At 63.6% G+C, this 55587-nt stretch carries 55 protein-coding genes and 1 tRNA gene (2 of these 56 only partly in view); 28 read left to right on the top strand and 28 right to left on the bottom strand.

All coding sequences use genetic code 11. The features are described 5' to 3' along the window. On the bottom strand, positions 1-1826 hold the 5' portion of the coding sequence (locus B0I00_RS10880) for a TonB-dependent receptor (protein ID WP_100867419.1). 349 nt of this gene lie to the left of the window's left edge; the window shows 1826 of its 2175 coding nt (coding positions 1-1826); it begins with the start codon at positions 1824-1826; its stop codon lies beyond the left edge, outside the window. 31 nt (positions 1827-1857) lie between these two features. Beyond that, positions 1858-3774 carry a thiamine pyrophosphate-binding protein gene (locus B0I00_RS10875; protein ID WP_100867418.1) on the bottom strand — a complete coding sequence of 639 codons (1917 nt, stop codon included), beginning with the start codon at positions 3772-3774 and terminating at the stop codon, positions 1858-1860. On the opposite strand from B0I00_RS10875, the gene B0I00_RS10870 reads away from it, so the two are divergent. Continuing rightward, the gene (locus B0I00_RS10870) at positions 3669-4982 is read left to right on the top strand and encodes an MFS transporter (RefSeq protein ID WP_157812543.1); all 1314 of its coding nucleotides are present in this window, start codon (positions 3669-3671) and stop codon (positions 4980-4982) included. The genes B0I00_RS10875 and B0I00_RS10870 overlap by 106 nt on opposite strands. Before the next feature lie 7 nt (positions 4983-4989). Here the strand turns inward: B0I00_RS10870 and B0I00_RS17050 are convergent, their stop codons facing one another. After that, the gene (locus B0I00_RS17050) at positions 4990-5811 is read right to left on the bottom strand and encodes an SDR family NAD(P)-dependent oxidoreductase (RefSeq protein ID WP_157812542.1); all 822 of its coding nucleotides are present in this window, start codon (positions 5809-5811) and stop codon (positions 4990-4992) included. A gap of 488 nt (positions 5812-6299) precedes the next feature. Beyond that, positions 6300-7037: a cupin domain-containing protein gene (locus B0I00_RS10860; protein WP_157812541.1), complete on the bottom strand. Its 738-nt coding sequence runs from the start codon at positions 7035-7037 to the stop codon at positions 6300-6302. A gap of 159 nt (positions 7038-7196) precedes the next feature. Between B0I00_RS10860 and B0I00_RS10855 the strand changes: the two genes are divergently transcribed. Then, positions 7197-7937, top strand: a complete 741-nt coding sequence (locus B0I00_RS10855) for a cupin domain-containing protein (protein ID WP_100867414.1) — start codon at positions 7197-7199, stop codon at positions 7935-7937. An 83-nt stretch (positions 7938-8020) separates the two neighbouring features. On the opposite strand, the gene hisD is transcribed toward B0I00_RS10855, so the two are convergent. The 3 genes from hisD to B0I00_RS10840 form a co-directional block, all read right to left on the bottom strand. Continuing rightward, positions 8021-9352 carry a histidinol dehydrogenase gene (hisD, locus tag B0I00_RS10850; protein WP_100867413.1) on the bottom strand — a complete coding sequence of 444 codons (1332 nt, stop codon included), beginning with the start codon at positions 9350-9352 and terminating at the stop codon, positions 8021-8023. 27 nt (positions 9353-9379) lie between these two features. After that, positions 9380-10243, bottom strand: a complete 864-nt coding sequence (locus B0I00_RS10845; protein WP_232730202.1) for an isocitrate lyase/PEP mutase family protein — start codon at positions 10241-10243, stop codon at positions 9380-9382. A gap of 114 nt (positions 10244-10357) precedes the next feature. Beyond that, complete coding sequence (locus B0I00_RS10840; protein WP_198519214.1) at positions 10358-11269, bottom strand: helix-turn-helix domain-containing protein; 912 nt, start codon at positions 11267-11269, stop codon at positions 10358-10360. 50 nt (positions 11270-11319) lie between these two features. Between B0I00_RS10840 and B0I00_RS10835 the strand changes: the two genes are divergently transcribed. From B0I00_RS10835 to B0I00_RS10790, 10 genes are read left to right on the top strand one after another with little or no spacing between them, the layout of a single operon-like run. After that, positions 11320-12096, top strand: a complete 777-nt coding sequence (locus tag B0I00_RS10835) for a maleate cis-trans isomerase family protein (protein WP_100867410.1) — start codon at positions 11320-11322, stop codon at positions 12094-12096. Between the two features lie 29 nt (positions 12097-12125). After that, on the top strand, positions 12126-12863 hold the full coding sequence (locus B0I00_RS10830; RefSeq protein ID WP_157812540.1) for a cupin domain-containing protein: 738 nt from the start codon (positions 12126-12128) through the stop codon (positions 12861-12863). Continuing rightward, complete coding sequence (locus tag B0I00_RS10825) at positions 12860-13885, top strand: zinc-dependent alcohol dehydrogenase (protein ID WP_100867408.1); 1026 nt, start codon at positions 12860-12862, stop codon at positions 13883-13885. Before B0I00_RS10830 ends, B0I00_RS10825 begins: the two co-directional genes overlap by 4 nt. Next, positions 13882-15291 (top strand): 3-isopropylmalate dehydratase large subunit, encoded by a 1410-nt coding sequence (leuC, locus tag B0I00_RS10820; RefSeq protein ID WP_198519212.1) that lies wholly within the window; start codon positions 13882-13884, stop codon positions 15289-15291. Before B0I00_RS10825 ends, leuC begins: the two co-directional genes overlap by 4 nt. Further along, positions 15288-15893: a 3-isopropylmalate dehydratase small subunit gene (gene leuD / locus B0I00_RS10815; RefSeq protein WP_100867406.1), complete on the top strand. Its 606-nt coding sequence runs from the start codon at positions 15288-15290 to the stop codon at positions 15891-15893. Before leuC ends, leuD begins: the two co-directional genes overlap by 4 nt. Further along, complete coding sequence (locus B0I00_RS10810) at positions 15890-16522, top strand: isochorismatase family protein (protein WP_100867405.1); 633 nt, start codon at positions 15890-15892, stop codon at positions 16520-16522. Before leuD ends, B0I00_RS10810 begins: the two co-directional genes overlap by 4 nt. Then, positions 16522-17436 carry a hydroxymethylglutaryl-CoA lyase gene (locus B0I00_RS10805; RefSeq protein ID WP_100867404.1) on the top strand — a complete coding sequence of 305 codons (915 nt, stop codon included), beginning with the start codon at positions 16522-16524 and terminating at the stop codon, positions 17434-17436. The genes B0I00_RS10810 and B0I00_RS10805 overlap by 1 nt, the downstream gene beginning before the upstream one ends. 4 nt (positions 17437-17440) lie before the next feature. Then, the gene (locus B0I00_RS10800; RefSeq protein WP_100867403.1) at positions 17441-19489 is read left to right on the top strand and encodes a hydantoinase/oxoprolinase family protein; all 2049 of its coding nucleotides are present in this window, start codon (positions 17441-17443) and stop codon (positions 19487-19489) included. An 11-nt stretch (positions 19490-19500) separates the two neighbouring features. Continuing rightward, entirely contained in the window at positions 19501-21381 is a 1881-nt protein-coding gene (locus tag B0I00_RS10795; protein WP_100867402.1) for a hydantoinase B/oxoprolinase family protein, read from the top strand. Positions 21382-21390: 9 nt separating this feature from the next. Further along, on the top strand, positions 21391-22587 hold the full coding sequence (locus tag B0I00_RS10790; protein WP_100867401.1) for a CaiB/BaiF CoA transferase family protein: 1197 nt from the start codon (positions 21391-21393) through the stop codon (positions 22585-22587). 48 nt (positions 22588-22635) lie between these two features. Here B0I00_RS10790 and B0I00_RS10785 read toward each other — a convergent pair whose 3' ends face one another. Next, positions 22636-23319 carry an isochorismatase family protein gene (locus B0I00_RS10785; protein ID WP_100867400.1) on the bottom strand — a complete coding sequence of 228 codons (684 nt, stop codon included), beginning with the start codon at positions 23317-23319 and terminating at the stop codon, positions 22636-22638. Positions 23320-23535: 216 nt separating this feature from the next. Here B0I00_RS10785 and B0I00_RS10780 point away from each other — a divergent pair, with 216 nt between their 5' ends. Further along, complete coding sequence (locus tag B0I00_RS10780) at positions 23536-24738, top strand: FAD-dependent oxidoreductase (protein WP_100867399.1); 1203 nt, start codon at positions 23536-23538, stop codon at positions 24736-24738. Between the two features lie 74 nt (positions 24739-24812). Here the strand turns inward: B0I00_RS10780 and B0I00_RS10775 are convergent, their stop codons facing one another. The 4 genes from B0I00_RS10775 to B0I00_RS10760 form a co-directional block, all read right to left on the bottom strand. Beyond that, positions 24813-25739 (bottom strand): 3-hydroxyacyl-CoA dehydrogenase, encoded by a 927-nt coding sequence (locus tag B0I00_RS10775; RefSeq protein WP_100867398.1) that lies wholly within the window; start codon positions 25737-25739, stop codon positions 24813-24815. Positions 25740-25756: 17 nt separating this feature from the next. Further along, a complete protein-coding gene (locus B0I00_RS10770) occupies positions 25757-26524 on the bottom strand; it encodes an SDR family NAD(P)-dependent oxidoreductase (protein ID WP_100867397.1) in 768 nt (255 codons plus the stop codon). A 4-nt stretch (positions 26525-26528) separates the two neighbouring features. Beyond that, positions 26529-27740, bottom strand: a complete 1212-nt coding sequence (locus tag B0I00_RS10765) for an MFS transporter (protein ID WP_100867396.1) — start codon at positions 27738-27740, stop codon at positions 26529-26531. Between the two features lie 112 nt (positions 27741-27852). Next, the gene (locus tag B0I00_RS10760) at positions 27853-30210 is read right to left on the bottom strand and encodes a TonB-dependent receptor (protein ID WP_100867395.1); all 2358 of its coding nucleotides are present in this window, start codon (positions 30208-30210) and stop codon (positions 27853-27855) included. Positions 30211-30625: 415 nt separating this feature from the next. On the opposite strand from B0I00_RS10760, the gene B0I00_RS10755 reads away from it, so the two are divergent. Further along, positions 30626-30883: a hypothetical protein gene (locus tag B0I00_RS10755; protein WP_198519211.1), complete on the top strand. Its 258-nt coding sequence runs from the start codon at positions 30626-30628 to the stop codon at positions 30881-30883. A gap of 83 nt (positions 30884-30966) precedes the next feature. Here B0I00_RS10755 and B0I00_RS10750 read toward each other — a convergent pair. After that, positions 30967-31059 (bottom strand) — tRNA-Ser (locus tag B0I00_RS10750). A gap of 238 nt (positions 31060-31297) precedes the next feature. Between B0I00_RS10750 and B0I00_RS10745 the strand changes: the two genes are divergently transcribed. From B0I00_RS10745 to B0I00_RS10730, 4 genes are read left to right on the top strand one after another with little or no spacing between them, the layout of a single operon-like run. Continuing rightward, a complete protein-coding gene (locus B0I00_RS10745; RefSeq protein ID WP_100867393.1) occupies positions 31298-32065 on the top strand; it encodes a DUF1134 domain-containing protein in 768 nt (255 codons plus the stop codon). Positions 32066-32086: 21 nt separating this feature from the next. Further along, a complete protein-coding gene (locus B0I00_RS10740) occupies positions 32087-33286 on the top strand; it encodes a glycosyltransferase family 87 protein (protein ID WP_100867392.1) in 1200 nt (399 codons plus the stop codon). A 31-nt stretch (positions 33287-33317) separates the two neighbouring features. After that, complete coding sequence (locus tag B0I00_RS10735; protein WP_100867391.1) at positions 33318-34508, top strand: amino acid aminotransferase; 1191 nt, start codon at positions 33318-33320, stop codon at positions 34506-34508. 3 nt (positions 34509-34511) lie between these two features. Continuing rightward, entirely contained in the window at positions 34512-35057 is a 546-nt protein-coding gene (locus B0I00_RS10730; protein WP_100867390.1) for a GNAT family N-acetyltransferase, read from the top strand. A gap of 3 nt (positions 35058-35060) precedes the next feature. Here the strand turns inward: B0I00_RS10730 and B0I00_RS10725 are convergent, their stop codons facing one another. The 6 genes from B0I00_RS10725 to B0I00_RS10700 are packed head-to-tail and all read right to left on the bottom strand — an operon-like array spanning position 35061 to position 38921. After that, positions 35061-35678 (bottom strand): riboflavin synthase, encoded by a 618-nt coding sequence (locus tag B0I00_RS10725; RefSeq protein WP_100867389.1) that lies wholly within the window; start codon positions 35676-35678, stop codon positions 35061-35063. Beyond that, on the bottom strand, positions 35678-36646 hold the full coding sequence (ribD, locus tag B0I00_RS10720) for a bifunctional diaminohydroxyphosphoribosylaminopyrimidine deaminase/5-amino-6-(5-phosphoribosylamino)uracil reductase RibD (RefSeq protein WP_232730201.1): 969 nt from the start codon (positions 36644-36646) through the stop codon (positions 35678-35680). Before ribD ends, B0I00_RS10725 begins: the two co-directional genes overlap by 1 nt. After that, complete coding sequence (locus B0I00_RS10715) at positions 36636-37088, bottom strand: hypothetical protein (RefSeq protein WP_100867388.1); 453 nt, start codon at positions 37086-37088, stop codon at positions 36636-36638. Before B0I00_RS10715 ends, ribD begins: the two co-directional genes overlap by 11 nt. Before the next feature lie 54 nt (positions 37089-37142). Continuing rightward, positions 37143-37868: a M48 family metallopeptidase gene (locus B0I00_RS10710; RefSeq protein WP_100867387.1), complete on the bottom strand. Its 726-nt coding sequence runs from the start codon at positions 37866-37868 to the stop codon at positions 37143-37145. Then, positions 37861-38331, bottom strand: coding sequence for a YcgN family cysteine cluster protein (locus B0I00_RS10705; RefSeq protein WP_100867756.1), 471 nt, complete (start codon positions 38329-38331; stop codon positions 37861-37863). Before B0I00_RS10705 ends, B0I00_RS10710 begins: the two co-directional genes overlap by 8 nt. Beyond that, positions 38319-38921, bottom strand: coding sequence for an SCO family protein (locus tag B0I00_RS10700; RefSeq protein ID WP_232730200.1), 603 nt, complete (start codon positions 38919-38921; stop codon positions 38319-38321). The genes B0I00_RS10705 and B0I00_RS10700 overlap by 13 nt, the downstream gene beginning before the upstream one ends. A 108-nt stretch (positions 38922-39029) precedes the next feature. Between B0I00_RS10700 and B0I00_RS10695 the strand changes: the two genes are divergently transcribed. The 5 genes from B0I00_RS10695 (at position 39030) to ssb (ending at position 43019) form a co-directional block, all read left to right on the top strand. Then, a complete protein-coding gene (locus B0I00_RS10695) occupies positions 39030-39647 on the top strand; it encodes an ankyrin repeat domain-containing protein (protein ID WP_232730199.1) in 618 nt (205 codons plus the stop codon). 38 nt (positions 39648-39685) lie between these two features. Next, a complete protein-coding gene (locus tag B0I00_RS10690; protein WP_100867754.1) occupies positions 39686-40312 on the top strand; it encodes a COQ9 family protein in 627 nt (208 codons plus the stop codon). Positions 40313-40380: 68 nt separating this feature from the next. Further along, a complete protein-coding gene (locus tag B0I00_RS10685; RefSeq protein ID WP_100867753.1) occupies positions 40381-40620 on the top strand; it encodes a FeoA family protein in 240 nt (79 codons plus the stop codon). Continuing rightward, on the top strand, positions 40620-42461 hold the full coding sequence (feoB, locus tag B0I00_RS10680; RefSeq protein WP_100867385.1) for a ferrous iron transporter B: 1842 nt from the start codon (positions 40620-40622) through the stop codon (positions 42459-42461). The genes B0I00_RS10685 and feoB overlap by 1 nt, the downstream gene beginning before the upstream one ends. Before the next feature lie 18 nt (positions 42462-42479). Then, complete coding sequence (gene ssb / locus B0I00_RS10675) at positions 42480-43019, top strand: single-stranded DNA-binding protein (protein WP_100867384.1); 540 nt, start codon at positions 42480-42482, stop codon at positions 43017-43019. Positions 43020-43023: 4 nt separating this feature from the next. Here ssb and B0I00_RS10670 read toward each other — a convergent pair whose 3' ends face one another. Both B0I00_RS10670 and B0I00_RS10665 read right to left on the bottom strand, forming a co-directional pair. Beyond that, positions 43024-43530, bottom strand: coding sequence for a YceD family protein (locus B0I00_RS10670; RefSeq protein WP_100867383.1), 507 nt, complete (start codon positions 43528-43530; stop codon positions 43024-43026). Beyond that, positions 43527-44045, bottom strand: coding sequence for a ubiquinol-cytochrome C chaperone family protein (locus B0I00_RS10665; protein WP_100867382.1), 519 nt, complete (start codon positions 44043-44045; stop codon positions 43527-43529). The genes B0I00_RS10670 and B0I00_RS10665 overlap by 4 nt, the downstream gene beginning before the upstream one ends. A 177-nt stretch (positions 44046-44222) precedes the next feature. On the opposite strand from B0I00_RS10665, the gene B0I00_RS10660 reads away from it, so the two are divergent. From B0I00_RS10660 to hslU, 3 genes are read left to right on the top strand one after another with little or no spacing between them, the layout of a single operon-like run. Further along, a complete protein-coding gene (locus B0I00_RS10660) occupies positions 44223-44699 on the top strand; it encodes an outer membrane protein assembly factor BamE (RefSeq protein ID WP_100867752.1) in 477 nt (158 codons plus the stop codon). Between the two features lie 45 nt (positions 44700-44744). Then, positions 44745-45302 carry an ATP-dependent protease subunit HslV gene (hslV, locus tag B0I00_RS10655; RefSeq protein ID WP_100867381.1) on the top strand — a complete coding sequence of 186 codons (558 nt, stop codon included), beginning with the start codon at positions 44745-44747 and terminating at the stop codon, positions 45300-45302. A gap of 4 nt (positions 45303-45306) precedes the next feature. Then, positions 45307-46608, top strand: coding sequence for an ATP-dependent protease ATPase subunit HslU (hslU, locus tag B0I00_RS10650; protein WP_100867380.1), 1302 nt, complete (start codon positions 45307-45309; stop codon positions 46606-46608). Positions 46609-46610: 2 nt separating this feature from the next. Here hslU and B0I00_RS10645 read toward each other — a convergent pair whose 3' ends face one another. Next, positions 46611-47411: a c-type cytochrome gene (locus B0I00_RS10645; protein WP_100867379.1), complete on the bottom strand. Its 801-nt coding sequence runs from the start codon at positions 47409-47411 to the stop codon at positions 46611-46613. A gap of 109 nt (positions 47412-47520) precedes the next feature. On the opposite strand from B0I00_RS10645, the gene B0I00_RS10640 reads away from it, so the two are divergent. Together B0I00_RS10640 and B0I00_RS10635 are read left to right on the top strand one after the other, a co-directional pair. Then, a complete protein-coding gene (locus B0I00_RS10640) occupies positions 47521-47964 on the top strand; it encodes a GFA family protein (RefSeq protein WP_232730198.1) in 444 nt (147 codons plus the stop codon). Positions 47965-47996: 32 nt separating this feature from the next. Further along, complete coding sequence (locus B0I00_RS10635) at positions 47997-48197, top strand: DUF1737 domain-containing protein (protein ID WP_100867377.1); 201 nt, start codon at positions 47997-47999, stop codon at positions 48195-48197. Here B0I00_RS10635 and B0I00_RS10630 read toward each other — a convergent pair whose 3' ends face one another. The 6 genes from B0I00_RS10630 to B0I00_RS10605 all read right to left on the bottom strand — a co-directional run. Then, the gene (locus tag B0I00_RS10630) at positions 48198-49616 is read right to left on the bottom strand and encodes a peptide MFS transporter (RefSeq protein ID WP_100867376.1); all 1419 of its coding nucleotides are present in this window, start codon (positions 49614-49616) and stop codon (positions 48198-48200) included. It abuts the gene before it with no gap. A 71-nt stretch (positions 49617-49687) separates the two neighbouring features. Continuing rightward, positions 49688-51508: an ABCB family ABC transporter ATP-binding protein/permease gene (locus tag B0I00_RS10625; protein WP_100867375.1), complete on the bottom strand. Its 1821-nt coding sequence runs from the start codon at positions 51506-51508 to the stop codon at positions 49688-49690. A gap of 67 nt (positions 51509-51575) precedes the next feature. Continuing rightward, positions 51576-52490, bottom strand: a complete 915-nt coding sequence (locus B0I00_RS10620; protein WP_100867374.1) for a retroviral-like aspartic protease family protein — start codon at positions 52488-52490, stop codon at positions 51576-51578. Positions 52491-52581: 91 nt separating this feature from the next. After that, on the bottom strand, positions 52582-53559 hold the full coding sequence (locus B0I00_RS10615) for a glycosyltransferase family 2 protein (protein WP_100867373.1): 978 nt from the start codon (positions 53557-53559) through the stop codon (positions 52582-52584). Further along, positions 53556-55019 (bottom strand): oligosaccharide flippase family protein, encoded by a 1464-nt coding sequence (locus B0I00_RS10610; RefSeq protein WP_157812538.1) that lies wholly within the window; start codon positions 55017-55019, stop codon positions 53556-53558. The genes B0I00_RS10615 and B0I00_RS10610 overlap by 4 nt, the downstream gene beginning before the upstream one ends. Next, positions 55016-55587: the 3' portion of a glycosyltransferase family A protein gene (locus B0I00_RS10605; protein WP_100867371.1), read on the bottom strand. It continues 439 nt past the right edge of the window; 572 of the gene's 1011 nt are visible here — the last part of the coding sequence; its start codon lies beyond the right edge, outside the window; its stop codon occupies positions 55016-55018. The genes B0I00_RS10610 and B0I00_RS10605 overlap by 4 nt, the downstream gene beginning before the upstream one ends.

Below are 55587 nucleotides of genomic sequence, written 5' to 3'. Positions count from 1 at the left end.
TTCGCTGCCGCCGCAGAGCTGGCCGGATTGAGGTTCAGATACTTGTCGTCCCCGTACGTCAGCGTTCCGAAAATGGTCAGGCCAGGCGTGGGATTGTAGGAAGTTTCGACCTCCACACCTTCGACCCGGGCTGTTCCCGCGTTCTGGGTCAGGGCCGAGCCATTGATCACGACGTTGGTCTGGATATCGTCGAAATCGTTGCGATAGAGCGCGAGGTTGAAGCGCCCTTTCCGGTTGAGGAACTGGGTTTTGAGCCCCACTTCATAGGCCCACACTGTCTGAGGATCGAAGCCGCGCATGTAGTTGGTCGGGCTGACCAATGCGAGGTAGTTGAAGCCGCCGGCCTGGAAGCCGCGCGAAACGCTTCCGTAAAGCAAAACGTTGGGTGTGGCCTGCCAGTTGAGGCCAAATTTCGGCGTCCAGGACTTCGCTGTCCGTTTCGCGTCAATCGCTCCGTAGGTGCGGTCGGCAAGAACCGTCGTCAGGTTGCTTTGCTGCCGGCCGAAAACCGACTTTTCCTCGTGGGTATAGCGCAGCCCGGCAATGGCCGAGAGTTCGGGCGTCAGATCGTAGGTCAGCTGTCCATAAGCGGCATAGCTGGTTGTCTTCATTTCGACATGCTGGGGAAGCAGGTCGTAGATGCTCAGCAGGTAATCCGTGCGGTCCTGGAATCCGGTCTCGCGGAAGACGTAGAGGCCGCCGATGTAGTGCAGCCGGTCATCCAGCGTATCGCCAAGCAACTGCAGCTCCTGACTAAACTGCGTGCGCGCGGCCGTCGATTCCAATCGGTCGAATCCCAGAAGGTATGGGCCGTTCACGGTGTTGGTTGGACGCCCGGCAGAGGTGTCGGCCAGGAACGCTTCGGTGGTGTGAACAATGCCGGTAATTGATTTGACCGTCGCGCTTCCGCCGATGTCGTAGCTGAGCACCAAGTCGCCGCCATAAGTTTCGGCATCTCCGTATCCATCGACTGGGCTGAGGTAGGTGTAGGGATCGCTAGCTGCGGGCGCGAGGGTCGTGGCATTCGTCGCCAGGCCGATCGAGCCATCGTTCTTGGCATTGGAATAAAATGCGGACGCGGTAAGTCCGAAAGGCCCTGATCCGATATACTTGATCGCGGCGCGCGCACCGTATTCCTTCAAAAGCCCGTAGTCGTCCCGATTGAGGGCGGGCGCGTTGAAGTAGCCGTCGCGACGATAATAGTTGCCGCTGGCAAGGATTGCCCAATCGTCCGATATTGGCGTGGACACCGTTCCCTTCAGCCGAACCATGTTGAACCGCCCGTATTCCGCTTCGAAGTTGCCAAATGGATTGGCAGCAGGTTTCTTCGTCACGTACTTGATCGCGCCGGTCAGGGTGTTGCGTCCATATAGCGTGCCTTGCGGACCGCGCAAAACCTCGACCCGTTCAAGGTCGGCAAGGTCGAGGTTGGCTCCGGTGAGGCTCGCGAAATACAGTTCATCGATATAGAGTCCAACGGCCGATTCATAGCCGACCCAGGTGCCCGCATTTTGCCCGGCACCGCGCATGAAAATGGTCAGCGTTGTCGGATCGACAGTGCCTTGCGCCACGTTTAGACTGGGGGTGAAGCGCTGAAGATCAGCGGTGCGGGTGACTTGAAGATTGGCCAGTGACGTCTCGTCAAGCGCGGTGATCGATATGGGGGTCTTCTGCAAGGACCCTTCACGTCGTTCGGCGGTGACGACGATGTCGGCGCCTATGCCGACGTCTTCTGAGGTATCGGGCGACTGTGTGTCCTGCGCAAGCGCGGGCGAAGCTGCGCAAAGCGCGGTCGTTGCCAATAGAAGCGCGGTGATTACTCGCATGTTCGTACTCCCTGTTTCGATTAACTGGCCATCAGTGCGGGGCAATGTCCTCGAACAGGATCATGCCCAGCAGGGGATCAAGTTTGCGGATACGTCCGCCGTCGGGATCGACATGCACGTCGATCACCACGGGGCCGCCAGACGACTGCGCTTCGCGGATTGCCGCATCGAGGGCGTTGCGAGTGGTCACAGCCTGCGCAGGACAGCCAAATCCGCGCGCGACCGCGGCGTAATCTATGGCGCCAAGGTCGGTGTTGGACGTGCGGCCATAGGCGATGGTCTGACCGTGGAACTCGGTTCCCCACCGCCCGTCGTTCGAAACTAGAACGGTCAAGGGAAGAGCGGACCTTGCGAGCGTCGCCAATTCTGCAATGAAGAATCCCAACGATCCGTCGCCTGTCACGAACGTGATCGGTTTGACTCTCCTGCCTTCACGCAGCGCGGCTTCGGCCTCGGCTGCGGCCATGCCTATCGCAATCGGAAAGCCTGCTCCCATCGCGCCGAACGGAAGTAGATCCGAATAGGATCGCGAACGATGAACCCGCATCCGTGCGAAAGTGAAATTCATGCTGTCCGCACCGTCGCAGACAAGCACACGGTCTTCCGGCAATGCTGCGTCTAGCGCAGCGCCGATAGAGACGGCGTGAAGCCGATCGCCATAGCTTTCGATCAACTCGTCGACGCGCTTCACGCGCGGCTCGAGGGCGAGCGCGAGCCAAGACGGATCGCGACCAAATGAAATCGCGGATAAGGCCGTGACCAAGGCACCAAGGGTCTTGGCTGGATCGGCAACCAGCGCCAGATCGACCGAGCGGTTGCGGCCGATAGCTTCTGCGCATGTGTCGATATGAAGGAAGCGCGCATCATGCGCGAAGCGCGGAGCGAGCCCATAACCGAACCACATGTTCATGCGCGCGCCGACGACAATGACGAGATCGGCCTGCGATGCCGCGAACTGTGCGAAGGGCCAGGGGTAGCCGGTTGGGGAAACTTCCGGAGCAAGCCCGCGGCCAAGGCCGTTGCCCAGCACCGGCACGCCCATCGCCGCAAAGTCGGTCAATTCCTTGGCACAATCGAATTGAGCTGCGCGCCCGTCAGTCACGATAATCGGCCGCTGCGCGGCCTCAATCAGATCAACTGCTTCTGTCAACTCGGTTGGATCGGCTGACGGCAATCGCGCAGCTTGGTTGGGAGCCCGCTTTGACGCCGTGCAGGGCTTTGCCAGGTAGTCGAGCGGTAGCACAAGCAGTGCCGGACCGGGCACCCCCTCGTTCGCAGCCTTGATCGCGGCATGGACATAGTCGCCCAATCGATTGGGCGAGGGCACCGTACGGCTGAACTTTAGAAACGGGGCTGTGAGGTCATGGCGGTCGACATCGAACTGGATTGCCGGTTCTACCCAGCTGTCAGGAAACCGGGTTGCAATCACGACCAGCGGGGTTTCAGCTTGCGCCGCGGTCAAGAGCGCAGTCAATGCATTGGACAGCCCTTGCTCTGCAACGATAAGCGCGAAGCCGGTACGACCCGTTCGGCGCGCATACCCATCCGCAGCGCCAACGGTACCGCTCTCGTGCCGTCCGCCCACGATGGCGACGCCCCGATCCTCCAGTGCGAACAGCAATGGCGCGTGGGTTGCGCCGGCAAGCGCAAACACGGTGCCGCAGCCGGTGTCGACGATGACATCGGCAAGGTATTCGGCGCAGCTCGGTTGGTCTGACATGCCACAAGGCTGACAGACGTGCCGCGGTGCGACGGGATGCTTTTCTTGAATTGTTCGCAGCGCGGATACGCAGTCCAAAGTTTTTGAAGCGGCGTACGACATGTAAGACCGTGAGCCCTCGCGTGGCCAAGGCGCAGGCTGACGATAGCCAGGAGACCATCTTGCACGGCAACGAGACAGTGACCTCCAAACCGAGCGATTCCGCCTGGTCCGAGTTTCGCCGTGCATGGCGGCCGCTCGTCGCCTGTGCGGTTGGGCTGGCCTGCGGACTGTCACCGATCGCTCCGTACGCGTCGGGGTTCCTGGCTTCGGCGATGGAACAGGAATTGGGCGTAACCCGCGCGGAACTCCTTCTCAGCCTGGTCTTTGCGCCGATCGCGCTAGTTATCTTGGGGCGCTACGCGGGTCGCCTCATCGATACGCATGGGCCTCGCAAAATCGCGATAGTATCGACGCTCGGCTTGGGGCTCGCCGAACTGCTGGTCGCGGCGATCGGGTCGCGTCCCCCAGGCTACTACGCGGCTTGGGCGGTGCTTGCCGTACTGTCGTTGGGCACGCTTCCGATGACCTATGCAAAGCTTTTAAACAGCTGGTTCGAACGCGGCCGCGGGATGGCGCTGGGCCTTGCGTTAGCGGCGACAGGCCTTGCCGGGGTCGTCCTCCCGTTAGTCGTCCCGGCCGCGATAGAAGCTGTCGGCTGGCGCGGCGGATACTTGGCCTTGGCCGCGATGCCCCTGCTGATCGGCCTCCCCGTCCTGTTGGCCTGGCTGCACGAGGCGCCGACTATCGCTATTGATGGCGCCGGACCACTGACCCACACTGGCGTCAGCGTTGCGCAGGCGCTGCGGTCATACCGGTTCTGGGCGCTCGCCGCAGCCGCGCTCGTGCTCGCTTTCGGCGTCAGCGGGCTCGTGCCAAATCTCTATTCCTTGCTGCTCGAGCGGGGCCTTGACCCGGCAGAAGCCAAGGCGGCGCTCGCCGGCCTTGCGCTCAGCGTCACGGTCGGCCGAATCCTGTCGGGATTCTTGCTGGATCGCCTATGGGCGCCTACGGTCTGCGCGCTTCTTGTCCTGCCGGCCGCCGGTGCACTGTGGCTGCTGCTCTCCGCCGAAACGGCCGATGCAATCGTGCCGGTAGCCGTTGTGGCCCTGGGCCTAATTGCCGGTGCGGAATTCGACCTGGTCGCCTATATGACCGTCCGTTATTTCGGCCAGCTCCATTTCAGCGAACTATATGGTATGCAGTACGCGGCTTTCGGCATCGGTGCCGGCGCCGCCCCGGCGGCCTACGGGGCCTTGCGCGCGCTGTCGCAGTCTTATGCCCCGGCGGTCATGCTTTCGATCGCCCTGTTGCTATTGGCGGTCTGCCTGATCTTTACCCTGGGCCGCTACCCTGACCGGTTCCCCGGTTCGGCTAGCAACAGCCCAAACGCCTGACTATCGATCAAGGCCAGCCGAGTTCCAGGCCGCCAGACACGTTGATGGCCTGGCCTGTGATCGCGGCAGCAGCATCGGACAGGAGAAAGGCAACCGGTCCCGCAACCTCCTCGGGAAGGCCGACTCGGCCAAGCGGAGTCTTCGGTTCTATCATGGCCCGAAACCGGCGCGCGCCATCTTCGCCAAGCGAATCGGCAACGCTGGCACTCCAGATCAAACCTGGTTGGACGCTGTTGACCCGGATGGGGTTTGCGGCCCGCGCATAAGCAGCGGCATAGCCGCGTGACAGCCCGACCATGGCTGCCTTGGTGGCGCTGTAGGCGGATCCCCCGGGACCGGCACGGACGCCCGCTACAGAAGCGATGTTGATCACGCAGCCGCGGCCTTGGGCCAGAAGTGTCTCCATGGCATCCATGCCAAGTCGAACCCCGCGGATATTGATGGCCGAAAGGACTGCAAGGTCGTCCTCATCCAATTGCTCGATCGGCGCGTTCTTCGCTTCACCTGCGTTGTTTACGAGACCATGAAGTAATCCGCGCACCGACTTGATGCGTTCTGCCGCCTCCCTCCACGCCGCGGCACTTGTCACGTCAAGCGGTACAACCAAACCGTCTCCGCCGGCTGCGCGGACAAGCGTGAGTGTCTCCTCAGCGAGGTCAAGCTTTCGGCCGCCAACAAAGGCGAACCCACCCTGGCGTCCAATCTCGATGGCGACAGAACGTCCGATTCCCGAGGTGGCGCCCGTAACCAGGATCGCCTTGCCAGCCAAGTCGGGTTGGGCGGATTCGGGGGCCGTGCCTGCGGCCAAGGACAATTCGGCCCCCGACATGAATTGGCTTCGCCGGTCGGCAAGAAACCGGATCGTCTCGCGCAGAGCACCAGGATCGGCGTCGGGATCAACGAAAAGTCGGTTCGACCGCAGTGCGATCCCGGCGGCTCGCGCATCGTGAAGTGCAGCGACCGTCAACAGCCGGATCGATTCGCAGGCTGCGTCTTGCCCCGGACTAGCGCTATCCTTTCCAGGCGCGAACCCCAAAGTCAGCAAGGTGCCCGAACCCCGGGCGCGAAACACCGGCAAGGCGTACTTGGCGCCAAGCCAGGCCGCGGTGATCGCCGGTTGCGGATCATCGCACGGCCCTTCGCCCGATTGGGCGACAATTATGGTATCTACGCCCTCTGCATAGGTAGCTAGCGCTTGCGCCCAGTCAGCCTCGTTCGACCCGTTCACGATCTCAACAAGGAGACCGGCACCGCGCAGTGCTTCGACGGCCGCGCGACCTAGTGACGACGTGCCGTTGACGACGAGAGCAAGGCTCATCACAGGGCTCGCCCGAAGTTTACATAGAGCCGTGAAGCGGCAACCGCCCTCAAGGTCGGAATGCCGGCCTGCGGCGGGAAGAACGAATAGGCTCTGCCGCTACTCACCGGTATCTTCCCGAATTCCACGTTTCCAGTTAGGACGAAGATCTCGAGATAGTCCGACCTGGCCTGCGCATCGCTCGTCCAACCGGACGGAAGCTCAACCAGAGCCGAACCTTCACCCGTTTCCGGGTCAGTGCTTAGTACGCAGCACGAAACTGCCCGCCCCAGCAGGTTTGCCGGTTTCCAGCCAAGCGCTCCGACAGCATCGCCATAGGCCGCGGGCGATCGCGCGGGAGCGGGACCTTCTACTACGTACAATTGGTCGCCCGCCGGTTCGGGCACCAGGTTGACGTCGAGATCACGTCCAACGCGCGACAGGAACAGGCTTTCCTGGGGCACCGTGCTCTTGAACCCGTGCACAGTACGGGGGGGATGAAACACGTAGGCTCCAGGCACGACCCAAAGCTTGGAATCGAACGAGAAGCGCCCGTCGATCCCGAGAATCTCCTCGTATGTCGTGTGGAAATGCGCGATGGTCGGCGCCTGGTAGCCGAGGGCCGGATCCATGCGCTGCAAAGCGGTTCGCGCACCGGTCTCTGGGTCCCGGCTAAGCAGCTTGCTGAACAGTCCAGGCGGCCCGAGCGGAGCCCAATCCATCGCATCGACGTCAAGTCCGACAATCCGGGGTCTCACGGCGTTCTCCTAAGCGGCACTCACGATATCGCTATGGAAACGACCAAGCCAAGAAAATCGGCAATCGGTTGGATGTCCGCCTGACGGATAGTGTCCACCGCAAAATCGCTTGTCCGGCAGTGCCATGCGACACATGAGTGCACTCAGCAGGAGCCGACAATGAGCCAGCCCGACGATCTCGCTTTTGACATTTCCGTCTGCATCCATGCGGACGAGATTGTCCGTGAAGAGGTAGTGATCTGGGGCGTGCAGCCGGTGGGCCTGAAGCCGCTGCGCCGCTTGGACGACGGATCGCTACGTAGCGCCATGATCGACCTGCCTGCCGGCTGGAGCAGCGGCACTCCCATTTCGCTGGCCTCGACCCAGCAGATTGCCTTGTTGTCGGGTGACGTGAAGTTCGGGGATGAGACCGTGGGCAGCGGCGCTTTCCTTGTCGTTCCAGCCGGCGCGGACATGCCTGTGATGACCGCACTGGACGACAGCTGCCTGATTTTGATCCAGGACAAGGGCCAAGCGTTTGACAAGGCGTCTGGGGCCAATTGCAGGCCCACGGTGATAGCCGATGCCATGACGATCGAGCCGTTTACCCCAATCATCGACGGCGTGCCCCTGCACGGCTTCGAACGCCGCGTCCTTTGGATCGATCCCGAAACTGGCGCCGATACGCGCCTGCTTCGCGTTCCGGCAGGCTTCCAGGGTGCTGGTGCGAACTGGCACCCGGTCCAAGAGGAAATCTTCTGCCTCGAAGGGGACATCCAGCCCGACGATACGCGCCCCATGCGTGTCGGCTCCTTCCTCTGGAACCCGGCCCGCAGCATCCACGGATTCAACGAAGTGACCCGCGGCGGTTGCGTGCTGCTGGAGTGGCACGATGGTAAGTGGGACCTGATCAGGTCCTGACATCACAAAGGGCAGCGAAAGGTATGGGGCCTCTCCTGCAAGGTCCCATCTCTTTCGGGGCAAGCCCCATCGTACGACCCGTATCAGGCAACAGTCAGTTTTGATGGCTGCGCGGTGCCAGCATAGGTTACCTTGCGGTGGCCATAGCGGCGCACGCGGATGTTGGCCTGCTCGCCGTGCCCCGCAAATCCCTCGAGTCCGCACAGACGGCTACAATATTCACCAATGAGCGCCGATGCTTCGTCGGTCAGGACCCTCTGATAGGTGCAGGTCTTGATGAACTTACCCACCCATAGGCCCCCAGTGTAGCGCGCTGCCTTCTTTGTCGGCAGCGTGTGATTGGTGCCGATCACCTTGTCGCCAAAGCTAACATTGGTCCGCGCGCCTAGGAACAGCGCGCCGTAGTTGGTCATGTTGACCAGGAAGAAGTCCGGGTCGGCTGTCATGACTTGGACATGCTCTGATGCGATCTCGTCGGCAATGCGTACCATTTCGGCGTCATCCTCGGCAACGATCACCTCACCAAAGGCTTCCCAGGCCTTGCGCGCGATGTCGGCCGTCGGCAGCACTTTGAGTAGCCTTTCGATCCACTGCATCGTCTCCCGCGCCAGCTTTTCCGACGTGGTCAGCAGGATGGCAGGGCTGTCGGGCCCGTGTTCGGCCTGGCCAAGCAGGTCGGTCGCAGCGAGTTCCCCATCGCACCCGACTTCGTCGGCAATAACCAGTGTCTCAGTCGGTCCCGCGAAAAGGTCGATACCGACCCTCCCGAACAGCTGACGCTTTGCTTCCGCGACAAAAGCGTTGCCGGGGCCGACCAATATGTCCACTGGAGCGATTGACTGGGTGCCAAGGCCCATCGCTGCGACGGCCTGGATGCCTCCCAGGCAGTAAATCTCGTCCGCGCCCGCCATTGCCTGGGCAGCGACGATCGCCGGAGCCGGTCTACCCTGGAATGGCGGCGCACAGGTTACGACACGTGGGACGCCCGCTACCTTCGCCGTGATTACCGACATGTGCGCCGAAGCCAACAGCGGATACTTCCCGCCCGGAACATAACAACCTGCCGCATTGAGTGGCATGTTCTTGTGTCCCAGCACGACGCCGGGCAGCGTTTCGACTTCGACGTCTTGCATAGAAGCACGCTGGATCTGCGCAAAATTGCGCACTTGCGCCTGCGCAAACTCGATGTCCTTCAGGTCCTGAGGCGAAAGAGTGTCGATGCAGGCCTGGATTTCGGCGCCAGTCAGTCGATAGGACTCACGGTCCCAGTTGTCGAAGCGGTTCGACAGTTCGCGTACCGCGGCATCTCCACGTGCTTCGATGTCGGCCAGTATGCCTTCGACAGCGTCGCGGACGTGGCGGTCGCGGTCCGATTTCGCTTCCGCGGTGGCACCGCGCTTCAGCCAGATAGCCATGAATTTAGTCCTTATTTTCGTTGCATCTCAATCGCGCGCCCAGCGCTTGTCGAAAGACCAGACCTCTTCGAAACCGATTTGCTCGCAGAAGCGGCGGAAATCGTACAGCGGCTGGCCGGCAGCGGACGCGCTCCCGCTTTCGCGAAGAGTCTTGAGCGAAGCGTGAACTGCCGCTGCGGCGACAAGGCTGGTCATCGCCGGATAGATCGCGATAGCAAAGCCAAGTTCTTCCAGTTCCGGCGCCGCAAGGATGGGCGTGACACCGCCTGATGCCATGTTAGCAAGCAGCGGCTGATCGAACTGGCTGCACACGGTCGCCATTTCCTCCCTTGAGGTTAGCGCTTCAGGGAAAAGCACGTCGGCGCCGGCTACGGCATAGGCTTCGAGACGACGCATCATTTCGTCCACGCCTTCGATCTGGCGCGCGTCGCTTCGTGCGATGACCAGGGTATCGGCGTCGGTTCGCGCATCGCAGGCAACCTTGATGCGGTAAACCATGTCCTCGGTCGGGACGACGCGCTTTCCCGGCGTGTGGCCGCACTTTTTTGGAAATTCCTGGTCCTCGATCTGGATGGCGGAGACCCCAGCCCTCTCGTAGGCACGAACTGTGTGATGAACGTTGAGCAATCCGCCGTAACCCGTATCGGCATCGGCAATGACCGGCGCGGTGGACGTTTCAACCAGTGTCGCCATGCGATCGACCATCTGGGTGACGGAGGCGATCCCGGCATCGGGAAGGCCGTAAGCAGACGCCGTCAACCAGTACCCGGTTCCATAGACTGCCTCGAACCTGAACTCGTTCGCGATCACCGCGGTGATCATGTCCTGGATTCCCGGCGCCACGATGATCCCGCCGCTGTTTAGCCTGGATCGCAGCGTTGATGCTGTCACGTTTTCTCTCCTGCGAAATTGGATCGTCCGCGTTCGCGTTAGAACGGCGTTTCTATAGACTGGCATCGAGGCGGCAATTTGCAGCCCTCGGCGTGTTCGCGTGACGAACTTGCGTTATTCGTTTGCCTCGGCCGCCGCCATGTCGACGCCGATGGCGGTGGCCGTGGCTTGAAGCCCCGGTACGAATCGCTCGACGGCCTGGTTGAGCGGCATGGCGGCCGAAAAGAAGACCATCGTCAGCGAACCCAGCAGTTCGCCGTCCTGGAACAGGGGCACAGCCACGGACGACGTGCGCCGGGGGCTTGCGGAATAGGCGTTGCGCGCGCCGGTTGCATATCCCAACGCCAGGATCCGTTCCATTTCGCCCCGATGTTCAAAAGCATGGAGCATGGCAACTTCGCCTTCAGAACCATGTGATTCGTTGTAGGCAATCAGATGGCGGCGCGTTTCCGCACTGGCGTGGGCCAGGAAAGCGCGGCCAGATGCCGAGGCAATCAACGGAACCTGCCAGCCGGGATAGTAATGATTGAAGGTGAACGAGGTCATCGTGCTCGTTGAATCGCGGACGACCATGACATTGCCGACCGGCGTCACTAGGCTGACGGGCCAATGGACTTGTTCGGTCAGGGAAGCGAGGTGCGGCCGAGCCACTGTCACCAACAGGTCGTTGTTTTGGAAGCCGTAAGCCAGCGACTGAATCAAGGCAGTCGGCCGGTACCACTTGCGCGCCGGCTCACGCTCGATGACGCCCTCTTCTACCAGCGTGCGGACGATACGTAGCGTTGTGGGATAGGGAAGTTCGACCGCTTTCGCGATGTCCATCAGCGACACCGAACCTTCACGATTTATCACCCGCAGGATTGCCAGGGCCCGCGAAATAGACCGGATAGGAGCGTCCTGTTCTGCCATTGCCAGCCGATTATGCCACCTTTTGGCGCTAAACCGTCTATTGCCGTGAGCATATTCGCCTGACGAACAAACCTCAAGCGCGGAGTGGTTCGCCAGCGGCACGAAGGTGAAGATCATCTCGAAACCGCCGATGCATAACGACATCGCCGAATGCCGAGGAACCGCGCATGACAATCGACACCATTCCGGGCCGCGTCCAAGCTGATCAACTTGGCTACCGCATGAAGTTCGGCGTTCTCGGGCCTTCGACAAACACCATCGTACAGCCCGATTTTGACGATTTGCGCGTTCCAGGAGTAACCAATCACTACAGCCGCATCGTCGTCGACGATGCAAAGGCCGTCTCGAACGAGTCGTTCATGGCCGGCGCGTGGGAAATCAGCGACAATACGCACGAAGCGGTGCGCGGCGTGCTGACCTGCAAGCCCAACTATCTCGTCATGGGCATGTCAGCGGTTACCTTCTTCGGTGGCGCAGATGGGGCCGTTAAATGGCGGCGGGGCGTCGAAGAAATTTCGGGTCTCGGCGTGTCGACTGGCTCCGAAGCAACGGTCGCCGCGCTTGCCGCCTATGGTGGGATCAAGAAAGTCGCTTTCTTCTCGCCCTACTACCCGACTGCCAATGCAGAGGTCCGCAACTTCCTCTCAGACCACGGTTACGAGACCGTCCGAGACATTCCGTTGCAATGTCCTTCGTGGACCTCCATCGCCGAACAGACCGAGCGAACCATTATCGATACGTTCAAGGCCCTCGATGGTGACGATGTCGACGCGCTAATCCAGTGCGGAACCAACATTTCGGCAATCCGCGTCGCCGCCGCTGCCGAACTTTGGCTAAACAAGCCGGTCATTGCGATCAACACGGCAACGTATTGGCATGCGCTACGTGCCAACGGCTTCACCGACCGCCTGCAAGGTTTCGGCCGTCTGATGAGCGAGTTCTGAGCATGACTGCGGTTAAGGCTGGACCCACGATGATCGCCGAACCGCTTGCGCGGATTCGCCCGGACGAGATCACCTGGGAGCCGCTTGGTACGCATGGCTTGCGCCGCAAGGTGCTGGGCCGGAACGAGGCGAGTGGCTACATCACCGCCCTCGTCGAGATCCCGGTCGGCTGGCGCGGCGGTGGAATTGCGCACTTTCATCATGCCTTCGAAGAGGTCTTCATGTTGGACGGGTCCGTCACCGTCGGTGGGACGCATTATTGGCACGCTGGAGACTATTTTTTCCGTCCCGCGCATGTAGTTCACGGTCACGACGAGCGTAGCGAAGAGGGCGCCCTGGCTCTTATCCGCAGCGACGGCCCTCTGGCCTTGCTCCTGATCCACGATCCTGAGCAGCCAGACGAGTATCCGCTACCCGCCTACAACGACGGCCGCGGTCACGTTTACGGGGTAAAGGTTTCCGAGATCGAAGAGGTTCTCGACCCGTCCTTTCCAGCAGGGTGGCGTATCCGCCCGCTTTCGGCAGACGCCCGGTCGGGCGCGCGGACCGTAATGGTCGACGTGCCTGCGGGCTGGAAGATTGACGGCAGCGTCCGCACCGCTGCTTGGGAAGCCTGCATCCTCGAGGGCGAAATCGGAGGGGAAAGAGCGACGTTCGCCACCGGCGACTACAGTGCCGGTCCAGCCGGTTCGGAGGTCTTTGGTGCCCGAGCCTGCGAAAGCGGTTGCCGCTTCATCCTCTGGTTGTTCGCTCCGGGTTCGGCATGATGCGTGCAGCGAGATTATTCGGTCCTGCAGACCTGAGAGTCGTGGATGCGCCAGTCCCCAGACCGGGCAAAGGCCAGGTCCTGGTCCGGGTGATTGCCTATTCGCCATACGGGACGGATGTCGGCACCTATCTGAACCGCCATGGCCGCTATGTTTCGTCTTATCCGGTCGGCATTGGCGCCGACTTTTCGGGAGTGGTCGAATCCTGCGGAGCCGAAGTGACTTCGGTAAATCCTGGCGACCGCGTTACCGCCCTCGCGCTCGACCACTGCGGTGACTGCGCGAATTGCGTCTCTGGGCGCACCAACCTGTGCCTCGATCCAGAATTTGCGGCTCCTCCCCGGCAGATCTGCTGCGAGGAGTTCGTCCTCGTGTCCGCCCGGAAGCTAGCGGCCCTGCCCGACGAAGTGACGTTCGAGGACGGCGCAATGCTTGCCGGGATAGTCGATGCGCTTAACGCCTACGAGCAGATGGAGTTATCCGCAGGCGACTGTGTCGCAGTCATCGGAGTCGGGGCCATGGGGCTTAGCGCAATTGCCGCCGGTCGTGCTCTCGGGATTGAGGTTGTTGCCCTTGGCGGCACGGGCAAGCGCGTTGAGATCGCTCGTCAGCTCGGCGCGGTCGCCTTTGGCATAAGCGCCCACGGAGAAGACTTGGCGGCGCTTGTGCTTAAGGATGGGCCCGGCGCCAGTCCAGCGATCATCGAAACGACCGCCACCGATTGGGGTATTGCCCAGGCCTTTGCCATCGCCGCCCCCGGCGGGATTGTCGCGCTGACCGGCGGCGGACAGTTGCCGCTGACGAGTTGGGACGTCGTCAATCGCGAACTGCGCATCGTCGGCGTGCGCTGCGGCCACCACCAGAACCAGGCGCTGGATCTGATCGCGTGTGGCAAGATCGACCTCAAAGGCACAGTGACACGCCGCTATCCGCTCGAAGAAGTAGCAGATGCCTTTGCGCTGCTCGCCGGGGAAGGCGCCCGCGACGTCGGCCGGGTCATCATTCAAATCGGGGATGCTTGATGCGCGGTCGCACGCTATACGAAAAGCTGTGGGATTCGCACGTGGTACGCGACTACGGCGATGGCTCGGCCCTGCTCTATGTCGATCGACACCTGCTCCACGAGGTGAGCACGCCGCAGTCCTTCGTTACCCTGCGCTCGAAGCAAGCCGCCGTACGGCGCCCTTCGTCGCATATCGCAGTGCCGGACCATGCCGTGCCCACGACAGACCGAACCCGGCCGATCGGCGATCCAATGGCCGCGGCGCAGGTCGCTGCGCTGGAGACCAATGCGAAAGATTTCGGCATCCCTTTCATTGCCCTGACGGATCAGCGCCAAGGCATTGTCCATGTTGTCGGGCCCGAACTTGGGTTCACGCTGCCCGGGATCACCCTTGGCTGCGGTGACAGCCACACATCCACCCACGGAGCCTTTGGAGCGCTCGCCTTCGGCATCGGTGCCAGCGATTGCGCGACGATCTTGGCAACGCAGTGCATCGTGCAGCAAAAGGCGCGGTCGCTCGAGGTGCGCCTTGAAGGCACGGCTGGTCTGTGGATCGGGGCGAAGGATTATGCCTTGGCAATGATCGGCCGGTACGGCGTCGGTTTTGGCACGGGCCATGCGATCGAATACCGCGGTCCGGTGGTCGAAGCCATGTCGATGGCCGCGCGTATGACGCTCTGCAACATGTCGATCGAAGCAGGCGCGCGCATCGGGATGGTGGCGCCTGACGCGACAACCTATGCATACCTTGAAGGGCGGCCATACGCGCCCCTATCGACGCAATGGGATCGGGCTCTTGCCTATTGGAAGAGCCTAGTCACCGATGCCGATGCCAAGTTCGATAAGTCGATCGTGCTGGATGTCTCGGACCTCGCGCCCCAAGTGACTTGGGGGACGAGTCCGCACGACGCACTGGGCATCGACGCGCGGGTTCCAGATCCCCGCGACGCGGCGGACGACGGCGAGCGACAGCGGATTGCCAGTTGCCTTGATTACATGGGACTTCGTGCTGGCACCGCACTGCAAGACGTGCGGATCGACAAGGTATTCATCGGATCGTGTACCAACGGCCGGATCGAAGACTTGCGCGAAGCGGCACGCGTCGTTGCCGGCCGCAAAGTCGCCTCGGGTGTCGATGCCATCGTCGTGCCGGGATCGACTGCCGTAAGGCGCCAGGCCGAAGAGGAGGGCCTTGACCGCGTCTTCACGGATGCCGGGCTTGCCTGGCGTGAGGCGGGTTGTTCGATGTGCGTCGCAATGAATGCGGACCGACTGGCACCGCGCGAACGCTGCGCCTCGACTTCAAACCGCAACTTCGAGGGCCGCCAAGGGCGCGAAGGGCGAACGCACTTGATGAGTCCGGCATCTGCAGCCGCCAGTGCGATCGTCGGCTACCTGGCCGATGTCAGGGAGATCGCGACATGAAGGCATTCGGCTCGGTTTGCTCCGTTGCGCTCCCTCTGCTTGAGGACAGGATCGATACGGACATCCTCTATCCAGCGCGGTTCCTGCTATTAATGGACCGTGATGGTCTGGGCACCTATTTCTGCCACGACAGGCGGATCGATGCCGATGGCCACCCCATTTCCGGTAATCTGGTCGACGACCCCCGATTTGCCGGAGCGCAGGTCGTTCTTGCCGGGGACGACTTCGGTTGTGGATCAAGCCGTGAGCAGGCCGTCTGGGCGCTGGCCGGATACGGCATTCGATGCGTGATCGCACCGAGCTTCGGCGAGATCTTTGCCGCCAATTGTCTGCGCAACGGGGTCCTTACCATCGTTCTGCCTCGCCACACTATTGATCGCATTGCCAAAGTTTCCGGTTCCATCGTCGTCGACCTCCGGCATCAAACCATCACCGCCGGCATCGATGAAGTCGAATTCTCTGTACCCTCGGCGAACCGCATGCGGTTGCTTAACGGGTGGGACGACATCGACTTGATCCTGGAGGAGGAGGGGGCGCACGTCGCAGCGTTCGAACAGCGCCAGCAGTCAGAGCAACCTTGGCTGTACGAGGATGCGCGATGAGCGACGACCTCCTTGTGAACTACGAGCGCGCTTACGGAACCCGCGTCGGGTTCGGCACGCGGCCCGCCCTGATCCTGATCGATTTCGTTCAAGCCTATTTCGAGCCGGGCTGTGATTTATACGCGGGTGTCGAGGATGCGCTGGCATCTGCCCTTCGTGTTCGCGAAGCGGCGACCAGGGCCAGTATCCCGGTGATACTCACCAGGGTCCAGTACCATCCTCTGGCGTTGGACGGAGGGCGTTTCTTCGAGAAAGCTCGCCCGCTCAGGTATTTTCTCGAGGGTAGTCCGATGGGCGCATGGCCGCGAGGCCTTGAACCGCGTGCCGAAGAGCTCGTCTTGTCCAAGCAATATCCCAGCGCATTCTTCGGCACATCACTGGCTTCGACACTCACTGCGCTTGGCATCGACAGCGTTCTGCTAACCGGCCTCACCACCAGCGGGTGTGTCAGGGCGACCTGCATCGACGCAATGTCGCACGGGTTCCGCACCAGCGTCGTAGGAGATGCCTGCGGCGATCGGCACCCGGGACCCCATGAAGCCAACCTGTTCGACATGAACGCCAAATACGCCGACGTGGTTACCGAAGCGGAAGCGATCGAGTTCCTCGGAAGCCTGGAGGCCCCGTGATGGCGACGATAGAAATTGTCGAAGTCAGCGCCCGTGACGGACTCCAAAACGAAACGCAAACGATCTTCTCGACCGGGCAAAAAATCGAACTGATCCAGCGCATGGTCACGGCCGGCGCTCGGCGCCTTGAAGTGGCAAGCTTCGTTCGCCCCGATGCGGTACCCCAGATGGCCGATGCCGAAGCGGTGGTTGCCGGGCTCGACCTGCCCGACAACGTCATCACCATCGGTCTCGTCATGAACAAGCGCGGTGCGTTGCGAGCCCTCGAGACGAATGTGCGCGAACTGGGGGCGGTCTGCGTGGCGAGCGACAGTTTCGCCAAAGCGAACCAGGGCCAGACATCGATGGGCTCGGTCGAGATCGCGGGCGAGATACTCAGGCTGGCGCGGCAGGAGGGGCGCAGGGCACAGGTCACAATTGGCGCCGCCTTCGGTTGCCCTTTCGAGGGCGAGGTCGATCCTTCTCACGTCCTTGCGATGGCCGCGCGGCTTGTCGATGCGGGGCCGGTCGAACTGGCCCTTGCCGATACGATCGGAGTGGCTGTTCCGCGGCAGGTGCATAACTTGGTTTCGCGCTTGCGCGAACTTGCCAGCGGCCTGCCCATTCGGGTCCATCTCCACAATACGCGCAACACCGGATACGCCAATGCTCTCGCCGCGATCGAAGCGGGGGCTGCCACCCTCGATGCATCGGTCGGCGGCATCGGCGGCTGTCCGTTCGCGCCCAATGCGACAGGCAACATCGCGACCGAGGATCTGCTCTACCTGCTGGAACGGTCAGGCATTTCGACCGGCCTCGACAGTGCAGTGACAATCGACACCGCCCGCTGGCTCTCCGGCGAGATGTCGCGTGCGGTTCCCGGGCTGCTCAGCCGTGCCGGCTCCTTTCCTTCATCTAATCAGCTTCAAGGATAACAGCATGACTTTCCGTCTGGGCGTCGACGTTGGGGGGACCTTTACAGACCTGTTGTTGCTTGATGAAGGCACGGGCGCGTTCTGGCGGCACAAGACGCCTTCGACTCCTCACGACAGTTCCGAAGGCATCCTCAACGGCGTTGTCGCGGTCTGCGAAAGCGCCGGCATCGTTCCTGACGATATCCGGACCTTCCTGCACGGCACGACTGTCGCCACGAACGCCGTACTGGAAGGAAAGGGCGCGCGGGTGGGGCTGGTCGTGACCGAAGGATACCGTCACGTCATGCAGATCGCCCGTAGTTTCGTGCCGGGTGGCCTCGCCGGCTGGATCGTCTGGCCTAAGCCCCAGCCGCTCGCCGCGCTGGAGGACACGTTCGAGATCAAGGGCAGGATGACGGCCCAGGGGATCGAATATCGCCCGATCGACGACGACGACATCCGCTCGGCACTCAGCAAGTTGAAGGCTCAAGGTGTCGAGGCGCTGACCGTCAGCCTGATGAACGCCTACCTGAACGGCGCGCACGAACAACGTGTAGCTGAACTGGCCGCCGAAACCATGCCAGGCGTCCCTGTCTCGCTCAGCCACCAAGTCTTGCCCGAAATGCAGGAATATGAGCGTACATTGACCACGGTGGCCAATGCGGCTGTTCGCCCGATTGTTGGTCACTATGTCCGTAACCTGCGCGAAAGGCTGCGCGCATCGGGAATGGCTGGCAAGCTGTCTCTGCTTCGTTCGGACGGCGGCCTGATGACATCTGAGAAATCAGAGGAGCATCCCGTTTCACTTCTGATGTCTGGGCCTGCGGGCGGTGTGACCGGCGCAATCTGGGTCGGTAGAAACTCCGGTATCAAGAACATCTTGACGCTTGATGTGGGCGGGACATCGACGGACGTAGCGCTAATTGAAAACCTCGAGGCACGGCGCACTCGGACGACCGAGGTTGGCCACCTTGCGGTCAGGGCTTCGGCGCTGGACGTCAAGACCGTCGGGGCGGGCGGAGGGTCTATCGCCTACGTGCCAGAGCTGACCGGTGCACTTCGCGTCGGGCCGCAATCGGCAGGCGCGGTTCCCGGTCCAGTTGCCTATGGGAAGGGCGGAACGCTGCCCACGGTCACCGACGCGAACGTGGTTCTGGGGTATCTGCCTGAAGCCCTTCTAGGCGGGTCTTTCAAGCTTGACAGGGATGGTTCGATCAGGGCGGTCCAGACGATTGCCGATGCGCTTGGAATCGATCTGTACGCTGCAGCCCGGGGAATCATCGATATCGTCAACGAGAACATGTTCGGCGCCCTGCGCATGATCTCGGTGCAGCAAGGCTACGATCCTCGCGACTTCGCCCTGATGGGTTTCGGCGGTGCTGGTCCGCTTCATGTTAACGCGGTCGCCAGGCTCATGGGATCCTGGCCCGCGGTTTCTCCCGTTTCGCCGGGCGTGCTGTGCGCGCTCGGCGACGCGACCACCCGGATGCGCACTGAAACCGCCCGCTCCTTCTCGACGCTAGCGTCTAGAACCGACGTCAAAGACCTGACCGCAATCCTGGGCGAAATGGAATCGCAGCTGCGCCGCGAACTGGAAAATGATGGAGTGCCTTCGAGCGATATCACGACGGTCTTCGAAATAGACGTGCGCTACTCCGGCCAAGCTTTTGAAGTGCCGCTCGAAGTGACCCTCTCCGAGTTGGCGGTAACAGGTATCGCCGCATTGACCGAGCGGTTCGATCAGGAACACAACCGACTGTTCACCTTCAACATGGACAGCGAACACGAGATCGTGAACCTGCGCGCCGTCGCGCTCGGCAAGCCGCTTGACCTGCCGGCCGCGCAGCTGCCTCGCGGGGACGGCAATCCCTCGGCTGCAAAAGTACGCGATCACGAGGTCTGGATGGACGGGGCAATGCGGCCCGCCGTTATCTATGACCGCGCGCAATTGCGCCACGGGGATAAAATCGTCGGCCCAGCCATCGTCACAGAGATGGATTCGACCACATTAATCGAAACCGGCTGCATCGCCACCGTCGACGCCGTCGGCAATATTCTCATCAATCTGGCTTGAGGTAAGTCGCTATGTCCGCACGCATCATCCAGACCAACGACAGCCCGTTCGGCACCGTTCGCATCGACCCCGTAACCCTCGACATCATTGAAAACGCGCTCCGGAACGCGCGCGTCGAAATGGACGCAACGTTGGTGCGTACCGCGATGTCGCCTGGGATCCGGGAGCAGGGAGATGCATTCCCCCTCATCGCCGATCACGAAGGCCGAATGATCGTCGGCCAGTTCGGCAGTTTCATCGGGGGCTTCCTCGACGGCTACGACGGAACGGTCGAAGATGGCGACATGTTCTTCCTGTCCGATCCTTACTCGGTCGACGGGGCAATCAGCCACTGCAACGACTGGCTCATCCTGCTTCCCGTGTTCAAGGCCGGTCGCCTCCTGGCTTACACGGCGATGTTCGGCCACCAGAGCGACATCGGTGGTAAGGTTCCCGGATCAATGCCGATCGACGCCACCAGCATTTTCCAGGAAGGGCTCCGCGTCCCGCCGGTCAAGATTTACAGCAAGGGCGTCTACAACGAGGAACTGGTCAAGCTGGCGCTCCACCAGTCGCGAACGCCCAATTGGTGCGCAGCAGACCTTAACGCGCTGATTGCATCCTGCCGGATCGCCGCGCGCCGGGTCGAGGAAATGGCCGACCGCTTCGGCGTCGACACCTACGTTTCGGCAACGCGGAATCTTCTGGAGCGCAACCACCGCGCGATGAAGGCTCTGATCGCCCAGGCTATCAGTGAAGACAAGATCAGCTTCGAAGACTACATCTGCGATGACGGCCTTGGCGCCGGCCCTTACCGAATCAAGTGCACGATGTGGCGCGAGGGCGAGCGGGTGGTGCTGGATTTTGAAGGCACCGATCCGCAGAGCGAGGCATCGATTAACTTCTACCTTAATCACAACATGCTGAAGATGTTCTTCGGCATTTACATGATTATGGTCTTCGACCCGCAGATCCTTTTCAATGACGGGTTCTACGACCTAATCGAGGTCCGCATTCCCGAAGGCTCTTTGCTGCGACCCAAGTTTCCCGCGGCGCTGTCAGGACGCACACACGCACTTGGACGCATTTTCGATATCCTGGGCGGACTGCTCGGCCAGAAGACGCCGGAATTCCTCAACGCCGCGGGCTTCTCTTCCTCACCACACCTGTTTTACGCGGGGACCGACAGCAAGGGCGATTGGTTCCAGCTGTTCCAGATCGGCTTTGGCGGCATTCCCGGTCGACCCCTAGGCGACGGGCCGGATGGCCATTCGCTGTGGCCGGGCTTCACCAACGTGCCGAACGAGTTTCTCGAACGATACTTCCCGCTAATTATCGAGCGCTATGAAACGGTCGCGGATTCAGGCGGACCCGGTCTGCACCGCGGCGGCAACGGGATCATCATGTCTTACCGCTTTCTTGAACCCGGAGTCATCGCCATCCACGATGATCGCTGGTTCGTTCCGCCTTGGGGCGTAAACGGGGGGCGCCCGGGTGCGCGGGCACGCAAGATCCTGGAACGGCCCGATGGGTCCCAAACCGTCGTAGGCAACAAGGTCGAAGACCTGGCCGTGAGTGCTGACGATGTGCTCCATTTCATCACTTGGGGAGGCGGCGGCTGGGGTGATCCGCTTGATCGCGATCCGGAGCTGATTGAGAAGGAGATCACGCAAGGCTTAGTCACACCACAAGGCGCACGGGCATACGGCGTCGTCATCGACGCCAGGGGTGCCGTCGATACAGCGGCAACCACGCATCTGCGCGAAACGATTCGCGCGGGTCGGACGGGCATCGAGCTGTTTGATTTCGGTCCCACGATCCAGGATCTGCGCCGAGATTGCCTGGCCGAAACCGGCCTGCCTGCCCCGGTGCAGCCCCGCTGGGGCGCTTATAAACACAATACCGCCGCATAGGGATACACCATGACAAGCGAGAATATCGGCGCGCTCAACGACATCCGCGTCGTCGAGCTGGGGCAGCTCATTGCCGGGCCCTTCTGCGGACAGCTTCTTGGCGACATGGGTGCCGAGGTCATCAAGGTCGAACCGCCGCGGCAGGGCGACCCGATGCGCAACTGGGGACATGGCGAGGAAAAGCTCTGGTGGGAGGTCGTGTCGCGTAACAAGAAATCGGTATCGGCCAATCTGCGTATTCCCGAAGGACAGGAAATCGTCCGCAAGTTGGTCGAGCATGCCGATATCCTGATCGAAAACTTCAAGCCGGGAACGATGGAGAAGTGGGGACTTGGCCCGGATGTCCTACACGCTATCAACCCGCGCCTGATCATCGTGAGGGTATCGGGTTATGGACAGACCGGTCCCTATTCCTCGCGGGCAGGGTTCGGTGGCATCGGCGAAGCGATGGGTGGCTGGCGCTACATCGTGGGTGACCCCGATCGCGCGCCCAGCAGAATGGGGGTCTCAATCGGGGACAGCCTCGCGGCGACTTATGGCTGCCTTGGTGCCCTTGCTTCCCTCCATGCCCGCGAACGCACGGGCAAAGGCCAGGTTGTCGACAGCGCGCTGTACGAGGCCGTGCTCCAGGTCATGGAAAGCATGGTGCCGGAGTACATGGTGTCCGGCCATATCCGCAAACGCACCGGCTCGATCCTTGAAGGGGTTTCGCCATCAAACGTCTATCCGACCAGCGACGGCGAATATCTCATCGGAGCGAACCAGGATGCTGTCTTCGCTCGACTGTGCAACGCGATGAAACGGTCGGACCTTGCCAGTGACGAACGCTATGCGACTCATCTCGCGCGGGCGCGCAACCTGCGCGAGCTTGATGAGATCATTGCTGACTGGACGCGGACTTTGACGGTCGAACAACTTGAGCAACTGATGATCGAGCACTCGGTGCCAGCCGGAAAAATCTTTCGCGCCCCCGAAATGCTGGATGACCCCCATTTCGAGGCGCGCGAAGCGCTGGTCGAAGTGGAAACCGAGCGCTGGGGACGCTTCAAGATGCAGGGCCCATTCCCCAAGCTGTCTGATACGCCGAGTGCCATACGACGGCCTGCACCGACACAAGTGGGGCAGGACAACGGCGAAATTTATGAAGGCCTTCTGGGGTTGGAGCCGAATGAGATCGCGCGCTTGAAGGACGCGCAGGCAATCTAAAGTGGTATTTGGCGGCGGGGCCGAACGCGGCGGCTCGCCGCCAGGCCGTCAATGACTTTCAAGCCAATCGACAACGACCTGTACGGGTTCGACGTCGGCATACTTGATCAGCATATCGGTCAGGTTCGCGAAATGAAAACTCTCGTGCTTGTCGGCGCATGTCTCTATCGGAACGATCGTACGAAAGCCATGCGACACGGCATCGACAGCGGTGGCGCGCACGCAGCCTGACGTCGACCCACCCGTCACCACCACCGTATCGACTTGATGCCAGCGCAGAAAGCTGTTCAGCGGGGTCTCGAAGAATGCAGAGGCCATGCGCTTGACCCAGACAGCGTCTGCCACGTGATCGACATCGCAACGCTCGTCCAGCTCATGTCGACGGCTGGGGATGGTGATGCTCTGCAAGGCATCGGGGCCATCGGCGCGCGTTCCCCACACGCCGCAGTCCGCGCCGTCGTCACGGTAGCCGACATGAGTCCAGATGACCGGCATGCCCTTCTGCCGTGCCAGGCGTGAGATCGTATTGGTGTGCTCGATCTGGCGCGGATCTGTTTCATACGCGGTCACGAACTCGTCCAGGCGGGTGTAGGCGTTCTGGAAGTCAACATTGACGATAGCAAGCTTACTGCCGAAGCCGAATTTGCGGCGAACAGGATTGGCCAGTGTCTCGGCAAAAATCTCGCGTGACGTCCGCCCGTCACAGATCATTTTCGTACCGGCAATCGTCATGGGTAATGGTCCTGTTCGAGAAAGTGTGAAAGCGGGCCTGGTCACCTCGAATCGCCCACCTTAGTGATTGCAACCTTGGCAGAATTCGCGTTCGCGTAGCGAATTAGAGATCCCGAAGTTCGCCCTGCGAATAGCTTAGCCGAACTCGTCGCTTCGAGGCTTGGTCCAACCCTATGCCGGTCTCCGAGGAATTAAGGCGGGATACGGAATATCGCTATGAGCATTGATCGCGTTCAGGTCGTGATAGCCGGGGCAGGGCCTGTCGGCAGCGTGGCTGCCGCCTATCTTGCCCAACAAGGCATTGACGTTTTGCTTGTCGAGCAAGGTGACGATGCAGCCCAGGACTTGCGCGCTTCGACGTTTCACGCCCCGACGCTTGAAATGCTGGACGAGATCGGAGTCGCGCAGTCGCTGGTGGAGATGGGCCTGAAGGCGCCAGTCTATCACTGGCGCGACCGCAAGAGCGGCGAAATCTTCGCGTTCGACCTGACCGAGCTGAAAGACGTGGCCCGTTACCCGTTCCGGCTCCAATGCGAACAGTATCACCTGGCTCGGATGCTGGCGGATCGGCTCAAGTCCCTGTCCAACGCGCAGATCCTGTTCGAACACAGGCTTGTCCATCTTGCGCAGGACGATGATGGCGTGACCGTGTCGCTTGAACACATGACCGGCATCAAGCAGGTGCGCTGTGATTTCCTAGTCGGGGCGGATGGCGCCAATTCGATGGTGCGCAAGTGGCTCGGTATCGAGTTTGAAGGGTTCACATACCCCGAGAAGTTTCTGTGCCTGAGCACCGAATATCCGATCGAGACGAAGATCCCCGATCTTGCCCTGGTCAACTACATTTCTGATTCCGACGAATGGCTTGTGCTGCTGCGCGTGCCCAACCTGTGGCGCGTCCTAGTCCCGGCGAACGAAGACGAATCCGATGAATACTTGCTGTCGGATGAAAAGAAGAATGCCGTGTTCGACGGGATTGTTGGTGATGGCTCCGTTATCGATACGCAGCACCGTACGATCTACCGCGTCCACCAACGCGTTGCGAAGCAATTCCGGAGCGGGCGTGTCGCGCTGATCGGTGATGCAGCGCACCTGAACAATCCACTCGGCGGATTTGGCATGAACAGCGGCATCCACGATGCTTTCAACCTGTGCGAGAAGTTGGTCCCGGTCATCAGGGGTGAAGCGCCAGAAGATTCCCTCGACCTCTACGACCGCCAGCGTCGCACGGTTACCCATGCATTCACGCAGGCCCAGACGTTGGAAAACATGGAAATGATGCGCGCCGGCCAATCCGAGGCCCATCGCCAGCGTGTCGAAGCCATGCGCGCGCTTGCCAACGATCCTGAGAAGCGCCGCGCGTTCTTACTTCGCCAGGCAATGTATTCGAGCCTTGCAGACGCTGCGGCAGTCGGCTGAACGAAACTGTAGATTGATCCAAGCTCCACCCTTGTGGGGCAGCTGCGACAACGCGGCGGTTCTGCTTCCCGGGTTTAGCGCTTCTGCTGTCTTACGTGTCTGACAAGTGCCGCCAGGCTCCTGTCACGCCAGTTTCGCCGATCGTCGAGTTCGTCCAAGTGGCATGCCTTGCGCCTGCTGGCATGGACCGACGCAACGGCACCGACCGGCCATCGGTCCTCGCCGAACAGGCGCGCAAATGGCACCCCATAACGCAGGGCGTAATCCTCGAAACCGCCTGGCGCATTGAGATCCATGGTTTCGAACGGGCCCATGAACGCCCAACGGAGGCCCAGGCTGTGCTTGACCACGGAATCGATTGCATCGGCGTCAGCAATGCCCGCCGAAACCAAGGCCAGAGCTTCCCGCGCGAGCGCTGCTTGCAGGCGGTTCATGACGAAGCCATCGATCTCGCCGATCACGACTGGCACTTGCCCTACCCCGCTGAGGAGTGAAACGGTGCGCTCGACCGTTGTCTCACTCGTAAATGCTGCTGGGACGACTTCCACTGCTCGCAGAAGGTGTGGTGGGTTTGCTGGGTGGGCGACCAAGCAGCGCTCGCGGCCGGCCAGTTCAGAACACACTTGCTCGCAGGTGATGCTCGACGAGGAACTGGCGAGGACAGTGGTGTCGTCCGCAAGGCGGTCCATGTCCCTGTAAAGGGCACGCTTCACCTCTAGGTCCTCGGGCACGTTTTCCTGTACGTAGTCGGCCCCGTCAAGTGCAGCCGCAAGGTCTGACACCGATGTGATCCGGTCAAGGACATCGCCGGCCGCTTCGGTGATGAGGCCCGCTTCGGCCATTTGATCAATCGACGCACGGATCGCTGGGAACATGGCCGCGCGGGACGTTGCGTTTGGTTCCTGCAGCACGACTTCGTGGCCATGCTGCGCGAACAGGGTTGCCCAACTCCGGCCAATGAAGCCGCCGCCAATGATTGCGATCCGTGCCGTCTCGGCCATGGTAACTGTATAAACTCCTAGTCCGCAGTCCAACCGCCATCGATTACTAGCGAAGTCCCGGTAACAAGAGCCGAGGCATCCGAGGCGAGGAACAGAACCGCGCCCATCAGGTCCTCCACGCGACCAAGGCGGCCAAGCTTGATGCGCGACAGGACATCGTCGCGGAACGCGGGATCGGCCAGAAACGGAGCAGTCATCGGCGTTTCTATGAACGTAGGCGCGATCGTGTTCGACCGGATCCCGTGCGGCGCAAGGTCGAGAGCCAGCGCCTTGCTTAGTCCTTCCAGGCCCCACTTCGAAGCGCAATAAAGTGTGCGGTTGATCCCGCCGACATGACCCATCTGCGAGCCGACATGGATAATGCTGCCTTTCGTTTCGCTAGCGATCATCGCCCGCGCGCAGTGTTGGGCTACGAAAAACGCGCTCTTCAGGTTCAGATCCAAGACGGCATCGTAATCGGCCTCGCTGACCTCAGTTACGGCCTTTGGCCGATTGGTCCCGGCGTTATTGACTAGGATGTCGAACGGCTTTGCATCGGCAAAGAAGGCCGCAACGGCTTCAAGATCGGTGACATCAAGTCGTTGCGCCACGGCACCCCCGCCAGCCTCGCGGATCGCCGCAGCAACAGCTGCAATCTCGTCGCCCGAACGCGCCACCAGCACGACTTCAGCTCCTGCACCGGCCAGTGCGGCGGCAAAGCCCGTACCGATCCCGCGGCCTGCGCCGGTTATCAGCGCGCGCCTTCCGTTCAGCCGGAAACTGGGGGACGGAGGAAGTTCGACCACCTTTTCAGGCCGACTGTGCGAGAGACGCGAGGCCGGCCGACTGGCGCCGGAACAGCCAGGTAGCGACAATCGCCATGGTCAGCAGGGCACAGCACAGTTCGAAAGCGAACCGGTAGCTGCCATAGGCATCGAACAGCGCGGCGGCAGTCCACACACCGCTTCCCGACGATATGGCCTCGAACACGATGAAGCCGCCTGCCACTTTGCCAAGATTGGCACCGCCGAAGACCTCGGCGATAACTACTTGCGTGAGGACGTAACAGCCAGCCCAGCCAAGGCCAAGCAACAGTAGACCAGGTATGGCCAGTCGCGGCTGTGCCGCCGCCAGCAAGCCGGCCCCGCACAGCAGGATCAGCTGCTGGCTTGTCCATACCGGGTACACGCCCCACCGTTCCGCCGCGGCGCCCACGAGTACCTTCCCGACCAGCCCGACGAAGAAAACTGCGCTCAAACCGCCAGCCGCAGCCGCTTGGCTAAGGCCGATGTCCTGTAGATGCAGGAACAGATTCAGTAGAATTGCGGTGGACGAAAAGAAGATGCCAAAAATCGCTGCGAGCAAGAGAACAACGGCAGAGATCGAAGGTCGCGACTTTAACGTTCCGGCTGCGTCTGTAATGCCCGCCTGCGCGGCTACGACCATCCTTCGAGGCAACAGGGCCGCCGCCACCGGCAGGATAGCAATCGGCAAAATCGCCAACATTAATAAGACGAAGCGCCAGTCGAATTCTTGGAGAACCGCCACGGTGAGATTGGGGAAAATCGCGGATCCGAGGCTGGTTCCGGAGAGTGCGACCGCGATGGCCAGCGCCTGGCGGGCAGCAAGGCAATGCCGAACCATCAGAACGACGATCACGACATGCGACGATGCGTAACACATCCCGAGCAACACGTAGAGGCCGTAGATTTGCCCTATCGTGGTCGCCTTGCCATAGGCGGCGAGTGTCGCCGAAAGCAATGCGAGACCGCTAAGCACGATTGTCCGGGGCTGAAGGTATTGTGTCAGAAAGCCGATAGCCAGCCCGGAACAACCTGACGCGAGAAGAAAAATCGATTCCCTGAGCTTGAGATCGGCGCGTGATATTCCGAGTTCAGCAAGCAGCGCTTTGTCGAGAGTTGGCAGGGCCGACGTGATGATTCCGTGGCAGACCGCCATGACCAGGAGCAGACCTAGAACGACGAACCACCCGCTGCGGTCCTTCTGAACCGCATCGGTCATCGGCTTGGCTTCGCTTCCCTGATCATGCTCGTTGCGTCCTGTGTCCTGTCGCCAATTGCAAGGGGTCCTGCGTTCCGGTCAAGGAATGCAGGACCCCTACTTGACTTGACGATCAGAAGCTCTTGCTTAGCCGGACACCCAGAGCTCGCTTAGCAGGGGCGGCAATGAACTCCCCGTTGGGCGTGCTCGGGTTGAAGTTCCCGTAATAACGCGTGAACTCGGGCGTTTTGTCGTTGAACAGGTTGTCGACGAAGAACAGCGCCGTCCAGCTCTCGCCCTTGACCCCGATCTGGAGGTCCGCCACCGTCTTGGCTCCGATCAGCACGCGGTTGTCGAAACGGGCGTACCGCGACGTGCGGTGCCGCGCGAGAAACTCGACGAAGCCAGTAGCGGTTTCGGATACAGGTTCCTCAACACGGATCGATCCGCTCAGCGAATGCATCGGAATTAACGGCATTCGATTACCGCCGAACTGCCGCGTTACCCCTGCAGGTGAAGGATAGACGTCACGCGCAACGAAATCGACGAACTTGGAGTCGGCGTAGGCATAGTTGCCGGTAAGGGTCAGACCTTCGAGAGGCTTTGCGACCAGCCCTAGTTCGGCGCCTTTGACCCGAGCCTTGTCGGCATTGACAATGTAGTTGAGGCTGACCGCGGTCGCTGTCGGGCAAGCCGCTTCGGGGCCGAACGGGCTCGCGGTGCCGTAACAGATCGTGGTCACCTGTACATCGCGCCAGTCAGAGTAATACAGCGACGCGTCAAATGTCAGTGCGCCGTCGAACAAGCGCCCCTTCGCACCAAGTTCGTAGGTCCAAACGCTTTCCTGACCGAACGGACGCAGGCTGTCGATAACTTGGCCTACGTTGAAACCGCCAGGCTTCGAACCCTTGGCAACGGACGCGTAGAGGTTCGCTTCAGTTGAAAGTTTATACTTGAGACTGAACCGCGGAAGCCAACTGTTGAAGGTTTCCTGTCCACGGAAGGTGATGGCGGTTGATCCGTTCTGGAATAGAATATTGAAGCCCGTTGCAGCGGAGGCCTTGATGATTTCATGGTTGAAGCGCAGTTCACCCGTCAGGGTCAGCGCATCGGTCACATCGGCCTCGATTGAACCAAATCCCGCGTACGTTTTAGTGTCGAGCGTCGATAGCCGTGGCGTAATGCCCGAGCGTGTACCAGTTACGAATGCCTGCGACCCCACGAAGCGCGTGTAGTCGAGTTGCTTGAACGCCTCGTCAAAGTAGTATCCACCAAGGAGGAAACGCATCGAACCTGCATCATAGCTGAGGCGCAATTCCTCGCTGATCTGTTGCAAATCGCCGTCGAAATCGCCGATGCCGACGCAAACGCCGGGAAGGCAGTTGAGCAAGCCGCCCGCCAGCGCCGTGCCCGACGGGGTGTTCGGTGTCTTGGTGTCGAAGTCATATTGGTCAGTCGACGTGACCTTGTTGATGCCCGTAATCGAATCGATCGTCCATCCGTTGCCGGCATCATAGGACAGGTTGGCAACGCCACGCAGGGTTTCAGCCATGTTGCCCGCGTAGTCGATATTGGACGAGATCCCGACAAGCGCCTCGTTAAAGGTATCGGCTGTGATCTTGTTGACGCCAAATTGCGTGACGTTGGGGCGAGGTATTACGTAGGCGCCGATCGGCGATGAGTGTTCATCGAGATAGCTCAGCGAAAATTTGCCTTTGAAACCGCCTGAACGGACCAAAACGCTTCCGCCTACGCCCCAGATCTCGCTTCCGCCAAGGCCCATGCCGTTGCCGGGGTTGGTGTAGAAGCCACCGAAATTACGATAAGTGGCCGTAAGCTTGGCCGCTACCGTGTCATCGACTATCGGACCGGTGATGGTCGCGCTGAGCTCGCGACGGTCAAAGTCGCCGAGCGCCGCCTGGATCGAGCCGCCAAGATTGAACGATGGATCCTTGGTGACGAACTGGATAGCACCGGCGAAGGCGCTTCGGCCAAAATATACTGTCTGCGGTCCCTTTACGACTTCAATCCGTTCAAGGTCCATCAGTGTCGTGGAGGTTTGCGAGCCTCCGCCACCGATAGTCGTATTGAGGCTCACACCGGTCACGTCGATCCCGTCGACGATGATCGCAACGTTTGAGCGCCCCTCGATGAGCGCGATGCCGCGCAAACTGGGGCGGATGTCACCGGCCGTTGCGCCTCTATCAAACTGCAGACCAGGGGTTTGCTGGGCAACGGCATTGACGCTGTTAAGGCCGCGATCGGCGATTGTCTGGCTCGTAAAAGCAGAGATTGCGATAGGCACGTCGACGATCGATTCTTCGCGCCTACGAGCCGTGACGACGATGCCGCCGTCTTGCGCCTCGACCTCGTCTGACACTGCCGAGTCTGTTGCGGTGGTATCAGCTACCTGGGCGGCGGCGGACGACGGCGCAAATCCAGTGACCAACGCGATCGAGGCGGCCCCGACAAAAAACCCAAACTTGTGCATCTCGCGCCCTCCCTTGGTTGCGGCGCAGCATGGCTAACAAGCAACCAAACTGTAACAATGCACGAAGCGCAGTTTGTTCACCTATCGAATATCCGGGCTTGGGTCTCAGGGAGAGAAACGGTCAACAGCCATCACTATGCAGAACGGCATCTTCAGTTGAGCGAACCTAGCGCGGGCGAGAAGCTGCCTCCCGCTTTAGCAGGTCGTACATTCGGCGGGCGAGCCGTGACCGATGGTTGTTGAACCAACCGTAAGGAAGGAAGATCGGCCTCCTGCTCGCGATGCTAGTCGAAAAATCATGGATCCACGGAGTTTTAGTGGGGAACATAATGGGCCTCGGCACAACGATCATTTTAACGCTAGTTAGTTTCGCCCTTGGTGTAATCTGAATACATTGGATTCAAAGGAGGGGCGGATGCCGTACCGGGAATCTGCACTTCGGCCTTCACTCGGCATAGTATTAATGTCGCTTCTAACGGGCCCAACTGTGGCCATCGGCGCGATGCTGAGTGGATGGCAGTTAGCAACTAACGAACCCGAGGCCGGCAACGACGGCTTTGTCAGCGAAGCCGGCCTCTTCATCTGCCAATTTCTTCAAAAGGTACTGCTACCTCGCATCGCGGAGAATCGCGAGAAAACTGCGGCCAAAGGCCAGCTGCAAATAGTTCTCTGACTACCAAATTTTGGTCGATGAGGCCCAGAATTGCGCCAGTTTCGCCTACTATCGTGATAGAACGATTCAGTCGGCAGACTAGCTGGCGGAGACGGAGGGATTCGAACCCTCGGTACCGGATTTACCAGTACGACGGTTTAGCAAACCGTTGGTTTCAGCCACTCACCCACGTCTCCGGATCGCAGCGGCGAAGCGCGGCCTATAGCGGCGGGTGCGGGGGGCGGCAAGAGGGGGCGTCGCTTAAAGTTTTGCATCGCTGCGTCGTCTGTCGGACTCGCTTGGCCGCAAAACCGACTCGGGTCATCGACGGTTCATTGTCGCGAGCCCAGCCTTGGATTCTGATCACAATCGAGGGGGTCTCTCGCGCGCCGGTCAGGCGCTGGCGGACCCACGGGACACGACGGGGAAATGCCAATGACACGCCACTTTGCCGCAACGCTGCGCCGCGCGCTGACAGGCCTGATCGGGGCGGCAGCGGTCGCCGCGATGCCGGTCGCAGCGCAGGTCCAGTCGGTCGATCCCGACAAGGCGATCGACGGCGACCTGGCCAAGCCGGCCACCTCCGCAGCGGCGCCCGCGCCCGCAACGCCGCAACCGGCGGTCGCCAGCGCAGACGGCACCCCGGTCACCGAAACGGGCGGTGCGGAACAGGCGGCGGCAACTGCCTCGGTCGATCCGACGGCGGCCGCGGCCAAGGGCGACACCTACAAGGAAGATGACCTGATCGGCGCGGCCGAGGGCGTCTTCGGCAAGGGCGCCAAGGGCCTTGCGGATATCATCAAGGGTCTCCTGAAGAAGCAGGGCGAACCCAACGGCTATATCGTCGGGCGCGAAGGCGGCGCGGCGCTGGGCGTCGGCGTGCGCTATGGGTCGGGAACGCTGTTCCACAAGGTCGAGGGCAAACGGCCCGTCTACTGGACCGGCCCATCGATCGGCTTCGATGCGGGGGCCAATGCCGGCAACACCTTCGTCCTTGTCTACAACCTCCACAACTCGCAGGACCTTTACAAACGCTATCCGGCGGGCGAGGGGCAGGCCTACCTGGTCGGTGGGTTCAACGCGAGCTACATGCGCCGCGACGACGTAGTGCTGATCCCGGTGCGGATGGGCGTCGGACTGCGCCTCGGCATCAACGCGGGCTACATGAAGTTTTCCGAGAAGCAGCGGTGGCTGCCGTTCTGATCCCGGCGACCACCTGACGCCATGGCTTGGGGGCAGGCCGGGGCATCATCCTTTCTCACCCTGCGCTGGATCGACCGGCGCAGGGTGAACGGCTATTCCGCGGTGCTGCTGTTCGTCTCCTTCGCTGCCGTGGGCTTTGCCCTGATCGAGGCGCTGGGGCCAGACGGGAGCGATTTCCTGGCCTTCTGGTCGGCCGGCAAGCTGGTCCTCGCAGGCGATCCCGCCGCCGCCTACGACCTCGCCGCCACCGGGGCTATCCAGGCCGGCGTGGGGCGGAGCGATGTCTTCGCCTTCGTCAACCCGCCGCCCCTGCTGCTGGTGATCTGGCCGTTGGGGGCCTTGTCCTTTCCGCTGGCCTGGCTGGTCTGGGTGGCTGCAACATACGCGCTGTGGCTGTGGGCCACCCGCCCGCTGGCGCCGCGCCTGACCATGCCGCTGGCGGCCTATCCCGGCGCGCTTCTGGCCGCGACCCACGCCCAGACCGGGTTCGTGACGAGCGCGCTGCAGGCATGTTTCGCGCGCCTGCTCGATCGGCGACCGGTTGCTGCCGGGCTTTGCCTTGGCGCGCTGATCGTCAAGCCGCACCTCGCGGTCTTGTTTCCCTTCGCGCTCGCTGCCGACCGGCGCTGGACAGCGTTTCTTGCCGCAGGGGCTGGCGTGGTGCTGTGGCTGGCCCTCGCCTGGGCGCTGCTGGGGACGGAAACGATGCTGGCTTACCGCCAGAGCTGGCAGGTCAGCCGCGTCCTGATGGGTGAGGACGATGCGGCGTTCTTCCTGCGGCAGGCGACGGTCTATGCCCAGTTCCGTGCCTGGGGCCTCCCTTCTGCGGCCGTGGTGGCACAGGCGGCGGCGGCGCAGGCCGCCATTGCCCTGACCTGGCGCGGCTGGGCCGGGAAGGCCGGCCTGTCCGCCAAGCTGGCGCTGCTCTTCGCGCTGACCCCGCTCGCCACGCCCTATATGTTCAATTACGACCTGCCGTTCCTGGCTGTGCCATCGCTGTGGCTTGTAGCACAATCCGTGGCAGCGCCGCGCGGTCGGTTCGAGCGGGCCGAGCTCTTGGCGCTCTATCTCGCTCCGGCGTTGGCCCGCACATTTGCCCTCCCGCTCCAGGTCAACCTGACGCCGCTGGTCTGCGCCTGGCTGGCCTGGCGGGTGTGGCAACGCATGGCGCAAGAATCGGTCGAAAATGCCGCAGATGGGGCAGTTTTGCGCTTGTCGTGACTCGCTGGACGGGTCTAAGGGCCGCGCCATCATGCTCAGCAACCTGCCCCAACAGCCCGCCGATGCGCTGCTCGCGCTAATCAAGCTCCACAACGACGATCCGCGGACCGACAAGATCGATCTTGGCGTGGGCGTCTATCGCACCGGGCAGGGTGATACGCCGGTGTTCGGCGCGATCAAGGCGGCGGAGAAGAAGCTGCTCGAAACGCAGAATTCCAAGGCCTACCTGGGCCCCGAAGGCGATATGGGCTTTGTCCACGCGCTGATGCCTTATGTCTTCGGCAAGGATGATCCGACCATGGGCGGCCGCATCGAAGGGATGCAGGCCCCGGGCGGCACGGGCGCGGTGCGTCTCGCGGTTGCACTGGCGAAGAAAGCCGGCGTGCAGCGGGTGTGGATGGGTGTGCCCAGCTGGCCCAACCATGCGCAGATCTTCGGCGACCTCGGTCTGGAACTGAAGACTTTCAACCACGCCACCAAAGCGGGCCGGGTCGACATGGACGCGCTGGTCACCGCGCTGAACCTTGCCGAACCCGGCGATGCGGTGCTGCTGCACGGCTGCTGCCACAACCCTACGGGCATCGACTATACCCCCGAACAATGGGACCAGATCGCACCGCTGGTGGCGGAGAAGAAGCTGCTCCCCATCCTCGATCTTGCCTACCAGGGCCTCGGCCAGGGGATGGAGGAAGACGCTTATGGCGTGCGCCGCGTGCTGCGCGAAGTGCCCGAGGCACTGATTGCCTATTCCTGCGACAAGAACTTCGGGATGTACCGCGACCGCGTCGGCGCGATCTATGTCATGGCCGAGGATGCGGCGGCGCTGGGCCGCGTGCTGTCGAACGGCCACGCGCTGGCCCGCGCGGCCTGGTCGATGCCGCCCGATCACGGCGGGGCGGCGGTGCGCCTGATCCTCGAGGACGAGGCGCTGACCGCGATGTGGCTCGACGAGCTGGACACCATGCGCACCAGGATGAACCAGGTCCGCGCGCGGCTGGCGGCGGCGGGAACCGCCGGGTCGGTCGATTTCGCGGCGCTGGGCCACCAGGCCGGCCTGTTTTCGATCCTGCCGCTGTCGGCGGACCAGATTCTCAAGCTGCGCAGCGACCACGGCATCTACATGGCCGGATCGGGGCGCATCAACATCGCCGGGCTGACCATGGGCAACATCGACAAGTTCATCGCCGATGTCGCCGCCGTGTCGGCCCCGGTCGACGCCTGATCCATGGACCGGCAGCCGGTCCTCGAAGGGGAGCGGCTGGTTCTGCGGCCGCTTCGCGGCGAGGATTGGGACGCGCTCTACGCCGTGGCCCGGGATCCCGAGATCTGGGCCATCCATCCCCAGCCCAACCGGTGGCAGGAGCCCGTGTTCCGCCAGTTCGTCGCCGATGCGCTGGCGGGCGGCGGGGCGCTGGTGGCGATCGACAAGGCGGACGGCTCAGTCGTCGGTTCGTCGCAGTACAAAGATCATGATCCGACGGACGGTGGCTCGGTCGAGATCGGCTGGACCTTCCTCGCACGCAGCCACTGGGGCGGGGCCTTCAATCGCGAACTGAAACGCCTTATGCTGTCCCATGCCCTGGGCAGCGTGTCGCGCGTGGACTTTCGCGTCGGCGAAGCGAATCTGCGGTCGTGCCGGGCGATGGAAAAGATCGGCGGGCGCCTGACCGGACAGACGGCGATGGTCGACACGCCGACCGGCCCGATGCGCCACGTATACTACGAAATCACCCGCGAGAGTTTCGCCGCCGGGCCCCTGTTCGACCCCTGACACTCAACCCCTCAGGCTCTGCATCCGCTTGAGGTAGCGGGCCAGCACGTCGATCTCCAGATTGACGCTGTCTCCGCCTTTCAGTGTGCCCAGCGTAGTGACTTCGGCGGTGTGGGGAATGATGTTGAGCGTGAAGTGGCAGGTGCCGTCAGCTTGGTCGGCCACCTCGTTCACCGTCAGCGACACGCCGCTCACCGTGATCGACCCCTTGGCGGCGATATAGGGCGCCAGCTCGGCCGCGGCGGCGATGACGATCCGGGTCGAATCGCCCACGGCGCTGGCCGACACGACCTGGCCGATGCCGTCGACGTGGCCGGTCACGATGTGGCCGCCCAGTTCGTCGCCCAGCTTCATCGCCTGCTCGAGGTTGAGCCTCGCACCTTGCGCCCACATGCCCGGCATCGTCCTGCTGACCGTTTCGCCCGAAATGTCGACCGCGAACCACGCATCACCCGGCGTGCCGCCGCGTTCGACCACGGTCAGGCAGACGCCCGAACAGGCGATCGAGGCGCCGATGGCCATTTTCGCCGGGTCATAGGGGCAGGCGATGACGGCGCGCAGGTCGCCCTTCTGGCTCGCTTCGCGGATCGTGCCGACGGCGGTGACAATTCCTGTGAACATCAGGCCCGCTCGTAGACGGCCAGCATGTCCTTGCCAAGCGAGCGCGTGTCGCAAAGCCGCCATGCGCTCGATCCGGCGAGCGCCTCGGCGGTCAGTTCGGGCAGGGCCGGGCCGTCAGCGCCGACCGTCATCGGCGCGCGGTAGAGCAGCAGCCGGTCGACTAGGCCCGCCGCCAGAAACGCGCGCGCAGCCCCGGCGCCGCCTTCGACCATCAGGTATTGCGCATCGGGCATGGCGGCGATGGCCTGCGGCGCGGTCAGGTGCTGCCAGCCGTCCGGGACAGCCCCCTTGGTAAGTAGCCATCGCTCGGGGCTGCGATCCTCGAGCCCGGCAAGCCGCACATCGAGGCGCGGAGCATCGGCGTTGAAGGTGCCGCGCCCGACGACGATCGCGTCCATCCGCGCCCGCATCGCGTGAACATGCGCGCGCGCAATCGGCCCGGTCAGCCACTGGCCTTTGCCGGGACCCGGCGTCAGGTGGCCGTCTTCGGACAAGGCGAGCTTCAGCGTCACATGCGGGCGGCCTTCGCGGGCGCGGGTGAGATAGCCGGCCAGGCTGGCGCGGCAGGCCGGCGAATCGAACAGATCCACGGCAAGGCCCGCAGCACGCAGGCGCTCGATGCCCTGGCCGGCAGTGCGCGGATCCGGGTCCCCGCAGCCGACGACGACCCGGGCCACGCCGGCTTGCGCGACCAGGTCCGCGCAAGCCGGGCCGCGCGCGCTGCGATGGGCACAAGGTTCAAGCGTGACGTAGAGTGTTGCGCCCTCGGCGCGGCCGCCGAGCGCGCCAAGGGCAATGGCCTCGGCGTGGGGGCGTCCGCCCGGCTGGGTCCAGCCGCGCGCCAGGACACGGCCGTCCTGTACCAGGATCGCGCCGACCGAGGGGTTCGGACGGGACTGGGGAATGCCGCGGGCCGCCAAGGCCGCCGCGGCGTTCAGCCAGCGTTCGTCGTCAGGCTCACTTGGCAACCGGCGGCTTTCCGCTGCCTTCGATCAGCGCCTCGGCCTTGGCGCGGGCAGAGGATTCGGTCTTGGCCTTGTCGGCGTCGGCTTCGGCCTTGATCTTGTCGACGTCGACGCCGGTGGCGCGACCCAGCGACATCCAAAGATCCTGCCCGGTCTGCTCGTAGACACGAATCCGTTCGGCCTGCGCTTCTTTGCGGCGCTGGTTTTCGGCGATGAAGGCCTGCGTTTCCGCATCGGTGCGGTGTTCCGGCCACGAGGTGATATAGGTGATCTCGGGCTTGGGGCGGGCCTTCTTCCAGCTTTCGCCCTGCATGACCGAGAAGACCCCGACCGTGCAGGCCAGCGCCAGCGCGGCAAAGCGCCAGCGGTTCGATCCGGCCTGTTCGAACACGGTGCGGAAGTCCGCGATGGCGCCGACCGGGTTGACGTTGCGCAGGAAGTTCATGGCCCCCGATATAGGGAAAGCGCAATGAATGCGCCAGTAACGACGTGAATCCGTTCAGCCGAGCGGCAGGTAGAGGCTGCGCCCCTCGCGCTTGAGCCAGCGATCGGCGGCGCGCAGGTCGCCTTCGAACAGGCTGCCCAGCAGCGCGTGGAAGTCAGGGCTGTGGTCGAAATGGACGAGATGGGCAACCTCGTGCGCGACGACCGAGCGGCGGACCGGATCGGGCGCCATGACCAGCCGCCAGTTGATCCGGATCGTCCCGTCTCGGGCACAGCTGCCCCAGCGGCGCTGCGCGCTAGACAGCATCAGCGCCGGGACCCGCCTGCCCGCCTTCAGGCAATAATGATCGAGATCGGCCAGCAGCAGCGCCTTCGCCTCACCCTGCAGCCAGCGGGTCAGGCGGCCAGGCAGCGATTCGGCCGGCCCGCCGACCAGCAATTGCCCGTCGTCGATCACGATGCGCCGGGGACGGGCCGGATCATGGACGATCTCGAGCGCATCGCCGCGAAGGCGCAGCGTGCCGCCGCCGGCGGGGCACGCGGACTGCGGCAGGGCGTCGATCTGGGCGGTCAGCCACGAGGCCTTGTTGCGGGCAAAGGCCAGGGCTTCGGCGCTGCGACCCCATTGCGGCAGGGTAATGCGGATCTCGCTGCCATCGGGGGCCAGCCGCATCGTCATCCGCCGTGCCTGCGCGTTGCGGCGCAGGACGATCGGGACCAGGCGCCCCGCCAGCTCGATCGACAGCGGCTGGTCGCTCGGACGCAGCAACCAGTCAATCATCGTCGGCCAGCTCCACGCCCGGCGGCAGGATGATGTGCTGTTCGATCGGACCCGCCACCGTCTCGCTGATAGCGCGGCCGCGCACCGAAATGCCGGCCTGGTGCACCGCTTCGGGATCGCCGCAGACCAGGTAATGCCACGTCGGCAGCGGCCGGTCGTCGGCGCGCAGGACATAGGCGCAGGTTTCGGGAAGCCATTCGATCGAGCGGGCAAGCTGGGGGTTCAGCTTCAGGCAGTCTGGCACCTGGCGCTTGCGGTTGGGATAGTCGCTGCACCGCGCGGTCTGGATGTCGAGCAGCTTGCAGGCGACATTGGTCGGATAGATCACCCCGGTATCCTCATCCTCGGCCTTGTGCAGGCAGCAGTTGCCGCAGCCGTCGCACAGGGCTTCCCATTCCGGCCGGGTCAGACGGTCGATCGGCAAGGTCCAGAATTGGGGGCGCAGGTCGCTCACTTGACCGATATAGCAAGATCCGCGGCCACTGCATCGGCGCTCTTGTCGATCGGCAGGGTGGCGAGAGGGGCGCCTTGCGGGTCGAACAGGTAGGCTGCTCGGCTGTGGTCCATCAGATAGCCGCCGCCTGGCACCTCCTTGCCTTTGAGCGCCAGCGCCTTGAACGCCTTTACCGCGGCGTCGATCTCGGCCTGGGTGCCGGTCAGGCCGATCAGCCGCGGGGAAAAGGCGGCGGCGAACTCGCCCACCTTCTCGGGCGTGTCGCGCGCGGGGTCGACGGTGATGAAGATCGGCTGGACCTTCGCGGCGCGACCGGGGTGACTCTTGGCAAAGGCGTTGAACCCCTTCATCAACACGCCGACGTCCATCGGGCAGGCGTCCGGACACCAGGTGTAGCCGAAATAGACTATGCGGTACTTGCCGGCGAAATCGGACCAGCGCACCGTCTTGCCGTCCTTGTCCGTCAGCGTGAAGGCGCCGCCGATCGGCGCGCCCTTGATGTCGACGCCCTGCAGATCAGCCTCGGTCGGACCGGCTGGAGTGCAGGCGGCGACCAGCAAAACGACGGGAAATAGTGCGGCGGTCCAGGTCTTGGTCATGGCGCGGCGGTTCATGCTCTGCTAAATCGCGTTGCGCAAGAAGCCGTTGCGGCGCATTGGCCGTTCGCATCCTTCGATTGCCACGACGAATTGAGGAACCTGCCCCCCGTGTTGCACCGCTTGGTCCGCTTTGCCGCTCTTCCGGTCCTGTCTGCCGGGCTCTTCCTGGCCGCTCCTGCCGCTGCGCAGATGTCGGATAGCTACAAATTTCTAGACGCGGTCAAGAAGAAGGAGGGCAACGAGGTGACCGACGCGCTCGAAAAGGGCAGTCCGAACCTCGTCAACACACGCGATGTGACCACCGGCGAAACGGCGCTGCACTTGGTCACCCAGCGTCGTGACCTGACCTGGATGCAGTATCTGATCGGCAAGGGCGCCAACGTGAATGTCCGCGATGCGCGCGGGCAGACTCCGCTGGTCGTGGCAAGCAACTTCAGCTTCGTCGAGGGGGTCGAATTGCTGGTCGCGCGCGGGGCGCGGGTCGACGAATCGAACAACGCGGGCGAAACCCCGCTGATCACGGCGGTCCATAACCGCAACCTTGCGCTTGTGCGCGTTCTGCTAAAGGCCAATGCCAGTCCGACTCGGGCCGACAATTCGGGGCGCAGCGCCCTCGATTACGCCGCAATCGACGGCAAGAACGGCACGATCCACGCCGAGCTCGAGGCGGCAAGCAAGGTCAAGGCGGCAACCGGCGCCAAGCCGGCCTACGGGCCCAATTTCTGAACCGCGCCGTGGCCGAAGACTTTGCCTCGCTCGATGCCATGCGCCGCGCACTGGCGCCCGCGCTGGCCGAAGCGGCGGTGTGGGACGGCTGGACCGAGGCGGCGGCGCGCAGCGCTGCCGAGGCGAAGGGCATCGATCCCGATGCCGCAGCCTTCGCCTTCAAGGGCGGAGCGATGACGATGATCGCGGCCTGGGTCCACGCCATCGATGATGCCATGGCGGCAGCCCTGCCATCCGAGCAACTGGCCGCGATGAAGATCCGCGAGCGGATCCGCGCCCTGATCCAGTTTCGCCTCGATGCCGCCACGCCGCACAAGGAGGCGCTGCGCCGGGCCCTGGCGATCATGGCCATGCCGCAGAATGCGGCCAAGGCGCTGAAACTGGGCTGGAGCAGCGCCGATGCCATGTGGCGGCTCGCCGGTGATACCGCGACCGACTACAACCACTACACCAAGCGCCTGACCCTGGGTTCGATCTATGCCGCGACGCTCGCGGTATTTGCCGAGGACCAAAGCGAGGGCCACGCCGACACCCGCGCCTTTCTCGACCGGCGGATCGACGGCGTGATGCGTTTCGAGAAAGCCAAGGCCCAGTTGCTGCGCCCGCGCGACGAAACCTTCAGCGTCACGCGTCTGCTTGGCAGATTGCGCTATCCTTCGCGCTAGCGTGGCCCGCTGCATTTCTATTGCGAACGACTTGCAATAGCTGGCCGCCTATGGCAGCGCGCCTTCCCATGACCCTTGATCTTCTCCCGATCGGTCAACGCGCGCGGATTGTCGCCGTCGACTGGGACAGCCTCGTGGCGGAAGAGGCGCAGCGCCTGCAGGCGCTGGGCATCGATGTCGGCGCCAGGGTGGCGATCGCGCACCGCGGGATATTTGCGGGCCACGATCCTATCGCGCTGATGATCGGGCGCATGAACGTGGCGCTGCGCCGCGCCCACGCCCGCGCCATGACGGTCGAGCCGGTCTGATGGAAGGGCGCCGCATTGCCGCACTGGTAGGCAATCCCAACGCGGGGAAGAGCGCGCTGTTCAACGCGCTGACCGGCGCGCGCCAGAAGATCGCCAACTATCCCGGCGTCACCGTGGAACGGAAGGCCGGCCGCCTGATCCTGCCCAGCGGCGCGCCGATCGAACTGACCGACCTTCCGGGATCCTACGGGCTTGCCGCGACCAGCCCGGACGAGGAAGTGACCCGCAAGGTCATCCTCGGCGAATTCCCCGGCGAACCCGCCCCAAGCGTGCTGGTCGTGGTGCTCGACGCCTCGAACCTCGAACAGCATCTGGTCTTCGCGCAGGAAGTCATTGCCCTCGGCCGGCCGGCCGTGGTCGCGCTCAACATGGTCGATCTTGCCGAGCGCGACGGCCTGGTCATCTCGGCCGACGCCCTGCAGGAAGCGCTGGGCGTCCCGGTCATTGAAACGGTTGCCGTGCGCCGCCGGGGCCTGGCCGAACTGACCGCCGCCATCGGGGAAGCGCAGGAGCGCCAGCACGGCGCGCCGCATCCGCCGGTGCCGCTGGTCGAGCGTCGCGTCACGGCCCACGCCATCGCCGAAGCCGCGATCGTTTCCGAAAGCCGCCGCCACCGCCTTCACGCACGGCTCGACCGGCTGTTCCTCCACCCCTGGCTCGGCCCGCTGATCCTGTTCGCGCTGCTGTTCGTGGTGTTCCAGGCGGTCTTCACCTGGGCCACGCCCTTTGCCGACGGGCTGGAAGGAGCGATCGGCTGGCTGATCGACCTGACCAAGGCCGCCCTGCCCGAAAGCCTGCTGCGCGATCTGCTTACCGACGGGATCCTGTCGGGTGTTGGTTCGGTGGTGGTGTTCCTGCCGCAGATCGTCATCCTGTTCTTCTTCATCCTGGCCATGGAAGCGTCGGGCTACATGGCCCGCGCGGCCTTCCTGATGGACCGGCTGATGGCGGGGGTGGGCCTGTCCGGACGCAGTTTCATTCCGCTCCTGTCGAGCTTTGCCTGCGCCATTCCCGGCATCATGGCGACGCGCAGCATCACCGATCCCAAGGACCGGCTGACCACGATCCTGATCGCGCCGCTGATGACCTGTTCGGCGCGGCTGCCGGTCTATGCCGTGATCATCGCCGCCTTCATCCCCAATGTGGCGATCTGGGGTCCGGTCGGCCTGCAGGGCCTGGTACTGCTGGGGCTTTACGTCTTCGGCATCATCGCCGCGATGGCCGTGGCGCTGGTGCTGCGCCACTCCGTTACCAAGGGCGCGGCAAGTGGGTTCATCATGGAACTGCCCAAGTACCAGATGCCGCGGCTGCAGGACCTTCTGATCGGGCTGTGGCAGAGGGCGTGGATCTTCCTGCGCCGTGCCGGGACGATCATCTTCATGGTCACGGTCGCGCTGTGGCTCCTGCTCAACTTCCCGCGCGCCGGCGAAGGGCAGAGCCAGGTCGACGCATCCATCGCGGGCAGGATCGCCAACGGCCTTGCTGTGGTGGTCGAACCGATCGGCTTCAACCGCGATATCGCATTGTCGCTGATCCCGGCCATGGCGGCGCGCGAAGTGGCGGTCTCCTCGCTCGCCACGTCCTATGCCGTGGCAGAGACCGACGAAAACGCGCAGGCCCAGCAACTGGGCGACCGCTTGAAGGCCGACTGGACCCTGCCGACCGCGCTCGCCTTCCTTGCCTGGTTCGTCTTCGCGCCTCAGTGCATGAGCACGATCGCAGTTACTCGGCGCGAAACGAATGGGTGGAAATGGCCCGGCTTCATGTTGCTCTACCTGTTTGCCCTGGCCTACATCTTCGCGGGAATCACGTACTGGAGCGCCGTCGCTCTGGGATTGTAGAGCGAAGCGAGGAAGTACATGGCAGGCAGCGTCAACAAGGTCATCCTGATCGGCAATCTCGGTCAGGATCCGGAAGTGAAAAGCTTCCAGAACGGCGGGCGCATCGCCAACCTGCGCATCGCGACGTCCGAAAACTGGAAAGACAAGAACACCGGCGAGCGCAAGGAGCGGACCGAATGGCACACCGTCGTGCTCAACTCCGACGGGCTGGTAGGCGTGGCTGAACGCTATCTGCGTAAAGGCAGCAAGGTCTACATCGAAGGCCAGCTGCGCACCCGCAAGTGGCAGGATGCGCAGGGCAACGACCGCTATTCGACCGAAGTCTCGGTCGGCGGCGTGGGCGGAGTACTGACCATGCTCGACGGCGCACCGGGTGGCGGGGGAGCCGGGAGCAGTGGTGGCGGCCAGCGCGGCGGTGGCGGTGGCGGTGACTGGGGCGCCGGCGGCGGTTCGGGCGGCGGCAGCTATGGCGGCGGCCAGAAGTCGGGCGGTTCGTCGTTCGGCGGCGGTGCCGGCGGCGGCTTTGCCGACGATCTCGACGACGACATTCCGTTCTGATCGGCTACTTCTTCAACAGACCCTTGAGTGCGGCAAAGGGGCCGTCCTCGCCTTCGCTGGCGATGCCGGCCCTGGTCCGTGCCTCGTCGGCCTGCGGGCCGGTCAGATAGGGATCGATCGCCAGGCCCAGGCTTTGCGCGATGGCTTCGCCAAGGTCGAACTGTTCGCCGTCCATCTCGATATCATCGAGGTCGCTTTCCTCGAGCTCGATTTCGCTATCGGGTGCTACGTCGGTCTGTGCGGGCACAAAGCGCAGCTCGATGGGCTCGTCGATCGACACCGGCAGGTCCTCGCCCGATACGGCGCAGGACTGGACGATCTGAGCCTTGACCCGGCCATTCGCCCGGACGGTGGGGCCATCGACCGTCAGCGTGACGATCGCCTCCAGAGAGTTGACCGCGACGAGATCGAACCGGCGGGCGAGGGCGTCACGCTCCGCATCGCCGGCAACGATGTGCTGCGGCGCGGCCGGGACGGTGCGGCGGCCGTAGAGGCGCGAAAGCTCGCTCATCGGGCGATCCGTCCGGCCAGGAGATCGTCGTCGCCGGTGACGGCAAGGTCGGCCGCCAGGCGGCGCAGGCCGGCGGCAATGTGCGCCGGATCGCTCGCATCGGCCAAGGTTACGTTGCGGCTTACCGCGGCGACCAGGGCTTCGTCGCCGTGCTGGGCCAGCGCTTCGCGGAAGGCGGCGATACGCCCGCCCAGCGCCTGCATGAGCTTGCCCATGCGCTTGCCGACCATCAGGTCGCCGACGCCCGACTGGCGCATCTGGCCGTCCATGTCTTCGACGAACAGTTCGGTCAGGCGCGCAGAGGGAGCCTTCAGTGCTTCGTTCCCGTCCATCCGCAGCATGATCAGCGCGGTGACCATGGCCACCGCATCGAAGCGGCCAGGCACCGTGTCGGCAACGCCGCCGATCGCATACCAGTGCGGCTCGCGCGCGATGCCGATCGCGGTATGCCACAGCGGGCGCAGCGCGTCCTTCGGATCGGGCTGGGTGCCTAGCAGGCGGCCAAGAAACGACATCGCAGCAAAGCCTTTCGATCATTCAGCGGGGATTAAACCCCGCGACCCCAGGTGGGCAGCGCGGCCCGGGATTGCCAGCCACGGCAAGGTTGCCTAAGGCTCGCGGGCGATAGAATAGACGATCCCGGGCGGCAATGTCCAAGTGACGGCGGCCGGCGTACTGGAGCGATGGGTTTGATGCAGCACAGCTTTCGTATTCTGCTGGGCGCCGCGATGGTGCTGGCGCTAGGCGCCTGCGCGTCGATCAAGGACCGCCGCGGTTATATCGCCGATCCGACTCTCGTCGATTCGATCCAGCCGGGGATCGACAACCTGCAGTCCGTGGAACGCACCCTCGGCCGACCGACCTTCGTCAGCGAATTCGGTCGCAAGGACTGGTACTACGTCTCGATCAACACCCAGCAGCGCGCCTTCGGCCGTCCGCAGGCCAAGGACCAGCAGGTGCTGCGCGTGACCTTCGATCCGGCCGGCAACGTGACCGGCATGGAACGGACCGGCGTCGAAAAGGTCGTCCGTCTCAGCCCCGATGGCGACAAGACCCCCACCCTGGGGCGCGAACGCACGTTCCTCGAAGACCTGTTCGGCAACATCGGCACGGTCGGCAGCGGCATGGGCGGCCGGGGCGGCACCGGCGACAACACCGGCGGCAACTGATCACCATGCATTGAAGCCCGCCGGATCGGTCATATATCCGGCGGCATGAACCACCACAACGAAGCCCACGGCCTGGTGCCGTGGCACGGCACCACCATCATCGGCGTGAAAAAGGACGGCAAGACCGTCATCGCCGGCGATGGCCAGGTGTCGATGGGCAACACCGTGATGAAGCCCAACGCCCGCAAGGTGCGCCGGCTGGGTGACGGAAGCGTCATCGCCGGTTTCGCCGGCGCGACGGCCGATGCCTTCACCCTTTTCGAGCGTCTCGAAAAGAAGCTGGAACAGCACCGCGGGCAATTGATGCGCGCCGCGGTCGAACTGGCCAAGGACTGGCGCACCGACAAGTACCTGCGCAACCTCGAGGCGCTGATGATCGTGGCCGACAAGGATGTGCTGCTGATCCTCACCGGCAACGGCGATGTGCTCGAGCCCGAACATGGCATCGCCGCGATCGGATCGGGCGGCAACTACGCCCTGTCCGCCGCCAAGGCGCTGGTCGATTACGAGCAGGACGCCGAAGTTATCGCCCGACGCGCCATGCAAGTGGCCGCCGAGGTCTGCGTTTTCACCAATGACCGCGTGACGGTCGAGGTTATCTGACCCCATGAGCGACAATCTTACCCCCAAGGCGATCGTCCGCGCGCTCGACGAACACATCATCGGCCAGACCGATGCGAAGAAGGCCGTCGCCGTGGCGCTGCGCAACCGCTGGCGCCGCCAGCGGCTCGGCGCCGACCTGCGCGACGAGGTGACGCCCAAGAACATCCTGATGATCGGGCCGACCGGCTGCGGCAAGACCGAGATCAGCCGCCGCCTGGCCAGGCTGGCCGAGGCGCCGTTCGTCAAGGTCGAGGCGACCAAGTTCACCGAGGTCGGCTATGTCGGCCGTGACGTCGAGCAGATCGCGCGTGACCTGGCCGAGGAAGCCATACGGTTGGAAAAGGACCGCCGACGCGAGGCGGTGCGCGAAGCGGCCGAAAAGGCCGCGATGGATCGTCTGCTCAAGGCCCTTGTTGGGGACGGGGCGAGCGAGGCGACTCGCGAAAGCTTCCGCCAGCGAATCCTCGAAAAGGCAATGGACGAGACCGAGGTCGAGATCGAGGTCGAAGACGCACCGTCGGGCGGGTTCGAGATCCCCGGGATGCCGGGCGGCGTCGGCATGATCAACATCAGCGACATGATGAACAAGGCGATGGGCAAGCAGAACCTGAAGCGCCGCAAGCTGAAGGTGCCCGACGCCTGGGCAAAGCTGGTCGATGAGGAAGCCGACCGGCGCATGGACCAGGACGACGTCAACCGCGTCGCGCTGATGAACGCAGAGCACAACGGCATCGTCTTCATCGACGAGATCGACAAGATCGCGGTTTCGGACGTGCGCGGCGGCTCGGTCAGCCGCGAAGGCGTGCAGCGCGATCTGCTGCCGCTGATCGAGGGTACGACCGTTGCGACCAAGTACGGCCCGATGAAGACCGATCACGTACTGTTCATTGCCAGCGGTGCGTTCCACGTCGCCAAGCCCAGCGACATGCTGCCCGAACTGCAGGGCCGCTTGCCGATCCGGGTAGAGCTGGCTGCCTTGAGCGAGGACGATTTCGTCCGCATCCTGTCCGAAACCCGCGCCAACCTGGTCCAGCAGTACAAGGCGCTGCTCGGCACCGAGAAGGTGGAACTGGACTTCACAGCCGAAGCGGTTCGGGCGGTCGCCCGTATTGCCGCGCAGGTCAACGAATCGGTCGAGAACATCGGCGCCCGCCGGCTCCAGACCGTGATGGAGAAACTGCTCGAGGAATTGAGCTTCGAGGCCGAGGACCGCGCCGGCGAGACGATCGTGATCGACGAGGCCTACGTCACCGCTCGCCTTGCTGGGCTGGCCCGCGACACCGACCTGTCGAAATACATTCTCTGATCTCAGGGCTGCTCGGCCAGCACTGAGAGATAGGCGTGGATCGCGGCGCGTTCGCGCTGTGTGAGATGCTTGTAGCGGCCGCGAGCGACCTCGCTCATCAAGGTAAGCTCGCGCCCGCCGGCGGCCTTGCCGGTCGTCAGCAGCGTCTCGAAGTCGGCGGCGGAATAGCTGGCTGCGAGGGGGCGGATGTCCGGGGTGGTCCGGCCGTCGATCGGGCTTGTCTTCCCGCGCAGGTCGATCCCGTGGCATTCGGCGCAGGTCGCCCGGGTGATGTGGCGCGCAAGGTCATGGCCCGCGGCAGGCGGCGCGAGCAGGCTGCCTTTCTCGCGCACTTCCGCCGCCGACGACTTGTAGAGCCCCTGCGCCATCTTCGTCTTCAGTTCGGGGCCATGGGACGGGTCGGGATGGACCGAGCCGGTCACCGGCCGGCTGCTGACGAATCGGGTCACCGCGGCGACTTCGTCCGGCTGCAGCTGGGTGAAAAGGTAAGATGGCATGTCCCACAGCTCGCGCCCGCCCGGTCGCTGCCCCTCGACCACGGTCCTCGCGAAATCCCTGGCGCCCAGCGTGCTTGCCGACCGGGTCAGGTTCGCGGTCCACAGGGTTCCCAGCTTGTCGCTCCAATCACGGCCCGCGAGGTCGGCGCCGTGACAGCCCAGGCAGCCGAGTACGCGGGCGAGGCGCTCGCCATGCGCGGTTTCGTCGGCGGACGCGCGCTCGAAGGCCGGCGGCGGCGGGGCCGGATCCGGGTTGGAGCAGGACATCAGGACAAGGGCGAGGCTGGCGCGCAGGTAGGTTGGCATGGCACTCCAATTCCGCGACCTGTTCCGGCAGCTTACCACAGGGATGGGCGATTTCCAGCGTGGCCAAGGTTGCTGGACGAGCAGTCGACGGCCCGCATAAGTTCCTGTAATGTTCCCGCGCGACTCGAGCAGGAGAGACCAGATGGACCATGTCGGCGGGTGCCAGTGCGGCGCCGTGCGCTATCGCGTGAGCGGCGAGCCGCAGCACAACGCGCTGTGCCATTGCAAGGATTGCCGCAAGAGTTCCGGCGCGCCGATGATCGGCTGGGCGGCCTTTGCCGAGGGCGACTTCGCGGTCACCCAGGGCGAGGTCACGACCTTCAATTCGTCCGGCGCATCGATGCGCAGCTTTTGTCCGGCCTGCGGCACCGGCCTGTTCTTCCGCAATGCCGAGATGCTGCCGGGGATCGTCGATATCCAGACCGCCACTCTCGACGATCCCGAGGCCCTGCCGCCGCAGGCGCAGATCCAGGTGGCCGAACGGCTGGACTGGATGACGACCGCGCACGAGCTGCCGGCGTTCAAGCGCTATCCCGGAATGCCGGAGGACTAGCCGCCGTGCACCGCCCGCTCTAGCATGGACCGATGCACCAGACCCCCGACGACCGCCCGATCTACCGCCTGCTGACCGGCAAGGACGACCGCGCCTTTTGCGAACGCGTGTCCGAGGCGCTGGACCAGGGCTGGCGGCTCTATGGCTCGCCCGCCCTGGCCTGGGACACCGAAAACAGCTGCATGAAGGCGGCACAGGCCGTCGTCTGGCACGAAGCCGACGTGCTGAAATAGTCAGTTGTCGGCGATCACGGCCGTCTCCTCCTTGGGCGGCAGAGGCATCTCGTCCTCGGCGTTCTGCCGTCTCAGGACCGAGCGGTAGAATCCGCGCGCCAGCAGGATGAACAGCGCCGCCGCGAGGCAGATCGCGGCGTTTATCAGCCAGAAGCGCGTCGGGGTCATCGTTTCGTAAAGGCTGCCCATCCGACCGCTGATCAAACTGGCCGCTGAAATCGACAGAGCGTTGATCCCGATCAGCGTGCCGCGCCACTGCTCGGGCGCACGGGTGGCGAACAGCGCGAGAAGGACGGGCGCGACGAAGACGGCGCCGAAGTTCGACAGGACATGGAACAGCACCGGCAGCCACAGCGGCGCGCGGCCATCGCCGAACAGCGGACCGGTTGCGAGCAGCGCGACGCTGAGCGCGAAGAGGATCATCCCCTGGCCGATCTTGGTGAACTCGTCCGGTTCGGTGCCGCGCGCGGACTGGCGCGCCCACAGCCACAGGGCAACGGGCGTGAACACGGCAGGAGCGAGGCCGTCGAGCGATTGCATCCACGGCACCGGAACCGCGAAGCTGCCCACTGTCATGTCGACATGGTCGCGCAGCCACAGGTTGTAGACGTTCCAGATCTGAGCCTGCGCGATCCAGAACGCCACGCCGACCGGCCAGATCAGGAACAGGCCCAGCACGCGGCGCCTTTCGTCGGGCGAGAGCGGGCGCCTCGCCTGCCTCGCCCCGGTCCGGTCGCGCAGCTTTTCGGGCGGCAGGTCGCGCGCGCCGCTCAGGTAGACGATCAACCCGATCAGCATGCCGAAACCCGCGACGCCGAACCCGGCGTGCCAGCCCCATACTGCCGCCACGGCGCCACTGACGATGGGCGCGATGAAGGCGCCGAAGTTGACCGCGAAGTAATAGTACTGGAACGCGTTCACCTCGCGCGGGTCATCGTCGGGGTAAAGCGCCTTGATCTGCGCCGAAAGGTTGCCGCGCAGCAGGCCCGCGCCGCTCATCAGCAGGACCAGCGCGATCAGGAACGTCTTGTCGAAGGCCAGGGCAAAGTGCCCTGCCGTCATCAGCGCCGCGCCAAGCCCCACCGACAGCCGCCGCCCGAGAAACCGGTCGCCCAGCCAGCCGCCCAGCAGGGGAAGGCCGGTAACGAAGGCGAGATAGAGCCCGAAGGTCTGCGTGGCCAGCGCCGTATCGGTCAGCGGGCCGAACAGCGAGTCGAGCATTCCGCGGTAGGAGGCGAAGCCCAGGATCCCCTGAACCCGCGCCTTGTCGATCAGGAGATCGCCGGTCATGTAGAGGACCAGCATGGCCTGCATGCCGTGGAACGAGATCCGGTCCCACAGTTCGGTCCCGGCCAGCACCCACAGGCCGCGCGGCTGGCCGAAAGCTTCGCGATTGGGACGTGCGGCGGATTGGGTCATGGCGGCTCCCGGTTCGGATCGAAGCGCGATGCTGCCCGAATTTCGTGCGCGCGCAAGATTTTAAGGGATGCCTACTCTGCCGCGACCCCGGCGTCCTCCACCGCATCGGCCTGACGCTGCCACATGTCGGCGTAAAGCCCGCCGATGCGCAGCAGCTGGGCGTGGGTGCCCTGTTCGGCGAGGCGACCTTCGTTGAGGACAAGGATCGTGTCGGCATCGGCGATGGTCGAAAGCCGGTGCGCGATGGTCAAGGAAGTGCGCCCTTCAGCGACGGCGTGCAGCGTGGCGAGGATGTCCTGCTCGGTCCGGCTGTCCAGGGCGCTGGTCGCCTCGTCCAGCAACAGGATCGGCGGGTTCTTGACGAGTGTGCGGGCGATGGCGACACGCTGCTTTTCCCCGCCCGACAGCTTGAGCCCGCGTTCGCCGACTTCGGTATCGAAGCCGTCAGGGAGGCGGTCGATCAGGTGGCTCAGCGCCGCGCCGCGGGCCGCGGCCTCGACCTCGTCCATGGTCGCGCCGCCGCGGCCATAGGCGATGTTGTAGCCGATGGTGTCGTTGAACAGCACCGAATCCTGCGGCACGATGCCGATGGCCTGGCGCAGCGAGGCCTGGGTCACGCCGCGAATGTCCTGCCCGTCGATCAGGATGCGGCCGCCTTGCGGATCGTAGAAACGAAACACCAGCCGCGCGATCGTGCTCTTGCCAGCACCCGATGGGCCGACCAGCGCGACCTGGTGACCGGCGGGAACCTCGAACGACAGGCCTTTGAGTATCGTGCGCTCGGGCTCGTAGCCGAAGACGACGTTGTCGAAGGTCAGCGTGGGGCGCTTGACGATCAGCGCAGGCGCGCCGGGCGCATCGGCAACCTCGACCGGCGTGTCGATCAGGTCGAACATCTGCGCCATGTCGATCAGCCCCTGACGGATCGTGCGGTAGACCATGCCCAGCATGTCGAGCGGGCGGAACAACTGGGTGAGATAGGTCTGGACGAAGACCAGGTCGCCCACCGTGTGCCGGCCCTTCGACCATTCCCATACGGTCCACGCCATGGCCCCGGCCATCAGCGCGTTCGTGATAAGCGCCTGCGCGATGTTGAGCAGGCCAAGGCTGTTCTCGCTCTTCACGGCAGCATTGGCGAAGGCCTGCGCCGCTTCCTCGTAGCGCTTCGCCTCGCGTGCCTCGGCGCTGAAGTATTTCACTGTCTCGTAGTTGAGCAGCGAATCGACAGATCGCGCGAGCGCCTGTCCGTCGAGCCGGTTCATCTTTTCACGCAGGGCATTGCGCCAGTCGGTGATCCAGCGGGTCACTGCGACATAGGCGGCGACCGCGACCGCCGTGGCGGCGACCAGGCCCCAGCCGAAGGTGACGTAGAAGATCACCGCGACCGCAACCAGCTCGATCACGGTAGGGGCAACGTTGAACAGCATGAAATAGAGCATCACGTCGATGCTCTTGGTGCCGCGGTCGATGGTCTTGGTCACCTCGCCGGTTCGGCGGGCCAGGTGGAAGCGCAGCGACAGCGCGTGGAGCCGGTTGAAGGTATCCACCGCCAGTTGCCGCGTCGCTTCCTGGCCGACCCGTTCGAACACGATGTTGCGCAGGTTGTCGAAGACCACGGCGGAGAACCGGCCGAGCACGAAGGCCAGCACCAGCGCGAAGGCGATCTGGAAGCCCGTGCCGCCGGGCACGCCCATGGCATCGACCGCCTTTTTGTAGGCATAGGGCAGGGCAAGGGTGATCGCCTTGCTGACCAGCACCAGCAGAACCGCCACCACGATCTTGCGCTTCAGCGCCGGCCGGTCGCCCGGCCAAAGATAGGGAATGAAGCGGCGCAGCGTTGCCCAGCTTTCGACGCTGGCGGCGGGCCGGGTTTGCGAATCGATTGGCGGCATGGCCCGCTATGTAGGAACAATGCGGCGGAACAAAAGCGCCAGCCGCAAGTCCGCCAGGCCGGTCGGGTCAGAACGAAGCGAAGACCGGAATGCCCCCACTCGGCACGTCGAACAGGATCCGCCGTGTCTTGAAGTCGATCGCGATGCGCCGGAAGACCTGCAATTCGCGCATGCCAAGCAGGATCGCCGGCCGTTCGGCCAGGCCCAGCGCTTCGAAAGCGGGGGTATCGGCAAAGGCGATGACCGCGTTGTTGATCGTGACGTTGCCGATCACCAGTTCGCGCCCGATGCCAAGATCGGCCGGGATCGCCTGGCCGGTGACGCTGTGCAGCATGGTCTGCTCAAGGCCTTTGCGCTTGCGCATCGCGGCCTGCAGCGCGCGGTTGCCGATCGACGATTGAGCGCCGGTGTCGATGACCACATCGGTCAGGATGCCGTTGATCCGGGCATTGGTGACGATCAATTGCCCCGACTTGCGCCGCGCGGTGATCACGATTTCATAGCCGCCGTTGCCCCCCAGCGCCTTGGCATCCCCCACTGCCATCAGCTTCTTTTCGAAATCGATCAGCACGCGCTGGTCCTGCAGGCTGTCGATGCCGAGAATCCCGTCAGCGCCGATATGCGCGGTGGCGAGCAGCGGCGCATAGAGCCCATAGTAGGAACGCCGCCCGATATCGATCTGCTCGACCGATACGGCATCGACGACCTCGCGCCCGGCGATGCCGATCAGCGTCGCCTTCGACCGCCCGGCAAGGCCCAGCTTGTCGGCCAGCCCGATGCTGAGCACGGTGTTCTGCGATCCGGTATCGACCAGGAAATTGAACGGGCCCTGTTCGTGGACCCGCACCGGCACGGTCATCCGGCCATCGGCGTCCTTGTCCAACCCGACGATGTCGACGTCGGAGGTTTGTTGCGTGCCGGTCTGCCCGGTGATGACCGGAATGGCGGCAGCCAGCGAAGCCAGAAGCGTAAACAGCGGCATGGCGGTTATCCTCTCCGCCGTGCATAATACCACCAGTGACACCGTCTGACCATGTCGCTGGTCGATCCGGCGCAGCCGCTCCCCGGGGCGCTCAGAGGAATCCGGTACTGACTGCCAGGGCGCGGGCAAGGCTGCGCGGATCCCGCACCAGATGGCGCCAGCGGCCGCCGGTCTCCCGCGCCGGACCTTCGCCCAGCGCGCGCCAGTAATCGCCAATGCCTTGAACAGAATGCCAATAGCGCATGTCGCCGATCTTGCGCGCGATCCCGGTCTCGAGCCGCTCGCGGTTGGCGGGGCTCAGGTCTACCGCGAAGTCGCCGCGGCGCAGGTGCAACAGGGCCTTCAGCGCCTGGCTGCTGTTGCGGGCGTTGTGCTCCGCCCCGGTCTGATTGTCGCCCTGGCGGTGGATGTCGGCAACATCGTCGAACAGGACCAGGAACGGGCCCTGACCGGTGAGCTTGAGCCAGAACAGCCAGTCTTCACCGTGGCGGTATTCGGGCATCAGGCCGACCGCTTCGGCGGCGCGGCGGGTGAAGAGGGCAGCGCAGGTCGGGATGATACTGGTCGTCAGCAGCACCGATTGGGGATCGCGCAACCGGCGCCAGTCCGGATCGGGCGGGGCTAGCGTCTCGGTATCCCGGTCCATGTCGAGGTGCGGCGACATCATCGGCACGGGCGCGTCGAGCCCTGGGCCGTGCTGCAAGGCGTCGGCGAAGGCCACGGCGACCTTGCGGCCCTCCTGGAAGGGTTGGCGCAATGTCTCCAGCGCATGGGGCCGGTAGGCGTCGTCCGAATCGAGAAAGGCCAGCAGATCGCCGCGTGCGTGGCGCATGGCGACGTTGCGCGCGGCGCCGGCCCCGCCGTTGGTCTCGGCTTCAAGAAAGGTCACGGGCAGGCCGTTGGCCCTCGACCAAAGGGCGACGACATCGCCGGTATCGTCGCCCGATGCATCGTCGATGACGATGATTTCGTCGGGCGGCAGGGTCTGCGCAGCGACACTGTCGAGTGCGCGGCCGATGAGGTGCGGACGCTTGTAAGTGGCGATGATGACCGAGATCGCCGGGTTCATCGGCTTTCCCTCACGGATTCAGGTGGCCGGGCAAGGCTACCGATCGCGCGCCGTACCTCTTCGCGGATCGGGTGGCCGGTCAGTTCGGCCGCGCCGAGCCAGGTCACCACGCCGCACCCGCACAGGCCAAGCAGCGCGAACAGGCCCATCGTTTCGGGCGGAAGATAGAAGCGGTAGGCCAGCATCAGCGGCGCTATCGCCGCCGCAGCGCAGAGCAGGCTGCGCATATAGATGGCGAAGAGGGTCGAGAGGGAAAAGCCTATCAGCCGATGGACGAACTGTCCGAACACCAGCACGCTGACCACGGTGAAGGCGACATAGGCAAGGCCCGCTCCGCCGATTCCCCAGCGGGAACCGACGGCAAACAGGGCCACCATGATCGCGGTGACCAGCGCGCTGCGCAGGACGACGCCGCGCAACTGGCCGAGAAGGATCGGGATCTGCACCGGAAGGGGCAGGGCAACGAGAATCATCTGCGCGGCCGCCAGCAAGGCCAGGATCGGTGCGACCTCGATCCAGCGCGGACCATAAAGCGCTGCGACCAGCGGGTGCGAGGCGGCGGCAAGGCCGGCCATCGCGGGAAAGACCACTCCGGTATAGCCCGCGACGATCCGGAGATAGGCATCGCCGAGCGGCCGACCTTCGTCGCGCAGCCTAGCCAGCGCGGGATAGAACACGCTGTTGACGGCCCCGGTAATCAGATACACGACCTGCACCGCAAGCCCCGTCGCGCGCGAGAACAGGCCGACGGCGTAGGGCCCGGCATTGGCGCCGACCAGAAGATCGGGAGCGCGAGCCGCGACCGCATCGAACAGCAACAACAAGGTCGATCCGCTGCCAAAGCGGAATACAGCGCCCGATTCGGCGAGACGGAGCGGCCAGGGCAGCAGCCAGCCCGCACGGAGCTGGGCAATCATGGCGCGCAGGCCTTGCTGGGCAAAGGCGCCCCAGGCCAGCGCCATGGCGCCGTGGCCCCTGGCGGCGAGGACAAGCGACACCCCGGCGTTCGCCGCCGCCGCGCCGGCTTCGATCAGGAAATCCGACTTGAAGTCCATTCGCCGGTGCAGGACCGCGATCGGCACCGTGGCAAAGGGCACGAACAGATAGGACGCGCCGACCACAAGGATCAACGGCAGCAACCGCGCATCGCCATAGAGCTGGCTGATCGGCCAGGCGGCGATCAGGATCACGGCCGCAATGGCCCAGCCCACCAGCAGCGAAACGGTCTGCGCGGCCCGCAGTTTGGCATCGCCCAGTTCGGTCTCGCCAACGATATACCGGTTGAGACCGAACTCCTGCATGACCGCGACCAGCGTCGTGGCGGCAAAGGCGATCGAGAACAGGCCGACATCTGCCGGACCCAGATAGAACCGTGCGATGACTATGCTGGTCGCAAAGGCGATCGTGAAGGACACGATCTTGCCAAGGCTGGCCCAGGCGACAGCCCGCCGCGTGGTCATCGGCCAGCTCCTGCCGGCGAACGATTGCTGGCGATCGAATGGATGTGCCGCTTGCGCCGCCAGGCCAGCATCGGCCGCGCGAGCCATGGTGCAAGCCGCCACAAGGCGAAGCTGAGCGACCAGACCGGCCCCTTGAAGCGGTGACGCACTGCAAGCAGGCGTGGCAGGCCCGCCGCATCGCCCGCAAGCGTACGCGCGATCGCCTCCTCAACCTGCTCGGCGCGCTGCTCTGCCGCAAGTCCGCGTGCCGCCAGTGCTGCCTCGGGCGTATCGGGCTTCGTTGCGATGATCTTTCGCATCAGGCGCATGCGGCCGCGGATCAGGGCAAGGCTGTCGATCGAAGCGGAGTTGCCGCGCACCCGGTAATCACCAAGCACTTCATTGACAAAGCGGAAGCGTCCGCCGCCGAGCAGAAGCCGGACCCAGAAGTCGAGATCCTCGGAATGGGTCATCGCTTCGTCGAAGCCGCCGATCCGCTCCCACCCGGTGCGGCGGAACATCGATCCTATATAGATCTTGGAGCGCCCGCCGATCACGTCGCAGGCGCCGCCCTCCTCGGGCGATCCGA

The organism is Novosphingobium kunmingense, assembly GCF_002813245.1.
Lineage (GTDB): Bacteria > Pseudomonadota > Alphaproteobacteria > Sphingomonadales > Sphingomonadaceae > Novosphingobium > Novosphingobium kunmingense.
This window is presented reverse-complemented; position numbering and strand designations above follow the sequence as displayed.

What these genes read in the sequence shown, in the direction of transcription:
- ssb (WP_100867384.1), top strand. Translation starts at nt 42,480, where the DNA reads ATGGCAGGCAGCGTCAACAAGGTCATCCTGATCGGCAATCTCGGTCAG.
- B0I00_RS10620 (WP_100867374.1), bottom strand. Translation starts at nt 52,490, where the DNA reads ATGCCGCTGTTTACGCTTCTGGCTTCGCTGGCTGCCGCCATTCCGGTC.
- B0I00_RS10780 (WP_100867399.1), top strand. Translation starts at nt 23,536, where the DNA reads ATGAGCATTGATCGCGTTCAGGTCGTGATAGCCGGGGCAGGGCCTGTC.
- B0I00_RS10775 (WP_100867398.1), bottom strand. Translation starts at nt 25,739, where the DNA reads ATGGCCGAGACGGCACGGATCGCAATCATTGGCGGCGGCTTCATTGGC.
- B0I00_RS10830 (WP_157812540.1), top strand. Translation starts at nt 12,126, where the DNA reads ATGATCGCCGAACCGCTTGCGCGGATTCGCCCGGACGAGATCACCTGG.
- B0I00_RS10795 (WP_100867402.1), top strand. Translation starts at nt 19,501, where the DNA reads ATGTCCGCACGCATCATCCAGACCAACGACAGCCCGTTCGGCACCGTT.
- B0I00_RS10730 (WP_100867390.1), top strand. Translation starts at nt 34,512, where the DNA reads ATGGACCGGCAGCCGGTCCTCGAAGGGGAGCGGCTGGTTCTGCGGCCG.
- feoB (WP_100867385.1), top strand. Translation starts at nt 40,620, where the DNA reads ATGGAAGGGCGCCGCATTGCCGCACTGGTAGGCAATCCCAACGCGGGG.
- B0I00_RS17050 (WP_157812542.1), bottom strand. Translation starts at nt 5,811, where the DNA reads ATGTCGGGGGCCGAATTGTCCTTGGCCGCAGGCACGGCCCCCGAATCC.
- B0I00_RS10835 (WP_100867410.1), top strand. Translation starts at nt 11,320, where the DNA reads ATGACAATCGACACCATTCCGGGCCGCGTCCAAGCTGATCAACTTGGC.
- B0I00_RS10740 (WP_100867392.1), top strand. Translation starts at nt 32,087, where the DNA reads ATGGCTTGGGGGCAGGCCGGGGCATCATCCTTTCTCACCCTGCGCTGG.
- B0I00_RS10800 (WP_100867403.1), top strand. Translation starts at nt 17,441, where the DNA reads ATGACTTTCCGTCTGGGCGTCGACGTTGGGGGGACCTTTACAGACCTG.
- B0I00_RS10610 (WP_157812538.1), bottom strand. Translation starts at nt 55,019, where the DNA reads ATGACCACGCGGCGGGCTGTCGCCTGGGCCAGCCTTGGCAAGATCGTG.
- B0I00_RS10825 (WP_100867408.1), top strand. Translation starts at nt 12,860, where the DNA reads ATGATGCGTGCAGCGAGATTATTCGGTCCTGCAGACCTGAGAGTCGTG.
- B0I00_RS10685 (WP_100867753.1), top strand. Translation starts at nt 40,381, where the DNA reads ATGACCCTTGATCTTCTCCCGATCGGTCAACGCGCGCGGATTGTCGCC.
- B0I00_RS10810 (WP_100867405.1), top strand. Translation starts at nt 15,890, where the DNA reads ATGAGCGACGACCTCCTTGTGAACTACGAGCGCGCTTACGGAACCCGC.
- B0I00_RS10665 (WP_100867382.1), bottom strand. Translation starts at nt 44,045, where the DNA reads ATGTCGTTTCTTGGCCGCCTGCTAGGCACCCAGCCCGATCCGAAGGAC.
- B0I00_RS10615 (WP_100867373.1), bottom strand. Translation starts at nt 53,559, where the DNA reads ATGAACCCGGCGATCTCGGTCATCATCGCCACTTACAAGCGTCCGCAC.
- B0I00_RS10710 (WP_100867387.1), bottom strand. Translation starts at nt 37,868, where the DNA reads ATGATTGACTGGTTGCTGCGTCCGAGCGACCAGCCGCTGTCGATCGAG.
- B0I00_RS10625 (WP_100867375.1), bottom strand. Translation starts at nt 51,508, where the DNA reads ATGCCGCCAATCGATTCGCAAACCCGGCCCGCCGCCAGCGTCGAAAGC.
- hisD (WP_100867413.1), bottom strand. Translation starts at nt 9,352, where the DNA reads ATGGCTATCTGGCTGAAGCGCGGTGCCACCGCGGAAGCGAAATCGGAC.
- leuD (WP_100867406.1), top strand. Translation starts at nt 15,288, where the DNA reads ATGAAGGCATTCGGCTCGGTTTGCTCCGTTGCGCTCCCTCTGCTTGAG.
- B0I00_RS10745 (WP_100867393.1), top strand. Translation starts at nt 31,298, where the DNA reads ATGACACGCCACTTTGCCGCAACGCTGCGCCGCGCGCTGACAGGCCTG.
- hslV (WP_100867381.1), top strand. Translation starts at nt 44,745, where the DNA reads ATGAACCACCACAACGAAGCCCACGGCCTGGTGCCGTGGCACGGCACC.
- B0I00_RS10805 (WP_100867404.1), top strand. Translation starts at nt 16,522, where the DNA reads ATGGCGACGATAGAAATTGTCGAAGTCAGCGCCCGTGACGGACTCCAA.
- B0I00_RS10635 (WP_100867377.1), top strand. Translation starts at nt 47,997, where the DNA reads ATGCACCAGACCCCCGACGACCGCCCGATCTACCGCCTGCTGACCGGC.
- B0I00_RS10630 (WP_100867376.1), bottom strand. Translation starts at nt 49,616, where the DNA reads ATGACCCAATCCGCCGCACGTCCCAATCGCGAAGCTTTCGGCCAGCCG.
- B0I00_RS10660 (WP_100867752.1), top strand. Translation starts at nt 44,223, where the DNA reads ATGCAGCACAGCTTTCGTATTCTGCTGGGCGCCGCGATGGTGCTGGCG.
- B0I00_RS10640 (WP_232730198.1), top strand. Translation starts at nt 47,521, where the DNA reads ATGTTCCCGCGCGACTCGAGCAGGAGAGACCAGATGGACCATGTCGGC.
- B0I00_RS10715 (WP_100867388.1), bottom strand. Translation starts at nt 37,088, where the DNA reads ATGAACTTCCTGCGCAACGTCAACCCGGTCGGCGCCATCGCGGACTTC.
- B0I00_RS10855 (WP_100867414.1), top strand. Translation starts at nt 7,197, where the DNA reads ATGAGCCAGCCCGACGATCTCGCTTTTGACATTTCCGTCTGCATCCAT.
- B0I00_RS10755 (WP_198519211.1), top strand. Translation starts at nt 30,626, where the DNA reads ATGCCGTACCGGGAATCTGCACTTCGGCCTTCACTCGGCATAGTATTA.
- B0I00_RS10670 (WP_100867383.1), bottom strand. Translation starts at nt 43,530, where the DNA reads ATGAGCGAGCTTTCGCGCCTCTACGGCCGCCGCACCGTCCCGGCCGCG.
- B0I00_RS10785 (WP_100867400.1), bottom strand. Translation starts at nt 23,319, where the DNA reads ATGACGATTGCCGGTACGAAAATGATCTGTGACGGGCGGACGTCACGC.
- B0I00_RS10760 (WP_100867395.1), bottom strand. Translation starts at nt 30,210, where the DNA reads ATGCACAAGTTTGGGTTTTTTGTCGGGGCCGCCTCGATCGCGTTGGTC.
- B0I00_RS10645 (WP_100867379.1), bottom strand. Translation starts at nt 47,411, where the DNA reads ATGCCAACCTACCTGCGCGCCAGCCTCGCCCTTGTCCTGATGTCCTGC.
- B0I00_RS10690 (WP_100867754.1), top strand. Translation starts at nt 39,686, where the DNA reads ATGCGCCGCGCACTGGCGCCCGCGCTGGCCGAAGCGGCGGTGTGGGAC.
- B0I00_RS10765 (WP_100867396.1), bottom strand. Translation starts at nt 27,740, where the DNA reads ATGACCGATGCGGTTCAGAAGGACCGCAGCGGGTGGTTCGTCGTTCTA.
- B0I00_RS10840 (WP_198519214.1), bottom strand. Translation starts at nt 11,269, where the DNA reads ATGATCTTCACCTTCGTGCCGCTGGCGAACCACTCCGCGCTTGAGGTT.
- hslU (WP_100867380.1), top strand. Translation starts at nt 45,307, where the DNA reads ATGAGCGACAATCTTACCCCCAAGGCGATCGTCCGCGCGCTCGACGAA.
- B0I00_RS10875 (WP_100867418.1), bottom strand. Translation starts at nt 3,774, where the DNA reads ATGCACGGCGAAACTCGGACCAGGCGGAATCGCTCGGTTTGGAGGTCA.
- B0I00_RS10735 (WP_100867391.1), top strand. Translation starts at nt 33,318, where the DNA reads ATGCTCAGCAACCTGCCCCAACAGCCCGCCGATGCGCTGCTCGCGCTA.
- B0I00_RS10725 (WP_100867389.1), bottom strand. Translation starts at nt 35,678, where the DNA reads ATGTTCACAGGAATTGTCACCGCCGTCGGCACGATCCGCGAAGCGAGC.
- B0I00_RS10790 (WP_100867401.1), top strand. Translation starts at nt 21,391, where the DNA reads ATGACAAGCGAGAATATCGGCGCGCTCAACGACATCCGCGTCGTCGAG.
- B0I00_RS10700 (WP_232730200.1), bottom strand. Translation starts at nt 38,921, where the DNA reads ATGACCAAGACCTGGACCGCCGCACTATTTCCCGTCGTTTTGCTGGTC.